Here is a 57671-nt window from a genome sequence, read left to right as displayed (position 1 = left end):
CTGGTGCCGATATCGACCAGCCGCAGTGTGCCGCTGACCGTGTCGATCAGCGAAACCTGCTGGGGCCGTTCTAGTTCGGCGTCCTTGTCCTGCTTGTAGTCGCCGAGCACGATCGGCGAGACGTCGCTGCCCGCCGCGTTTCCGATGCGGCCGTACGGGGTCGGGCTGGTGACCTTGGTGATGGTTCCATTGCGGTAGACGAGAGCGCCTGTCTGGCAGCCGATTACGACTGCCTCGTCCTTGGCGGCGGCCTCACCGTGGACACCGGGGCAGTCCTCGTTGCGGGCGATCTCCTTGCGCTGGGCGTCGAGCACCACGGCCCCGACCCGCTTTTCCTCGGTGCCGAGCGTGACCAGCAGGTTGCCGTTGGCCAGTTGCACCGCGACTCCGTGATGCGGGGCCGCCGTACGGTAGACCTCGGTGGCGGGCTTACCCGAGCCGAGCGAGGCGGAATCGAATGCGGTGACCTCACCGGTGCCGTCGGCGAAGAGCACCGTGCGGCCCGCATGGCGCACCACGTGACCTGGCTTGACGGCGGGGAATTCGGCGCCGGTGAATTTCGCGCCGGCCGCGTCGAAGACTCGGAAGCCGTCCTTGACCGTCACCATCAGGTGCCGGTCGTCGCCGGCCGGGTTGAGCCGATTGAAGCCCTCCAGCCGCACCTCACCGGTCTTGGCCAGCGTTGTCGGGTCGAGGACGTAGATGCCCCCGTTGTACGTGACCGCGATCGGTTCGACGCCGGGAGCCGGCGCCGCCGACTCGGTGGAATCGCTTGTGCCGCAGCCGCTCAGGGCGACCACCGAAACGACGATTCCGGATAGAGCCACTGCCGTGGTGACTCTGGACCGCATGTGCATTCACTACTCCGTGTTCTCTTGGGACATCAGGGATTTGGTGCGGTGAGACCGCGCACGATCGCCGTGGTGTTGGCGCGCGTCATGTCCAGGAAGGTGGCCGCGCCGCCGCCCGGCGCGGTCAGCGACTCGGTGTGCAGCGCGATGACCTGCACCCGCACCCCGGCTTGGTCGGCCAGCACGCGGGCGAGCTTGTCGGGCTGGGAGGAGTCGACGAAGATCGCGCCGACCCCGGCGGTCCGGATGGCGTCCGACAGCGAGCGCAGATCCGACGAACTCGGCGAGGCGAGGGTCGTGCCGCTGGGGATCACCGCCCCGACCACCTGGAAGCCGAAACGTTGTGCGAGATAACCGAAGACGTGGTGGTTGGTGACCAGCTTGCGGCGCTCGGCGGGAATGCCGGCGAACTGCTCGGCGACCCAGTGGTCGAGCTGGTCGAGCTCGGTCAGGTAGCGATCGGTGTTGGCGCGGATCGCCGTCTCATCGATACCGCCGACGTGCTCGATGATCGCGGCGGCGATCGTCCGCACCGCCGCCCGCACCCGCTGCGGATCGGTCCAGAAGTGCGGATCGGGGCGGCCCGCGGATTCGTCGGAGGTGTAGCTGATCGGGTCGACGTGCTCACCGACCGCGAGCGTCGGGACCCCCGCGCTCTGGGCCGCCGACACATGCCGCGCCACGCCTTCCTCGAGCCCGAGCCCGTTGTGCACGACGAGCGCGGCGCGGTCGAGCTTCGCGGCCTGCTGGGCCGAGACCGCGAACGAGTGCGGGTCGGCGTTCGGGCCCATCAGCACCGTCACCTCGGTGGTGTCGCCGGTGATGGCACGGGTCAGATCACCGAGAATGTTGGTGGTGACCACGATTCCGGTGCGCTCACCACCGTCGGCGGTGCATGCGACGAGCAGTGGCGCGAGGATGGCCAGGGCGGTGAACACGCGCAGCATGGTGGTCTTCATTCTCCGGTCTCCACCATGTGGGTCGGTGCGAGATCGGTGGTGAAGGTGCGGGCCAAGCGCAGATTGTCGTTGTAGGCGATCTCGTAGACCTTTCCGCGAGGCCGGTCGTTGACGTACGCGCGCTGGGAATCGACCAGGATCGACGGTGCCGCGACACCATCGGCCAGCGGTTCGAGCAACGCGACCTGGGCTGTCTCCCTTGCGGTTTCGGGATCGAAGCTGTGCAACACTCCGTCGCGGGTCAGGGCGAGCACCGTGGCGCCCTCGCCTGCGGTGTTCACCGCGACGACCGGTCCGACCGGTGCCAGCGCCCAGCTTTTCTTCCGCACGTCGAGCGTCCACACTCCCCGCTCCCCTGCGCGGGCGGTGAGCGTCGCGCTGCCGGGGCGGTGAGTGAACTCCACCGCACGGTCGGCGGCGACCTCGCGCGGGTAGGGAATCTTCTGTCCGATGAAACCGCCGTCCTGCCCAGTCACCACCAAAGCACCGTCGGCACAACCGAATACGACGCCTCGGCGGGTCACCGCACGGCCGCGCGGATCTGCGCACGGCTCGGCGATCGTGGTCACCACCGCGTTGTCGCGGGTGCGCACCTCGACCTTGTCGCCCGCGGTGACCAGCACGTGCCCGGCGTACGGCAGCGCGGCGCCCGCGGTGATCCGCCCGCGCTCGACGATCGAACCCTCATCGAGCGCGCGACGATCCAGCAGCACCGTGTCACCATCTTCGAGCAGCAGCGCCGTCAGCACAGGATCGCTGTGCGCCTGCACCACGCGCCCGGCGAGGGTCCCGACCGCACGGACCGGGGCACGGTAGTAGTGCACGTGATCACCGTGATCGACCATCCATCCCCCGCTGTCCACCACCTGCGTCGAATTCCCCAGGCGCACATAGCCGTAGCGACCATCGCCGACGATTCCGCGCACACCCTCGGCCTGGCCCGCGTCCACGAACTTCTCCGTGGTCAGATCCAGTACCTTGATCGCGCCCTCGTCGGCGAGGATCAGCCGCGATTGCGGCTCGCCGGTCTCCTCGGCGCCGGCCACATAGCCGTGCGGGGTCTCGACCGGCGCAGCCGTCTCGGCGCTCGTTCCACAACCGGCCAGCGGGATCACCGCGAGCGCGCTCGCCGCTACGGCCGCCGTACGAAACCCTTTGCTGCGTAGTCGGTCTCGCAGCATCGCGGCCAGCGCGGATACGAAGAAGAGGGCGACCGCGACGGCCGCGATGGTCGCGCCGCCCGCCGTGCCCGCGTGCCAGGAGATCACGAGCCCCGCGACCGTGGCCACACTGCCCAGCACGGCGGCGAGCACCATCACCATCGGAATTCGGTTGGCCCAGTAGGTCGCCGCCGCCGGAGGCGCGATGAGCAATCCGAAGACCAGCAGCGTGCCGACGATATGGAACGACGCGACGATCGCCAGCGTCACCAGGCCCACCAGTGCCGCGTGCGCGAGCCGCGGACGCAAGCCCAGCGTGTGCGCCTTGCGCGCATCGAAGCTCAGCGCCACGAACGCGCGATGCCCGAGCACCGTGATCAACGCCGCGATGGCCAGCGCCACAAGGAGATACACCAGATCGCGCTCCCGCACCGCCAGCACATCACCGAACAGGAACCCGGTCAGGTCGACGGCGAACGACTGCGAGCGCGACACGATGATCACCCCTGTCGCGAGCATGCCGACGAAAAGCAGCCCGATACCGGTGTCGGCGGATAGCCGCCTGTTGCGGCCGAGCGCGGAGACGCCCAAAGCCATTGCCGCACAACTGATCGCGGCGCCGAGCAGTAAATTTCCGCCGACCAGCGAGGCCACCGCGACGCCCGGCAGCATGCCATGCGCCATCGCGTCCCCCAGAAAAGCCATGCCACGCACCACAACCCACGTGCCCGCGAGCGCGCATACGCAGGAAACAAGCAGGCCGCCCCACAGCGCCCGTTGTACGAAAGCCACCTCGAACGGGGCGAACAACCATTCCACGCACACACCGTATAATGAAAACGATTGTCATTACAAGTGAGGTGAAATGATCCACACCCAGACCCCGAGCGCGCTGCGCCTGTCGGGACTGTCCGCCGGCTACGCCGGTCACCCCGTGCTGAACTCGGTGACCTGCGCGATCCCCTCCGACAAGGTCACCGCGATCATCGGCGCGAACGGATCCGGGAAATCCACGCTGCTCGCGGTACTCGCCGGCGTACTCACCCCCTCGGCGGGGACAGTCCAGCGGGCCACCGACCACCAGCCGGCCTTCGTGGTCCAACACACCGCCGTGCCCGCGACATTGCCGATCACCGTGCGTCAGACGGTCGCCATGGGCCGCTGGGCGCACCGCGGTCCGTGGCGGCGACTGAGCCGAACCGACCGCGACATCATCGACACCTGCCTGGACCGCCTCGGCATCACCGACCTGGCACCCCGCCGGCTCGACACCCTCTCCGGCGGCCAGCGCCAGCGCGCCCTGCTCGCCCAAGCATTGGCCCAGCAGGCCCAGCTACTACTGCTCGACGAACCCGCCGCCGGCCTGGACACCGTTACCCAGCAAGAGATTTCGCGCACCATCCGGGAAATCAGCGCCGACGGCGTCACCGTCGTACAGGCCACCCACGACGCCGAGGAAGCCGCGCGCGCCGACCACTGCCTCTACCTGAGCCGAGGCACCTTGCTCGCCGAGGGCGCACCCGACGACGTCCTCCCCCGATACCGCAGCCTGGCGCCCAGATCTGACCAGCAGATCGTTGTGCGCACCTGACCGGAGAGGCTCCGCGTATTCCTCTGACGAACCGAGGCTGGACCGAGCGCGGCCCGCGGCGCCATCTCGGGCGCACTCCCCGCCGATCACCTGGTGCACCCGCCGACAGCACTCACCTCGACGTCGCAGTGCGTCGCGGCCGAGAACGCCGACCGAGAGACACTCGAGCGTGCCCTCGCCGAGCTCCCGTATCCGGGTCGCGAAATGGGCGGTTGCGACGTACCGAGCGGTTGTACCGTTCGGACGCGATTCTTGATGCCGGACAACGGCTTCGGTGTGGCATAAGCGACTCGACGCGGTGCGCGGACGTGGCGAGACGGCGCAGCGGCAGCGCGACCCACGTCACGTCGCCATCGGGCTCGGTCGCATCTGTGCTGGAACGCACGGCGGGTGCAGTTCTCGGATGCTGTCGGGCGCCTCGTGTTCCACCGATCGACGCGCATTGCCCGCCGCCGAGGGTGTCGACGTGCTCAGCCCAGTCGCCGCGTGACTCTGTCGCCATTTCTTGATCGATGCCAACTGCGAGAGTGCTTGGGTCAGCGGCATCGACAGATCCGCGGCTAGTTCGCCCATGACAGCGAGCATGGTCGCGCTGTCGAGTTCGTGCGCGATCAGAATCTCGTCGAGCACCATCGCGCTGATCGCCTGGGCCAGGCTCAGCGCACGGTCCGGCAGCCAGCTCAATCTCCAGCGCTCCCCGCGGATTCCATCAGCGATACGGACAGCGAACTCTGGCGAGTTCGCGCTGGTGATGCGTAGGCCGGCGACGTTGAGCGCCTGCAAGTACCGATGAATCTGCGAGCCGTGCGAGCCTGCCAGCCAGCTCGTGAGTGCCGACGTCTGGTCAGTCGAGACGGAAGTGTATGCCGGCGACCCGAGCTCGTCCGAACCGCGGCCGGGACGACGTGCCTCGAGTCGGGCGATCGAGTTCTTGAGCCGGGCAAGACCCGCTTCGACGTCGTAGCGGAATTCCGGGTCGCGCTGGGCGAGATGACTGTCCAGCTCAACGAATACCTGGTAAATCGTGCCCACCGCCGCTCTTTCGGTCCTTTCCGTAACGAACTTCATGCCGTCGTCTCACCTCCGCGTGTCGCTTCCCGGTCGGGAAGCTTCATTTCCGGACTACTCGGAGAGAACTCGATTCGATCCTCGCCGCGGTTCATCACCATCGAGACCTTGCGCCGTGCACGGCACTTGTGCGAATAGACCGTCGACACTGTGGTCTGCACGATGCTCGCGATCTCGGCATCGGTCAGCTGAAGATCCCACGCCATCAACGCCACTCGATACTCCGACGCGGTCAAACAACAGGTCAGCACGTGCCAGAAACGCTCGAGGTCGTCATCGTTGAGCACGCGCTCGGCCGGATTCTCGCTCGCGGCGGCGGGCACGAACATCGGTACGACGGTGTCGTTGTCGTACTCCTCGAGCGGCAGGATCCGCTCCGTGCGCCGTAGTTCGTCGATCACCCGGCGTTTTGCGATGGTCATGATCATTTGCGCTTTTCTGACCTCGGGCTTGCCGAGGAAGTCGCGGTCGTACTGCTGCCAGACGGCAGTGAAGACCTGCTGGACGATGTCGTGTGCTCGGTCGGCGTCGCCGCGAAACTCTCTGCGCGCGAAACGAAATACCGCCGGCGAGAAGGTCCTGAACAGATCATCGAACCTCCGCTCCGCGTTGGCCAGGACATGGCGACGTGTCATCTACCTTGTATCTCTCGGGCTGGATCCATCGAAGTAGCGGCCGGCGACCGTCGCGCAGGTCCTCCGGCCACACCATGAGCTGATACCGCACCGCCGAGTCGGCGGGTGCCGCCGATGACCGCGGTGCGTCGCGGTGCTTTCGACACGATCATTCGGGTCGTGTGGCAAAGCGGGTACTCTCGCGCCCAGCCGGATAGCCAGTCCAACAGCACCATAAACGCCGGTAGAAGAAGTGAACCCCACAGCGCACGCCCCGCAACAGCCGGCCAGCCTTCGGTGATCCACGACGTTGTCATACTTGTTAGTCGCGCAAGCGGCCTGAATTCTTGAGAAGCATCGCGAAAAGACTCCCGCCGCAGGTCGCGAGCCCGCGACGAGCCGCGATCGCCGACTCCGACCAGAGGTCTCGCAACCGGCCGGACAACGGTGAACGCCGCTGCTGTCACCAATCCGATCGGGCAAACGAAAGCCGTTGTGAGACAGACGGATCGACCCCCCACGCGTCTCCACTCGCCGTCGGCGATTCGATCTCGTCATCCCGCACCACGCCGTCGAATACCTGCCGAACCCCGAGACGGTCCCCCCGAACAGTCGTTATGCAACACTGACGCTGTGCAGCCTAAGCGTAGGATTCACTTCGTGGGCAGCTTGCCCGCACAGTTGGATAGCCCGGACAGTGCGATGGCGTTCGCCATCGACACGGCCGGCGACTACCTGGACGGCGTCGTTCCGGGCGGTGAAGCCGATCCATATCGCGCCCAGTGGTACATCAGACCCATCGTCGACCGGCTCGACAGCATCCCGGCACTGGCGCCCGTGCGCCGCGGGGATTGGTCGACGTTGCGTTCCCGCAACACCTTTCGGCTTCGGCCAGGCCGATCGCTGACCGAGGCCGATGTCGACGCCGCGCTCGGCTATGCCGAGGAGACCAGGCGTGCCATGGCGGCGTTGCACGACGTGCGCCGAACCGACCCCGGACTTCGCTTACAGGTAGGCATACCAACGCCCTTCGTCATCGGCTTCATCGCTTTCGAGGCGCGGATGCTCATGCTGCGTCGAGGCTCGCTTCGTCCCGGTGACCGAGTGCTTCCCTACTACCGTCCGATTCTCGACGCCACGGTCAGGGAGATCCTCCGAATCCATGAGATGTTGCGAGACAACGTCGTATTCCAACTCGAACTGGCCGCGGAGACGCTGCTCTGCGCGAAGACACCTGCGGTCCTGCGACAAGGACCGGCCACCGCGGTAGGTCGAGCGATCGCGCACCTGGTCGCGCGCGCCCCCCATGATTCCCGCTTCGGAGTGCACCTGTGCTACGGGAGCCTCGGCGACAAACCGGTCGTGGCGCCGAGATCGGCGGCCTCGGTCGTCGCGCTGGCGAACGCGATCGCGCGATATTGGCCCGCCGGCCGGCATCTCGATTTCCTCCACATGCCCATCGGAAACGGCAAACAAGCGCCGACCCGGCCGGGATACTACGCGCCTCTGTCACGCCTCGAATTGCCTGCCGCTACGCGGGTTATCGCCGGACTCGCGCATCCTGAGCAGCCGCTCGAACAAGCACGACAGGCTCTGGCGGCGGCCGAGTCGGCCTATGGCGGCGCGTTGGACGTCGCGGCCCCCTGCGGTCTAGGTCGCTATACGACCGTCGACCGAGCGCGGTCCGCGGTAGCACACGCAGTCGCCTTGGCTCGAACAGACCCGTGAAACGGCGAAACCCGCGACGACGAATTCTTCGACAGTGCCGTGCGCACGGCCGAGCCCGACCAGCGACGAGCTGCCGAAAGCAAGTGCCGTGTGTTCAATCACGTTGTGTCCGAATATGGTTCGGCGACGGCACAAACCGAGGGGCCGGTTCGGGCGCGCGGAGCGGCGCCTCTCCCGGCAACGCACCACATCCAGGCAACAGATATCTGGATTAGGACCTGCCCGGGTAGCGATCAGCTACGGTTACACCGTGGTTCAAGGAACCGAAGGGCCAGCGCCGGAGCACGACCGAACGCCGCGACCATTCACCCCCGAACAGCTGAATTCCGCACGCGTGTACGACTATCTCTTGGGCGGAAAGGACAATCTCGAGATCGACCGAGATATGGGCGATCGCATGCTTTCTCGCGCACCCGAAATCAAGACCTTGGCCTGGTTCACCCGCAGTTTCATGCTCAAGGCGGTCGAGATGGCCGCTGAAGCCGGTATCCGTCAGTTCCTCGATCTCGGTTCGGGTATTCCGAACTCGCCCAACGTGCACGAGGTGGCTCGGGAGATCGAGCCGTCGGCGCGGGTGGTGTATGTCGACTACGACCCGGTCGTACGCGCTCATTGCGACGCGCTGCTGGCCAAACCACGTGGTGTCACAGCTCTGCTGGGCGACGTACGTCGACCCCTCGATATCCTCGATCAACTGAAGAGCCAGCGCCTGATGGATTTCGGCGAGCCCGTCGCCGTCACGCTCGTCAGCGTGCTGCATTACGTGATGGACGACGAACATCCCGCCGAGATCATCGCCGCCTTCCGCGATCAGTTGGCGCCCGGCAGCTACCTGGCGATCACGCACGGCTCCAGCGATTCCGCCCCGGAGATACTCCAGGTGCTCGCCGGCACCCACGACACGTCAGCTCAAGTCTCCTTTCGGTCCGCGGCACAGACAGAGGCCTTCTTCGCCGGCTTCGAGTTGCTCGAACCCGGTGTGGTGCCGGTGCAGCAGTGGTTGCGCCCCGGCTTACCGGAGACTCGAATGGTCATGCTCGGTGGGATCGGCCGCAAACCCTGAGGAACCGCGACGACAGGAGTAATCTCGAATACGCCAATTCATTGTTGGCCGCTGCACATTCGAGCGTGCATCAAGTGCTGTCCCAGTCGCTCAGAGGATCAATGATGAAGTCCCTCAGAACTGTCGCTGGTGTCGTGTCGACGATCGTATCGGTCGCCGTGGTCACAGCCGGCGCCTCGGTTGTCAATGCCCCCGACGCCACAGCCGCGCCCGGCGATTTCCTCATCACCAAGGAAGTTCCCACCCTGCAGGATCTCGACGATCAAGTCGCGTTCCTGATCGAAACGCCCGCCTCCGACGAGGCCAAGGCGGCCAATATGGAAGGCGGCATGCGGGCGGTCGTGGTCGCGCGCACCCTGTACAACATCGGCTGGTACCGAGCTCCGCGCGGGTCGAATGAGATCACCGGTCCCGAAACACACGCAGGCAACGTGCACACCGCTATGTTGCGCAGCAAGTCGGCGGGACAACCGGATCTGGTTGCGCGCGTGGTCTGGAAGCGTATCGACGGTGTCTGGAAGCTGTCCAACAGCTCCGTGTGCGAGGGTGTCAAGGCCGTGGGCCTGGCGATGGCCTGCGACTTCTGACCGGCTCCGCGCGCCGTGATCGATATTCGTGACCTCACCCTGAGCTACCCCGGCCGCACCGTCCTCGAAGTCCCGGAACTGACCGTGGCAGACGGGGCACTCACCTACCTGATCGGTCTCAACGGCACCGGCAAGACCACGCTGCTGCGGTGCATCTGTGGCGTCATCGCGCCTGCCGTCGGCACCGTCCTCGTCGACGGGACCCTCGTCCGAGCCCATCGAACCACACCGGCGACTCTCGGAATGCACCTCGATTACCGTGCCTTCGACCCGCGCCACACCGCACGCCGGCACCTACGCTGGATCGCCCGCGCCCGTGGACTATCCACCGTCCGGGTCGGCGACGTCCTCGAGATGGTCGACCTGGTCCGGGTCGCCGATCGCCGGCTGGGGCACTACTCCCTCGGCATGCTCCAACGGGTCGGCATCGCCGCCGCGTTGCTCTCCGAGCCGCAAACCCTGCTGCTCGACGAGCCGCTCAACGGCCTCGACATCGCGGGCATCCGCTGGATACGAGAACTGCTGCGCCGACTCGCCGATGCCGGGACCTGTGTCCTGGTCGCCACACACCTGCTCGACGAGGTCGAACGCAACGCCGACCACATCGTCATCCTCGGGGACCGGCGCGTTCTGACCGATCAGCCGTTGGCGCACATCATGAACGCCCTGGGTCCCGGCGAATCCAGCCTCGAAGACGCCTACCTGCGAATCGCCGGCCCGCCTACCGACGTCGCGTCCGGCGTGGCCCCGTGAGCGGCCCGGGTCCGGCCACCTTGATCCGTCGCGGCGTCGCCGCGGAATGGACCCGCACGGCCGGACGCAGCTTCCTGTGGACCGTCGCTGTCCCCGTCACCTTCGCGCTGCCGCTGATCGTCACGTTCGCCATCGCCGCCGTCGCGGAGCGACTCGCCACCCTCCCCGGACAGAGTTACGTAGCGACGGTCTCGACCACCAACTCCGTGTACTGGGTGATCACCTTGTCCGTGTCGGTCATGACGGTCACCGCCGCCTACGCTCACGCCACCCAATGGCGCGGGCAGACAAGCGATCTCAACATTTTCCTGTTCCCCCGGTCCTGGACGGTCGCCTTGGCCCGGTGGATCTACTACGGCGCCATCGCGGCCGTATCGACGACCGTTCTGCTCATCGTCGTCATGGTCACACTGCCCCACCAGTTCCCCCAGATCTATGGGGCGGTGGACATCACCGACTCCGCCGGCGTCCGCTTCCTCTGGACCGTCCCGAGCTACGCGTTCGCCGCATGCGGAGTGGGTGTCGCGGTCGGGTCGCTGATCCGCACTCCGTCCGCAGCGGTCGCCGTCCTGCTGTTCTGGGTCTACGTAGCCGAGATCTCCATCAATCTGCTACCTCATGGATCCGCGCTGCAGGCCTACGCCCCGTTCCTCAACGCCGTCGCCGCAACCGGCCAGGAAGTCGCCTTCCTCCCCCGCTTCGGCCGCAACGGATCCCTGCTCTACTTCATCCTCGTCGCCGCAGGTTTCTTCATCACCACAGCCGTCCTCGCGATCCTCTTTCGCCGGATATCCGAACGTCGCAGAACGACACTCGCCAAATCAGGCACGCTGTGAGCCGTCACAGCTCTCGGCCGCTCGACAACACAGAGACCGGACGAACCTCGAGCGGAAGCCTTCTCACCACGGGGATCGGACCCATGGCTCGCGGGAGCTTCTCTGTCGCGACCGGCTGGAAATCCCACTTCGACAGCAGGCTGTGGAGAATTGTTTGCAATGCCGCCCAGGCATAATTGTTCCCGATACACATCTGATTGCCCATGCTGAACGGAACGAAGCTCCTGCATTTCGACCCAGACGGTGACCACCGATCGGGGTCGAAAGTGTTCGGGTCGGCGAAAATGTTCGGGTTCCGGTGGACAGCAGCGATACTGTAGCCGATATCGGTCCCAGCGGGAAAGGTGAAACCGTCGAGTTCGACCGGTGTGACGCAGCGTCGCGTCTGCAGCAGTGGCGAATGCATGCGCATGACCTCGTTCAAGAACCGGTTCAGGTAGTCGAGTTGGTCCAGGCTGTGGGGGCTGAGTTCTTTCGCGGCGGAGACCTCCTGCCGCAGTTGCGAAGCCACCTCCGGACGCTGGGACAGCTCGTACAGAGCCCAGGTCAGCGCGGCGGTCGAGGCGTCGATTCCGCCGAAGAGAATAGTGACGGCCTGCTCTGCCAGGAACTTGTCGCTTCGTGGTTCCGCACCGAACGAATACAGCAGGATGTCGATCAGGTCGTTGCGGCGCTCACCACCGGCCCGGCGCGCGACCAACAGCTCCTGGCAGTACTCCAGTAGTCGCCTCCCGGCCGACAAGAACTTGCGGTTCACCGGCAACGGCAGGCTCGCCAGCCTCTTCGGCAGCACACTGCCGACTATGGCGCCCGCACCTATGTCCTCGATCAGACCCGAGATGAGTCGCAGTTCCTCGGTATCCGGTTCGTGCGAGAACAGTGCCCCCAGCAAATTGGTGATCACCAACCGCACCAACGCGGAACGAACCTCGACGACCTGGCCTGGCCGCCACGAACTCGCCAACGCATCCGCATGACGCTTTATGCTCGGGGCGTAGCTTTCCAACATTGACCGATGAAACGCTGGTTGCAACAGGCGGCGAAGATCCTTGTGTTGCCGACCATCGGCGACGATCAGCGAATCCCCGAATATGAGACGGATGCGTTCGAAGAGGAGCCCTCGCTCATAGGCGTCGGAGTTCTCCACCAACATCCGGTGCAGCAGTTCGAAATCGGTGATGACATAGACGACCCGACTGCCGATATCGACACGTGCGATTTTCCCGATGTCCGCCAGATCCACCATGAACTGGACCGGATCACGCAACATTCGCCGACCGTGGCCGAGAATCGGCAGACGCCCTGGCCCGCACGGGACATCATGAATATCCACCGCATATAGCCTTTCGCTCCGCAGGCCCGAGGACAGAGACCTCGGTTTGCTCTATCACGACGACCGCTTCCGCCACATCACAGCTGTTGCCGTGCGCCATGATTCGTCTGCGGCACAGTGCCGGGCGGTAGTGCAGCCGAATGCCCCCGCCATGAGAAGGTGCCCCTCCGAGTAGTAGGTCAGTCATGGCCAGCTCCGGATCAGCGTGTCGGCGACGATCTCCTCACAACACTCGACAAACCTCTCTCGGTTTCACACTTTCTCCGATCGTCCGCGCGGGGGCTGGCCCCGCGGACAGGTGACAACCGAGTTGAATCGTTGAGGCCTGTTGTCCATCAACCTATTACATTAGCCCGGAACGCCCACCGACTCCGACACTTTGCCGAATCACGAACGGGCCGGGCATCATTCACAGTCATCGCGGTCCGGGTAAGCTTGGCGAGCGGCCTCGAGCACCCCGTCCGGGTCCTCCCGCATGCGCCGTACCGGCCCTGGTGCCCATCCCTTCCGCACCCGCGCCGCCCCTGCACCGAGGCCGAACGCAGCTGACTCACCTCCCGCTTGGCCAGACGTGAAGACCTGGCGGCAGTCGCCGAACTCGTGCCCCAGTGCGGTACCGGAGGTGGGCCGGCCCGAAGTCGCACTCCTCTACTCGCGAAACCCTCAGCGCCGCAGTAACACTCACGGTCACGATGCACCAGTTCGAATCCGCTCAGCGCCGGAACACGGCGGGATACACCGCTACTCCCGCACTCGCCGACTGTCGTCAGCCCCAACTGCCGATACCTGGCATCGATCGCGCCCGCGCCGGATCACCTCGACGGGTTCGCCTGCCACGCCCGAGGAGAAACCGAACGCCGCTCAGCCCCCTGACCTACTTGTCTGCCAACTCGCGAAAGGGTCTGAGCGACGATAAGCCCGACGCCGCTGCCGTCCTCGCCTGAGGCGGCGTGTTCGGAGCGACCCTGCTGTTCCTCGACAAGGTCGTCGAATGCACCGCCGGGCGACCGAAGCACCTCGCGCGCCCGGATCGCCAGTTGCGGTCCGGGCCCTGGTCTGCGACGGGTTCGACCATTTCTTGGGTGCTACTAGTTACCGCCCGAGCCGCATCCGCCACCAAAGGTGCTGTCGCACAGAAGGTCTCGAGCTGTCGTCCGCTCGGTGAGCGGCAGGCGGGTCGGGCCGGTGCGGAACCGGCGCCGATTCCACATGCAAGGTGGCCGGCACCGCGCGAGGTTGCCGTCGTGGTGCCGGACGACCGGCGGTCAGCCGACGATGCTGCAGTACTTCACGCCCGTGGAAGCACGGAACCGTGCCGGCGGCCCGTCTTCCGGCTATACGGAGGAATGTCAGCCGCGGGTGATGAGGCAGAAGTCCACGACCACCGAGGCCACTCGACCGTCCTGGGCGCGACCGATCCACACCGGATAAGTACCGTCCCCGCGACCGCTGCGGAATGCCAGCGAGTTCGCGCTCGATTCCGGATCGATGAACTCCACGACGAACTCGGTTTCCAGACCCTCACAGAGCACATCGAGTTCGGCCACCGGGCTTACGAGGTTTGCCGATGCCGGCGTTTCCGGCACCATCGGCTCCAGCGGACCGCTTGGGCCACACCGACCTTCGAAGCACTGCGAGAGGTACCTGCATCCGGCCTCGCGGCGCTCCAGACGACGGAAAACTACCTGACCTGTGTCGAGAATCCACGACCGACATCGACATTTCACACACGGAATGCGCGTTATGCGATCACCGTGGCAGCACTCGATCCGCAGTATGCTGAAGTCGTGGTCGAAGCCGCTGAGGTCGGTCGCGCCTTCACCACGGCGCGCATATAGTGCTTCTCGGTACCGGTCGAGATCTTCACGATTGCGAATATACCTGCAGGACAATATGATTCGTGCTTCCTGTGTCGAACGAGGCAGGCATAGAGCGCCTTGTCTCGGTCCACGTGTTGTACCTTTGCGTTCCCACCCCGATACGGAGGCGCGCAGGTGAACCTGATCCGTTGCGCAGAGCACGCTTCCCAGTGGTGACGACCGAGCCTGTCTCGATGTCAGCACCCGACCCGAGGGTGCCCGGCTATCTGGGGCGAATCCTGGACGGAGACCGTGCGGTTGGTTCCTGCTTCCAAGTCGCGCCAGGAGTGCTGGTCACTGCCCTGCATGTCCTCGACGACATCGAAGCGGGCAGGGAGGGGGCGATAGTAAGAGTTGACGCGTTGGCCGATGGGGTCGCGGCGTTCTCCGCCACGGTCGCCCGCACAGACGGTCTACATGATCTGGCTGTTCTCGATACTTCGGGACAGTTGCCGGAGTCGGTGGCGGGTTGGGCCGCGACCGATCGGATCGAGCTTACTGTTCCCGCAGTGGTTACCGGCGCCTCGATGCTCCCTGACGAGCACACTTACCGATTCCTGGACGCACCGGGCCACTGGGGTGGTGGAACTACCCGGGATGACGAGATTCCGTGGGGGCGTTTCGTTTCTTCCGCGGTGGTGCGTGGGATGAGCGGTGCACCGGTGCGGCGGCTGTCCGACGATTTCGTGATCGGCGTTGTGTCGCAGCGTTACAACAGTGCGGATGGGTGGGGACGCGACAGCGTATGGGTGGCGCGGATCGAGGACCTGCGGCCGCTGCTCGGCGAGATGAGCGAGATCGTCGTGACCGGGTCGCCGCCGTCGCACGAGGCGGTCGAGGTAGTCCTCACGGTGACCGACGATCGGGTGCGGTTGCACGGCAACGGAATCGACGTGAGCGCACCCCACACCGGAGCGTGCTCTGCGTTGTTGCACGCGATCGAGGAGATACGCAGTGAACGAATGCGGCTGTCGAGCTCGGCTATGTCGCGGGCTCGGCTCGCCGACCTGACCACCGAGACGAGGGCACACTCGATATCATTGCGTCGCGCCGGCGAGCTGATCGCCGACTCCTTTCTTCCGCCGCCGCTGTCCACGGCGCTCGCGCGAGTCTTCACCGCTGCCGCGGCCACGCATACGCCGGTCAGAATCGGGATCGATGCGGGGCAGTATTCCGAGTTGCCATGGGAGGCGTTGCCGGACCCCATCGCTCGGCGGCCGCTTGCGCTGCATCCGTTGATCACGACTTACCGACATCTACTAGCCCCGCCGGCGCGAAGCATTCCTGGCCCGTTACGGATTCTGATAGCGATCGCGGTGCCGGACGGGGGCAGAGGTCAGGTGCTGGACTACGAGCGAGAAGTACGTAGCGTGCTGTCGGCGGTGCGGGATGTTCGACACCACGCAGCCGAGGTCCGTATCGTCGAGTTCGCCACCACAGCGGCCATCAGAGCCGAATTCGAGCAGGCTCCCGCGCACATTCTGCACCTGTCCGGCTACTACCGCCCCGGACATCTGCTGCTCGAAGACGAGCTCGGCGCGGCAAGGGAGCTGTCTGCGCAGGAGTTTGTCGCCGAAGCGATCCCACCTGGCTCGATGCCGCCGGTATTCAGCCTTGCGGCACGCTACGCCGGTGTCGCCGCCGAGCCGGCCGCCTCGTCGTTCGGCGCTGCGCTGATCAACCATGGAGCCAGTGTGGTGATCTGCACCGTGACCTCGGTGACCGACCGATACGCTACAGCCCTGTACGCCCGTGTTTATCAGGCACTCAACCGGAGTCGGACTCCTGATGTAGTCACTGCTGTCGCGGACGCCCGCCGCATTGTTCACCAGCAGTGGTTGAGTTCGCCTGATCCCGCCGAAGTAATGCTGACGGGTTTAGACGAATGGAGCCAGGTTACAGTCCTGGCCGGCGCAGGCGCCGTACGCGTCTACGATCCGACTGTTTCCGAAACGGTCGCACCGCACGGCAGAGTTCCGATACCAGGGTTGCTCACCCGTGCGGCGGGCGAGTTCGTCGGGCGTCGTCGCGAAATCCGGAGGCTCCCGGCGCATCTGGCGGGGAACCGGTATTCGGGCGTGCTGCTGCACGGCATCGGCGGAGTCGGTAAGACAACCTTGGCAGCTGAGATCGTGCGCTGCCAACAGTTCGCAAGTGTGATTCCGGTAGTCACCGGTGAGACGAATGTCGATGATCTACTCGCAGCGGTCGCCGGCACCATCCGCCAGCACTGCCTGATCGACGAGGACGCCGCGCGAGATCCCCGTGTGTTGCGGGCTGCTCAGATCGCGTCATGTACCACTGAGCCGTGGCAGGCGCGGCTGACCGCCTTGCGGACCTTTGTATTCGACCTCTTGCCGGTCCTGTTGGTCTTGGACAACTTCGAAGACAACCTCGATAACTCACGCTCCGTGGCCGATCCTCAACTGGCCGCACTTCTTTCGGCGTGGCTTGCCGAGCCGGGAAACAGCCGAGTATTCGTCACGTCCCGGTATCCGTTCACGTTTCCAGACAACGGCCACCACCGGCTGTTCGTGCACCAAGTAGGGCCGTTGTCACAAACAGAGACGCTCAAGATGGTGTGGTCCTTACCCACACTGGATCGACTGACAGTCACCGAACTGGACCGTATTTGGCGCCTTGTCGGGGGTCATCCTCGTAGCCTCGAATACCTCGACGCCTTGCTCAACAATCAGATCGGTCGATACCACGACATCACCCATCGACTCGAGAACGCCATCGCAAGAGACCCTGAAGCGCGACCCGCGCTCACCGCCCGAACACTCGATACCGCCCTTGCGGCCACCGTTACATTGATCGCCGACGACATCCTCCTCGACGAGCTACTCGGCCGACTCAGCCCTGCCGCACATCAGTTGCTGATCGGGGCCTCGGTTTACCGAGAGCCCGTCGAAAACACCGCCTTGCTCTATCAAGTCGGCACGGACAACCTTGCCGCCGCCCAACAACCGGATTATCGGGCGCTGAACAACACTATTGTCGCCACCGTCGAGCGCCATCGAACCGAGCCCACGGCACAAGCGTTCGATGTTGTTGCGCTTCCCCCGCACGTGCTCGATGAAATCGATCCTGTAGTCGCCGAGTACCACACCAAGCCCAAACCCCCGATCTCCGCCGAAGTCGATCTCGGAGAACTGATTTGCGAATTGACCTCGAGTAGCTTGCTGACCACCGATCTCGACACCGGGCGTGCGTTCGTGCACCGATCGACCGCGGCCGCGCTCGAAAGGTTGTGCGCACGGCGTCGATGTGACGATATCGCCGTGGCGCATCGCCGTGCGGCGATGTATTGGATCTGGCGCGTGGCAGCCTGGCCACAGGATCGTGACGCAGATCTGCACGACCGTCTGGAAGCGCGTTATCACTACCTGCACGCGCACAATACTGCCGCGGCGCACGATCTCACCTTGGCCATCTGCGATCGCCTGCATACCGCCGGCGCATGGGACCACGAGGCCACGCTCATCCACGACACCCTCTGTCGTCTGTCGGCTACTGCGCCCGAGCGCGCCGAGTGGCTTCGTCGAAGCGGGATGATCGCCCAATTGCGGGGCGACTACGTCGAAGCCGAACGGCAATACCGGGTGGCCCTGACTATCGGCGAGGACCTCGGCAACCGCGTCGGTATTGCCACCAGTTACCGTCAGCTCGGGATGATCGCGCAATTGCGAGGTGACTACGTCGAAGCAGAACGGCATTACCGGGTTGCTTTGACTATGGACGAGGATCTCGGTAACCGTGCAGGTGTGGCCACCAGTGATCACCAGCTCGGGATGATCGCGCAATTGCGGGGCGACTACGTCGAAGCCGAACGGTATTACCGGCGGTCGCTTGCGACCAAGGAGGAGTTGGGAAATCGCATCGGTACTGCCGCCGCCTACGGCCAACTGGGCTTACTGGCCCAGGATCAGGGAAATTATACGGAGGCAGAGCACTATTATCAGCGTGCTCTCGCCATCAAACAGGAACTCGGTAATCGCGCCGGCATGGCCACCTCCTACGGCCAGCTCGGCCTGCTCGCCCAGGATCGAGGAGACTACGCGGAGGCCGCACATCGCTATCGGCTGACCCTCGCTATCAACCGAGAACTCGGAGACCACGTCGGTATAGTCGCCGACTACTGCCTGCTGGGTGCGCTAGCCGAAGTACAAGGCGACTTCGCCGAAGCCGAACGCCAGTACCGGCGGGCACTCGCCCTTGCCGAAGAGGTCGGATACCACGCTGGGATCGCGGCCGGTCACCACCAGTTGGGCGTTCTCGCACAGCTTCGCGGTGACTACACCGCAGCCGATCACGAGTATCAGTGTGCGCTCGCTCTCGCCGCGGAACTCGGCTATCGGGCCGGAACGGCCACCACGATCGCCGCGCTCGGTTCTCTCGAGTTCGAGCGCGGCGAGCTGATCGAAGCCGTGCGTCTCTACCTAGAGGCCTGGCGGTTGCACACGGATATGAAGCTCGACATCGCTGCCACACAAGTTGAAGAGAAGCTCTGGTGCTTACGAGATCAGTTGGGAATGAATGTCTTTCGCGCTCAAACCCGCGAAGTTCTCTCCTCGAAGCACGCTGAACTACTGGAGAGTCTGCTCGACGCCGAGCCGTAGCGGCGACGTGCCCGCGTAGCGTAACGCCGGCGTGGGACATGAACATCCGCAAAATGCGCCCGGTGACGGCTAGGCTTGTTGTAGCGTGACGGGCCGTGGTTGCGAAAGTCGAAGCGCGACAAGCTGTTCGGTTGTCCATGAGTACCGGGGAGTCTGTTCTACCGTGGCCGCGCCCGTAGCGGAGGCAGACGGCCACCGCCCATGGTCAGCATTGCCGAGGAACAGGACCGTTATGACCAACAGGTACGAAGCGATGATCCGGACCGACATCCCGTCTTCCGCGCGAACCTGGAATTTTTGGATGGGAGGCAAGGATTTCTACGAGGTAGACCGCGTGGCGGGCGAGGCGAGCCTGAAGATAGATCCGGACATCGCGACCGTAGCGGTGCAGTCGCGCCAATTTCTCATCAGGGTGGTACGACATCTGGCCGCCGAGGTGGGTATCCGCCAGTTTCTCGACATCGGTACCGGTTTGCCGACGATGCAGAACACCCATGAGGTCGCCCAAACGATAGCGCCGCAATCCAAGATCGTTTACATAGACAACGATCCGCTGGCGCTGACCCAGGCACGTGCCATGTTGGCCAACTCCACCAGCGAGGGTATTACCGCATACTTCGACTGTGACTTCCATGAGCCCGAACGGATCGTCGCCGAAGCCGGCACCGTTTTGGACTTCACCCAGCCGGTGGCGGTCATGTTCATGGGCGTACTCGGTCACGCACGTTCATACGAGGACATGCTGCACATCGTGCGCACCGTCATGGATGCGACCCCTTCTGGTAGCTATCTGGCCTTGTGGGACGGAACCCCTGACAGCCAGGCTTACGTGACACTCTGTGAGGAGTACACCAAAACCGGGGGTACTCCGTACTTTCCGCGCACCCAGGATGCGATCCGTGCAGCGTTCGACGGGTTCGAGTTCATCGAGCCGGGTTTCGGTCCGATCACCGAGTGGCGAAATGATGCGGCCGGCGAGTACGACCCGCGTTCCATGTCATCCTATGGCGGTGTCGCGCGAAAACCATGACAGCCCATAGCCGGTCCGTAAGACGACCTCCACGATGAAAGTGTATCGAAATGAAGGTTGGATTCTTCATGCAGCCGGTACATCCGCCGGACACACCCGCGCTCGAGGGGATCGCTCAGGATCTCGACGAAGTCGAGTTCCTCGATTCGATAGGTGTCGACGAGGTGTGGTTCGGTGAGCATCTCACCGCTAAGACCGAACCATGGCCTGCCGCTGATCTGATCATCGCGCAAGCCATCCCCCGAACGAAGAACATCAAGCTGTGTTCCGGCGGATATATTCCTCACTTCTACCATCCTGCCGCACTTGCATTCCGGATCATGCAGCTCGACCACATGACGCAGGGACGGTATATGTGCGGCATTGCCGCTGGTACCGTACCGGGCGACTTCGCACTGACGAACGTCGACAACCTTTCGGGTCGGCACCGCGAGATGCAGGCCGAGGCGATCGAGATCATGAAGAAGATCTGGACCGAGCATCTCGACGGGGAGTGGGAGTTCGAAGGCAAGTTCTGGCATGTCCGAAACCCTGGTCAAGGTTTGCTTTTCGGTGACACCCCGTCCAAATGCTCGTTCGGCTTCGGACCATTTTGGAGGCCGTACCAGGACCCATATCCTCCGATAGCTGTCGCGGGTATGTCTCCCCACAGTTCGAGTATCGAGTTTGCGGGCGCGGGTGGCTACATTCCGCTCAGCGTGTTTTTCAACGCGCGATTTCTCGTGGGGCACTGGGAAACTTATTCCGCCGCAGCGGAGAAGAACGGCCACCCGGCCGAACGCAGCATCTGGCGCGTGAACCGCGAGATCTTTGTCGCCGATACCGACGCGGATGCACGAAAATTCGTCCGCAACGGCTTGCAGGCCGAGATCTGGCGGAAACACTATCTCGAGTTCATGAGCGAGATCGGCTGGCTGAATCATCTGAAACACGATGACTCTGTGCACGACTCGGATATCACGATCGAGTATTTGATGGACCATCTGTGGATAGTCGGCTCGCCGGATACCGTTCGCCAGCGCCTGGACGATCTGTACGGCGAACTCGGTGGATTCGGAACGGTGCTGCCCACAAAGTACAGCCATATGGGCAAGCGGGAGCAGATGTGGCGGAGCCACGAACTGCTGATGCGGGAGGTCGTGCCGAAGCTGGACCACTGATTTCTCCAGTGGCCGGCAGGTCCGGACTATTCGATAGTAATTGGCGAAGATCAGTTCACGATTGAAAGGTTTTGTAATGGCCGGTGGCCCGATAGTAGAAATGCGGTTCGGGGATGTGGACGTGCTCGTGGAAACGGTGAAGATAACCGGGTCCGAACCCACCGGCGTCGGCAGGAGCCCTGACTCCGGCAGGGCCGTCGACGCGCTGGAACGTGCCCGTGAGGTGATTATGGCTGCGGCAACCTCGACCGCGAACACGGTACGCGAACTCGGGGACAAGACCCGGCCGGATCGAGTGGAAGTCGAATTCGGACTGGGATTTTCCATGAAGGGCAACGTGATCATAGCAAGCGGCTCCGCTGACGCATGCTTGAAAATCAATCTCGTTTACGAAGCGCACACCGAGGACGTCACTCGGTAAGAGTCATACGTCCGGCACCCTATGGCGCATTCGATCGCATCGCGTAGACGAACCGCGGTAAATCTCACCTCCTCGAAGGCGTCGGCGTCCGGCAAGTGGCTCGAAATGATCGGACGCGACACCTTGGACGCGTACCTGTTCCGACGTCCGCATCGTGGTCGGATCACGGCGGGCGTTCTCCGTGAGCGACTCGTTGGGATGAGGTCGCGCGGGCAGTCTGCTACGTACACCGCGCGCCATACCGGGCTGATGCTCGATACGAGCGTGCCCTCGCACGCGTTGCAGATAGTCGATGCTGTGTATCGCGCTGCCGAGCACGACGCCGTTGAGCCGGGACAGGTCTGGGGGTACGACGTCATGCGCGGCAAAGACTTTCGCCGACGGTTCCCTCGGCGATCTGCCTCGCGATCCGGTCTCCAGGAGCAGGATCGAAGCATGGACCGCGCACAGGTCCGCGGCTGCGATGAACGAGGTTTCGATGCGCGTTCTGATTTCCGGCGCCAGCATCGCCGGGCCGGTGCTCGCCTATTGGCTCGACAGATACGGTTTCGAGGTCTGCGTCGTCGAACGCACTCCGGCACCGCGTAAGACCGGCGGCGGTCACGCGGTGGACCTGTTCGGTCCGGCCATGCGCATCGTGGATCGGATGGGCGTGGCCGAGCAGATCAGAATGCGAGCGACGGGCACCGACGCACTGGTGGTGCACCGCCCATCAGGCCGGCCGGTGACGCTGGATCTGCGCAAACTCTTTCGCGTCGTGTCCGACGATCACGTCGAGATCATGCGCGACGACCTGAGCGAGATCCTCTACACCGCAACCAGTTCCGCGGTCGAGTACCTCTTCGACGACTCCATCGCCGCCATCGCCGACTCCGGCGAGGTCAGCTTCGAACGCAATCCCGAGCGCCGCTTCGACGTCATCGTCGGAGCCGACGGACTGCACTCGAAGGTCCGCGCGTTGGTCTTCGGTCCGGAATCGGATTTCACCACATGGCTCGGCGCCTATCTGGCGGTGTTCTCCGTGCCCGACCATCTGGGTTCGGACGGGGTGATGCAGATGATCTACGACGTCGGACGCGCCGCGGGCGTCTACAGTGCGGCCAACCTGCCCGACGCGCGTGCCGGATTCTTTCTGCGGCCGGCACAGCCGCTGTACTACCAACACCGCGATGTCGAGCGGCAGAAACAGTTACTGCACCAACACTTTCGAGATATGGCGTGGGAGGTGCCCCGACTGCTCGGCGAGCTCGACCAGACAGCTTCGTTCTACTTCGACTCCATCACCCAGTTGCGATTGGACACCTGGTCTCGCGGGCGGGTCGCTGTGGTCGGTGACGCCGCGTACTGCCCCGGCCCGGCGGTGGGCGGCAGCACCAGCATGGCGGTGGTCGGCGCCTACACTCTCGCCGGCGAACTCGCCGCACACCCCGGCGACTACCCGGCCGCTTTCGCCGCCTACGAGCGCCGGCTCGCCGACTACGTTCGTCGCAGTCGCAGCTTCGCGAGGACCGCCGCGAAGTCGCTGATCCCGGCCCGTCGATGGCAGCTGTGGGCGATGGTCAACGCCATCCGTGTGCTGAACGTGCTGCCGGCGCCGGTGAGTCGCGCGGCCGCCGAACTCAACGCCACAGGGGTACGCCTGCACGAATCGATCGCCGTGCCGGACTACACCGAATTCGACCCGACGCGCTGACAGCGCAGTGTCAGTCGCCGAAACGATTCATGCTGCGAAGGATAGGCAGCGCGATGCCGACGAACAACTCGAGGAGAGTCACGGCGGCGACCTCGGCCATGGCGACTCCTTCCGGTCAAGCCGGCATTTCACGCACCCGCGCGACCGCCTCGACAGGGTGTCGCGCGCGGACGGCCTCGCCGACCGGCTCGAACCGCCACACTCCGTCGATGCGAATTACCATGCCCATCACCAAACCGGTATGCGATCCCCCGCCGCTGAGATCGTAGCGGGCGATCTCCACCCCGGACACGCCGTCGACCACGCGGCAGAACGCATTCTCGATCTGCTCGAAGCTCTGGCCGGTGTAGTGATCGGCCTGCCGGCCCGCGCTCGCGGACCGGTTCTGCCGACCAGGCTTCCCGGCGCACCATCCGTAAGGATGCCGTAAGAATCCGTAAGAATATTGTCGAAGCAAACTAGGCAGGTCCCTGCTTGCGGCTCCGCCGACGTTCACACGCGACGATCATCGGAATCTCGACATCCGGCATCGGCGTCAACGTGCAGCAGGGGTGTCGGCGGCGGAGCCGAGCATGCTCGCGAATCCGCCGCGGCCGTGGGTGCCGACTATGACCAGCTGAGCGTTGGCGGACTCATCGAGCAGCGAGCGTGTGGGCCTGTCGGCCAGCACAATTCGATGCCTCGCGATGTCGGAGCTGCGCTCTCGGCGTGAGCTTTGACGGTCGCCGCCGGAAACGCCGATTTGCGCCGTGGCACCCGAGACGCACACACTTCGCCGAGGTGACCCCGCGCAACTCGCCCCGATGACATCGCAACCGCACCAAACGAGCCCAAGACCCGTCAGCGAGCCGTCCACACCCCGTCGCCACACCCCTCTACCAGGCGATTCGTTCCCCACGCCACCCCTGAGGTAATCTTTCCGAGCGCCCAACACCGGGCGCGGAACGGGCTGTGGCGCAGCTTGGTAGCGCACCTGACTGGGGGTCAGGTGGTCGCAGGTTCAAATCCTGTCAGCCCGACAGCGAAAAACCCCTCCTGACCTCGGTCGGAGGGGTTTTGTCGTTATTCGACGATTCGGAGCTTGGGACCATTTTGGGACCAATCGGCCTGACCCATGCGGGCCAGCAGCTCGGGCAGCTGTGGTCCGCCGTTCGGCATGGTCAGGAACCGTGACAGCAGGTCCCCGTCGTTCTGCAGCGCGGCTATGTCGGGATGCAGGTACCTCTGGGTGATCCGCGGGTCGGTGTGGCCGGCGATCTGCTGCAGCCGATGCAGCGGGACTCCCGCGTCGGCGAACCAGGTGAGCCCAGTGTGCCGGAGGTCATGGCGCCGCAAGTGCTCGTACCCGAGCTTGGCGACCACGTCCGGCCAGTGCGTGGCACGGCGTAGGACTCCAGTCTGGATTCGCCCGCCCCGCGGCCCGACGAAGAGGCGAGCGTCGAGCTTGTTGTTGGCTGCGGCGATCCGATCGAGAACCATCGGCCGGATGTCCTCGATAATCGGAATCCTTTGCGAGCGTTTAGGGGCCGGTATTCAGGTAGTCGGTATTCCAGTCCGGACCCCCAGGTGCGGCGCTTGATCAATCGCGGGAGCAGCCGGGCGGTGCCCGCGTCCCAGTACACGGCCTTCAGAACGTGCTCGTGGTGGGTGGCGCCGCGCCAGCCAGCCGATGCACCCGGAAACTTGTCCGCTACGGTCTGCCCGCGACAGTTGAATACGAGACCACACCAGTCCGGAAGCCTACTTGATCCGCAGGCCAGGTACCGAATTCACGCTGCCGGTACCGGCAGGGGCGGGAAGCGCGAGGACATCTATCGGCCCGTATCTGACGCCGTCGCCATCTTCGGCAAGGAAATCGTAGTAACCCGGTTTGACGGGGGTCCACTGGATACTGGCCGAAGTGGTTCCCGGAGACGTTGTTACGGAGCCGACAAGGGTGACGCGATCAGGGTGAAGAACCGGATCGATGGGAGCGTCCGGATCGTATGTGGCGAGCAAAGTGACAGGCCTGTCGTACCGGTGATGTGCCGGATCCGGGAAGTCGACCATGAACGTATACACCCCGTTCACATAGTAGGCATCGCGGCTAGTTGTCGGCACTCCCCCGCACACCTTCAGGTTCTGGCCAGTGCTACCAGCGCTCCAATCGCAGGCACCGGCCTGTGGTGCCAGGAACACCGTCGCGACAGCAGCGGTCGCAACGAGCCCGGCGACACCGGCACTCAACCGACGGACGCGTGTATTCATCGAACAACTCCATTCACCTGAGCCAGAACTCCCCACCCGGCCCGAGGAGATGCCTCGGACAGCCGGAATCATCCCATCATCGGGTGTCGGGCCCATAGCTCAGCGACTGGGGAATTCGTCCCCAGTTCGGGGGTTGAGGAACATCTGGGAGGAAAGTCACGCTAAGCCGACAGGGTGAATCCTGTTGCTGTGTTGTTGATTTCATGTCGGCGTGACTGATCGGGTACGGCCCGAGTACGGCGTTTCGGTGCGTTGGCCCGTGTGGAGCTCGAACGGTTCTGCTACCTCGATGACGAGGACCGGAGGTTGATCGCGGCCCGGCGCCGCCCGGTGTCGATCGTCAACAGGATTCATCTTCGGTGTCGGCAACGGCTTGCCGTGTCGCATCAATCGAATCTGGACCAGGCCACAAAGTGACAATGATGCCGGTGGTACACGTCGAGCGGCCGACAGACACAGCGGCACCGCCGCGTGACACCCGGTTGCCGTTTCTGGATGTTCTTCTCCGGACTCGCTGTGCTTTGCTCACATCCTCACCATTCGCCGCGTCAATCGCAGAGAAATTCATACATATCGTTCCGGTCCATGGTTCAGAAGAATGCGGTTGTCGGCGACCGTCACGCAAACCCTCCCTGCGGCATCCGTTTGGGTGTCGTTGAGCGGCCGATTTGCGATGCTCCCATTTCAATGCAGACGAGAAGTGCAGCCCTCCGACAGCTTTCACCGACAGGCCGGTGGCAGGGAACCGGCTTCGGGGATCGCTTCGATCCGGTCGAGGAGGTCGTCGAGTTCGGCGAAGATCTCCCGGGCGCGCCAGCGCGCGGCGATGCCGCGCTCGTAGGAGTTGGGGTCGAGTTCGGCGGAGGGGACCGTGATCACCGACAGCAGGTGTTCGGTGGCGATCTGGCCGCTGGTCAGCGGGTCGAGTTCGCCGATGTAGCCCGTGGCCATGCCGCGGGCGTCGAACTCGGTGAGTAGCGGCAGCCGGGCGTGGCCGCGCCGCAGCGCGGCGTCGGGCTCGTCGTCGCCGGTGGTGAGGATGCGTTCCATGTCGAGCTGCCCGGTGCCGGTCGGGGCGTGTACGAGCAGGGCGCACCAGCGGCGGAACACCCGCCGTATCGAAAGCCGTTGCCGCAAAAGGGGAATCGGTCTCCGCCAGCTCGTTCAGCACGGCCTTTCGGCACCACTTCGGTCAAGCCGTGCGAGCTCCGCCGATCCTGAGGCGGCGGGATCAGGGCACCACGACGAGTTTGCGTGTGGCTCGGTCGTTTTCCGTGTACCACCACAACCGCTCCCACGGCCACGCGGACACACGGATCGTATCCCTCACGCAAACGACTCCTGATCCCCCGACCTCAGCCGTGTTGCGGCTCAGGGCATTTGCCGGTGCGCTCGCCGATGCTGTTGATCTCGGCATTCGATCGCGGATCACCCGCGTAGTTGATCTGATCGGTGCACTTCACGTAGTTGTCCCCGGGGTGAATCGGCGCGGGACACTGACCGTTCTTCTCACCGAGAATATTGATCTCGGCATTCGACCGCGGGTCCCCGGCGTAGTTGAACAGATCGGTGCACTTCTTGGCATTGTCCTGGGGCCGGATCGGTTCGGGGCACTGACCGTTCTTCTCGCCAAGGATGTTGATCTCGGCGTTCGACCGAGGATCTCCGGCGTAGTTGATCTGGTCGGTGCACTTCACGTAGTTGTCGCCCGCAGGCTGGGGCTGCCGGATCGGGGGCTGCGGCGACTCTGCCGCGGGTGGGGAATACGGAGCGCCCTGTGATTGCGACTCCTCCTGTGGCGCAGGCGGGATCGCACCCCCCGGCGCCGACGTGGCCGCAACCGTCGTCGTGGCCTTCGCCATCGTCGTCCCGGTCGCGGTCGACGACCCGCCCGAACCACTCGAACAACCGGTCACCAGGGCGAGTGCGAGCACGATGCCCCCCAGCACCACCACCCCCACCGTCGCGCGTAACCGCCGGCGCCCCCGCACCCACATCGTCCGGACCATTTTTCCTCCCGTAATTCTTTACCGAGCTTCACTAACATGTCGCCCGACTTCCCATGACCGTTTCCGTTCGGGCGGCCGCATCCGGACCCCAATTGATCTGCCCCCGATACCTTGGGCACACCCCCTTGCGGGACAGTGCGGTTCGGTCGAGGAATCACCCCGATTTCCCAGCAGAGCACACAGCTTCCACTGAGGAGCCGAACTGCGAACCGGGCACTCCACCGGCATACTGACGCCCTTGCGCGAGACCAGCTCCTCGACCTTGTCTCGAAAGATGTTGCGGCGCACGAACAAATCGGCATCCAATCGCCGACACGGGGCCAGCCCCACCCTGTATCGCTCGAAGTAGCCGTCCAGCGGTTTGCCCACCAGTATCAGCGGCTGTGGACCCGGTCATACCGTGATCACGGCCGAAGCCGACGAGTTCGCCGGTGATCATGCTCGAGTCCAGGTGCGACCGCCGGCCGGACAGGATGGGCTCAACACCATCGCCAATCGCGCCCCTAATACTCCATCCGCACTTCGTGATGTTGTTGGTTAGCATGCGGTTTCGTGCTGGTTGGTGAGGATCTGGCTGCGTGGACGGCTGGGTTGGACGAGTTGTTGCGCGGATGGCGGGCCGGTTCTTGCGGGCGGAGCTGCGGTTGCGAGCTTTGATCGTGCTCAACGTGACGATGAACGACCGAGCGGCGAGAGTGCTCGGGGTGCGGAACGGCTTCGGTGGCCTGGATCCAGAACAGGGCTTGGCGCCCGGTTTGCGGACGTGGGTGGACGGCGGGATCGAATGCCGCCGCGAGGTGGTGTGCTGGGCCCCGGCTCCCGCGCACGCCGATGACGCACCCGGGCGCGAGTTCGATCTCACCCGTTGAGAATGCTCGCAAACCAGCTTCCATCTCGAAGACTTTGTGCCCGTGGACAACACCCATATCGATGGGCGGCCGCTGATCGGCCTCGACGCGCAACGAACCCTGCTTCGACAAGGGACCGCCCTGGCGCGAGAGGTCGGGCGACTGGCCGGCGAACTGGCCACACCGATCCCGCTGCGATGCATCATCGCCACCGGTGACACCAACGGCACGTTCAGGTTTCACCGGATCCGGCCCAGGAAAGCCGGCTGGCCGATGACCTCGACAGCTACGAGCGAGGCGAGGAGATCCGCAGCCACCTCACGCAGCTACCCACCTGCCCGGAAAAACTGACCAGGCACTGGCACGACAGCGCGGCCCAAGGCCGGCGCACCAAGGCCGATCTCCAGTCCTACCTGCGATCGTTGGCCGACCACTGCCGCACGGCCAGGCACCGCATTGATCAGCGTCCTCAACGGCGAACACGGACTGGCGCTAGGCTTTCTGCCCTCGGACAAGCTCGAGCGGTTCACCGAACTCGCCGCGACCGCCAAGGCAGAAATCCGCATCTACAACACAGAGCCGAGCCAGCACAGAACCAGCCTCACCGATGACACCACCCCCCGTAGTAGTCGGCGAGCAGGTCCCGGTTTCCGGTGTTGGTGGTGTGTTTTCCGAGTTCCCAGGCCGAGAGCTGGCTGGGGGTGATCATCGGGGAGTCGGTGTCGCGGCGCGCGGCGAGCTCGGCGCAGACCTGTTCGAGGGTGATGGTCTTGCTGCGGCGAGCACGCCGCAGCGGCGACTCGGTATTCGATGCCGTGGCGGTGATGCGCCAGGCGAACGCGCTGCACGGCGGCAGAAGCGTAGGTCTATCGTTCGCTCGCCCCGGGGTTCGCGTGGAGGAGTTGTCGAGTTGCCCGGCGAGTCGCCAAACAGCCGGTCACATTCACCCTAGGCCAACCGCTGCCGAGCGGCGGCGTTTCCCCACGTAACCCCATGAAAGCCGGTCGTCAATACCCAATGGGGCTAAAGCGACGGGGCGTAGAAAACCGGTCCATGACGACTCGCGGCGCTTCCGTGACGTCGATGATCTGCCCGATGCGGCGCACCTTGGATGCGGTCGCGGCGGCGGGGCCGTCAGGCCGGACGCTCCCGTGCGGGCCGGGGCGGCTCGACCGGATGCGCTGGCGCGCGGCAAAACTACCTTCAGCGTCGCGCGTGCTCGGCCACGGCTTCCGAGCAGCCGGTGCTGCGGGGATCAGCGGGCGAGGACGATCTCGGCAATCGGATCGCCCTCGCCCGCCGCGAGATTCGATACGTGGCGGATGGTGCTATGCGGTGGGCTTCGAGGCGACGATGATCGCGAAACCGATGGCGGGGGTTGCGGAGAACAGGTCCATTCCGGCGTCCATGTCTTCCTTCAGGTCGACCGACGCGTTCGATTCGGCGGCCTCCGCGCGCCTACGGGCCGCGTGCAGTTCCCGAATGGCGGCGAACGTCGGGCCGATGCTGTGCTCGGAGATGTCGAGCACCTCGTCGGTGTACAGGCCACTTTCCGCGAGCACACCGGGGTAGCCGGACAGTGGTACCAGGGCGGCGATCTGACCCACTTTCCACAGACTCGCCAGCCGCGCGTTCTGCTCGTCGGTCAGCGGCGTGCGCAAGACGAGATTGGCGATCACCAGTTTGCCACCGGGCCGTAGTACCCGCGCGATCTGCCGGAGTGCCGCCGTCTGGTCGGGCATGTGGAAGAACGATTCGAGCATCCACGCGCCGTCGAACGACTCGGGCGGATAGGGCAACTCGGTCACATCGGCGACCTCAAACCGCACCTGGTCGTCCCTGGACGCGGCGCGCGCGAGATCCCCGGCGAGCCGGACGTGCCGCGGACTGATATCGATGCCGACGACCTCGGCGCCGGTGGCTTCGGCGAGCTGAACGGCGGGCTGGCCCCGCCCGCAGCCGACGTCGAGTACGCGCTGTCCCTTGGTCACCCCGACCTTCTCCACCATGAGCTCGGTCATGCGACGAGAGGCGTCGGGGATCGTGCTGCCCTCGGGGAGATCCCGCCAATATCCGAAATGCATCGGTCCGCCCAGATCGGCACTGATCAGGTCCGATGCCTCTGCGTAGTATTCGACCACCGCGGCGGTGGTCACCGAACTGTCGCCTCGAATCACGTGATTCCTCCTCATGGATGGGTCGCGGCGGGGACAACCGAACGCGGCGTCGGACGAAACCGCACCCGCATCGATCGGGTGCTGCGCACCAGGCCCGGCGGGTGCTCGATCGGGCTGCCCGGCTCGAGCCGCAGATCCGGTAATCTGCGGACGATCTCGGTGGTCGCCACCCGAAGCATCAGGCGCGCGAAGTTCGCGCCCATGCACTTGTGCGGACCGGCACCGAAGGCGAGGTGATTGCCCTGCGGTCGGTCGATATCGAATCGCTCGGGTTGTGGAAAGACCCGCGGATCCCAGTTCGCCGCGGCCCACAGCAGCAACACGCGCCCGCCCGCGGGAATGACCTGCCCACCGATCTCGACCTCCCTGGTCGCGACCCGGGACAAGCTGACCGAGATCGAACCGTGCCGCAGCAGTTCCTCCACGGCCAGATCCACGGGGGCATTCAGTTCGAAATGCCCCCGCAGTTCGGGCTGCTCGATGAGCAGCCCGGCGAGGTAGCCGATACTGCTCGACGTCGTCTCCATGCCGGCCAGCAGTAACAGGACCAACGCACTGACCATCGCGTCGATGGTGAGCGGCTCGCCCTGCACGCGCCCGGCGAGCAGCGCATCGGTGACATCGCCCTGCGGCGGTCTTTCCTTGCGCCACAACAGGAACTGTTTGGCCCACGCCTCCAGGTCCGCGAAGACCTCTTGCTGGCGCTCCGGATCTTCCGATGAGACGAAGTCCTGGACGAACTGGCGGGTGGCGGGCAGTTGATCGGTGGGAACGCCGAGCATCAACTCGAACAGCGAGCCCGGCACGAACCGCCACGCGAAATCCTGGGCCAGATCGCATTCGCCGCGCTCGACGAATTCGTCCATCAGCTCACCCGCGATGCGACGCATCGCGGGCTCGAACCCGGCGACCGCCGAGGGCGACATCAACGGATTGAGCATCCGGCGCCAGTCCCGATGCTCCGGCGGATCGACCTCGATCGGCGCCAGTTTCGGCATATCCGGGTTGTACGGAATCGTCGCACCCTCGGCGGAGGTGAACGATTCCCAGTCCTTGTTGGCTCGCATCACCTCGGCATGCCTGGTGATGATCCAGAAGCCGCCGTGTTCCTTGCTGTAGAGCACGGGGCTTTTCTCCCGCATGCGGTTGAGCACCGCCCAGAAGAATTCCGCGTCGTTCGCCAGCACGGGGCTCCACGGATCGAAATTCTCCACCATCTGTTCGACGTCGTGTCTCATGGTCTGCTCCGTCCTGACGTCAGCTGTGCTGTGGCGTGCACGATTCGAGCACGACGGCGCTGGATATTCCACCCATGCCATGGGCGAGCAGCAGGATGTGCCGCCAATGCACGCCCTCGGTATTGACCAGATGATCCAACCCCGCCAATGGGTCCGCCGGACCGATATGACCGACGCGACGCGAATATTCCCACGGGGTGATGGCGAGATCGAGCGACAACGGTTTGAGGAATTGTTGTAGCGTGAGTTCACGGCCGAGGAACGGGCAGACGACGAAGTCGATGTCCGCCAATTCGATACCGGCCTGTTCGGTCGCCTTCGCGACCACCGATTGCACCTCGCCGGCTACCGTCCGCCAAATCTGTTCGCCGTCGACGATCTCTTCGAACCGGGAGCGCACATAGACAGGTTCGGTCGATTTCTCCCGCTCGGCGGAGAATGGTTCCCGGCCACGACCGATGGGTTCCAATTCTGGATTACTCGAGGTCGCCGCGCCCGCGATACGGGCGAACCCGCGTTCCCGAGACACCACCGCCGCGGCCGCACCGTCGCCCAGCGGGTTGTTCGAGGTGCGCCAGCGATCGACCTCGTGTTCGCGCCAGCAGTCGGCCGCCGTGACGAGCGCGAGGTCACCGGCGTCGCGCGTCGCCAGATACGCCGTGGCGAGTTCGAGCGCGACCAGCGAACTGGCACAACCGCAGTCGAGATCGCTGGCGATACATTGACCGGCGGGTATGCCGAGCTTTCGGTGAATGTACGGCGCGCCGTGCCACAGCTTGCCACCGGGGGTCAGCATCATGGAGTGCAGCGCGAGAGCGACGCGCGCCGGGTCCAGCTCGGCGCGTTCCAGCGCCAGCCGCGCAGCGTCCACCGCCAGATCCGGCGAGTACTGGTCCGCCGGTGCGACCGTGACCGACAGCTGCTGGGTCTCCGCCGCGTCGCGCTTTGTCCACGCGCCCGCCGCGATGGCCTCCGCACCCGTCACGGCGGGCGGCAGCACACCGGCGATTCCGGCGAGAAATACGTCACCCATGGGGGAACACTCACTTTCTTATCAGCCGTATACCCGCAGCGCGGCTGTCGTTTCCGTCATCACTATTTCTAGACTCGTCGACACGCCCCGTAAATTGGACCATCGAACATGAACAAAGGTTCTTGTCCGAAGGTTCAATTGAATTCGGCATCGACCCTGCGCAAGATGGCCAGTATTCGGAAATCTCAGCGTGAGGATGCAGATGGATTTCGCGCTCACCGCCACCCAGACCAGGCGATACGGCGAGATCCTCGCCGAGGTGCAGAAGCGGCTGACCGACGATGCCGCGGCCATGCAGGAAAAATGGCGCGTCGCCGCGGAATTGGGCCTGACCGGACTCTGCGTGCCGACCGAGTACGGCGGCTGTGGGCTCGGCGCGTTCGATACCGCGCTGGGTCTGGAGGCCTTCGGGCGCGGCTGCCCGGATACCGGACTGGTGTTCTCGGTGAGCGCGCACCTGCTCGCCGGCGCGGTGCCCATCAGGGATTTCGGCTCGGCGGACCTGCGGCGCGAACTGCTACCCGGCTTCGCCACGGGCGATCTCATCGCGGCCAACGCCATCACCGAGGACGACGCGGGCTCCGACGTCAGCCGCTTGGCAGTCACCGCGCGACACGACGTCGACGCCTACGTGCTCGACGGGGAGAAGTCGTTCGTGAGCAACGGACCGGTCGCCGACCTCATGGTCACCTACGCCACCACGGCCCCGAACGGGGGGTTTCTCGGTATCTCGGCCTTTGCGGCGCCCGCCGAACTCGACGGCCTCACCCCCGGCGAACCGTTCGAGAAGATGGGCCTGGCCGGGTGTTCGGCCGCGCGAGTGCGTTTCGACGGCTGCCGGGTTCCGGCAGGGTATCTGCTCGGCGAGGAAGGCCAAGGCTCGGCGATCTTCGCGCACGCGATGACCTGGGAGCGCGCCTGCCTGTTCGCCGCCTACCTGGGCATGATGGATGAACAACTCGAGCGCTGTATCGCCCACGCGCGGGAACGACGGCAGTTCGGCCGTCCCATCGGAAAGTTCCAGGCGGTCGCGCACCTGATCGCCGGCATGAAGCAGCGCCTGGAGGGTGCCCGGCTGCTGCTCTATCGCGCCTGCTGGCTGATCGATGAGCAACGAAGCGGGCAGGTCGCCGCCGCGGCACTGGCCAAGGTCGCCGTCTCCGAGGCGGCGGTGGCCAACAGCCTCGACGCGATCCAGATCTTCGGCGCTGCAGGGTATTTGGTTCCTGGCGGCGTCGAGCGGTACCTGCGCGACGCCATTCCGGCCAAGCTGTTCTCCGGCACCACGGAGATTCAGCGCGAGATCATCGCACAGGATGTGGGCTTGTGACGCTGCACGAACTACTCGTCGATTCCGCGGCGTGGCATCCGGAACGGCTCGCGGTGGCCGGACCGCTCGGCACGATGAGCTATGCCGAACTCGACCGGGCGGCGAACCGGCTCGCCCGCACGTTGACCATGCTGGGCGCCGGGCCCGGTGACCGAGTGATCGTCTGGGAAGACAAGTCCCCCTTGGCGATCGCGGCGATGCAGGCGGCGCTGCGCATCGGCGGCGCCTACGTCCCCGCCGACGGCGCCACCCCCGCGGGCCGGATCGCGGTGATCGCCGCGGATTGCGCAGCGAAGGTGATCTGTTCCAGCCGAGCGCCGATCGCGGACCTGCCGCCGGGGACGGTGTGGCTCGACCTGTCGTCGCTGCCGCCGGAACGCGAGAGCGATTGCTACCCGATACCGTCCGTGTCGCCCACCGATCTCGCCTACATTCTCTACACGTCCGGCTCGACCGGGACCCCCAAGGGCGTCCGGATCAGCCACCGCGGCGCCCGGTCGTTCGTGGATTGGGCGGTGGCGACCTTGGACGCACGCCCGGAGGACAGGTTCGCCAATCACGCGCCGTTGACCTTCGACCTCTCGGTGCTCGACCTCTACGCTGCCTTTGCCGTCGGCGCCTCGGTGCATCTGGTCCCCACCGAACTCGCCTACGCGCCAGTGCAACTCACGCAGTTTCTCCGGGAGAGCGAGATCACCGTCTGGTACTCGGTGCCCTCGGCCCTGATCTTGATGATGCGCGACGGCGCACTGCTCGAACACCCCGCGCCACGATCCTTGCGGGCGGTGCTCTTCGCGGGCGAACCGTTCCCCATCCAGCACGTGCGCGAGCTACGGTCCTGGACCGATGCGCGGCTGCTCAACCTCTACGGACCGACGGAAACGAATGTCTGTGCGGCACATGAGGTCGACGCCGCGGACCTGCGCCGCGACCGGCCGGTGCCCATCGGCAAGGCGACCTGTGGCGACACCATCTGGGCCGAACGACCCGACGGCACGGTCGCCGGTCCCGGCGAGGACGGCGAACTGATGGTCTCGGGTCCGACGGTGATGCTCGGCTATTGGGGCAGGGATGCGCAGCAGGGGCCCTATCGCACCGGGGACATCGTGCGGTTGCTCGACGACGGCTCCTTCGATTATCTGGGGCGCACGGACCACCTGGTCAAGATCCGTGGCCACCGAATAGAACTCGGCGAGGTGGAGACCTGGTTGGCCACCCATCCCGCCGTGGCTGAGGCCGTGGCGCTGGTGCGCAGCACGGGAATGACGGCCAAGCTCGCGGTGTTCGTCGTGGCCCGGCCCGGCCACACGCTGAGCGTGCTGGAGATCAAACGGCACAGCGCCGGGCGACTCCCACGCTACATGGTCCCCGACGACGTGCACATCGTCGCGTCGCTGCCCCGAACCAGGACCGGGAAGACCGATCGTGCCGCACTGGACACACCCGGCTCGCGGCATCCATCCCTTCCTTCCGAGCACACGAGGAGTACTGCATGACACAGACGCAAGTGACCGAACGGATAGTGGCGTTCATCCGGGAACGCTTTCTCAGTGACGATCCAGCAAGCAACCTGGACGGTGAGACGCCACTGCTCGACTGGGGAATTCTCAACTCGATGAACACCGCCGAGCTGGTCGGCTTCATCCAGCGTGAATACGGGTACACCGTGCCGCAGAGCAGCGTCAACGTCCGAAACTTCCGCAACGCCAACCAGATCGCCGCCTTGGTCGTCGAGGGCGCTGCCGCGGCGGGCCGGTCGCTCTGATCCATCGGGAGCTCGCTCGGCCTCGTACAAACCCAGACCATGGAGATGCATCGTGGACAAGACCGCAGTAGTCACCGGCGGCGGATACGGCATCGGTCGTGCCATCGCCGAACACCTGCTCGCGCAGCACATGAATGTCGTCATCACCGGCCGCCGCACCGAGATCCTGGAGCGCACCGCCGCCGAACTGGGCCCTCGGGTCCGGCCGCTCGGCTTCGATGCCTCCGACCCCGATGCGGTCACGCGGGCCGCGACGCGGCTCCCGGAGCGGATCGACGTGCTGGTCAACAACGCGGGCGGCGCGACGGAATATGACTACTCGATGCCGCCGCGCGATCAGTTGAAGCTATTGCGGGAGGCGTGGCTGCGAAACATCGAGGCGAATTTGATGACCACGGTCCTGATGACCGCGGCACTGGAGCCGCGCATCCCGGCGGGCGGGCGGATCGTCGTGATCGGCTCCATCGCCGCCCGCGGCTTCAAGGCCAGCCTGCACGGGTACGGGCCGGCGAAGGCGGCGCTGGAGCCGTGGGCCATCGACCTCGCCCGCGAACTCGGCCCACGGGAGGTCACCGTCAATGTTGTCTGTCCCGGCTTCACGATCAGCAACGATCGGGCCCGCGAATTCCTCGACAGCGGGGCCGCCGCGCCGATGATCGACGCGAGCGCAACCCGGCGGGTCACCAGCGTCGAGGATGTCGCGGCCACCGTCGCCTTTCTCGCCTCCCCTGCCGCGAGCCAGGTCACCGGCCAGGTGATCCACGTCAACGGCGGAATCTATCCATAGCTCCGATGTTTCGCCCGCGCGTCCGCGCGGTGCGCGACCAACATCCGGATCGTTCGAAAACGAAATCCGGTCGAAGAATAGGGTGTGCCGTGACGACCACGAAACTGGGTAGCGACCTATACCTGGACCTGCTGAAGAAGATCCTGACGAACACGATCTATGAGGACGGCACGCTGCGCCACGAGATTCTGGGTCTGCCCTCGGCCGAGCACAGCAGCGCCGTGCGGGCCGGCGGTGGGGACTGGCCGGTGGTCGCGCACACGATGATCGGCCGCACCCGGCTCGACAACGTGCACGAATGCCTCGATCGCGTAGTGGCGGACGGCGTTCCGGGCGACTTCATCGAGACGGGCGTATGGCGCGGCGGCACCTGCATCTTCGTCCGCGGCTACTTCGAGGCCAACGACATCCGGGACCGGAGGGTCTGGCTCGCCGACTCGTTCGAGGGGCTGCCCGAGGTCACCGGCGAGAGCCACCAGTTCGATCAGGACATCAAACTGCACACGCACAATGATGTGCTCGCGGTGTCACTGGCCGAGGTGCGCCGCAACTTCGAGCGCTACGGGCTGCTCGACGAGCAAGTCGAGTTCCTCCCGGGGTTCTTCGAGGACACGCTGCCGCAGGCGCCGATCGAGCAGCTCGCGGTGCTGCGGCTGGACGGCGACCTCTATCAGTCCACATTGGACGCGTTGACCAATCTCTATCCGAAGCTGGCGCCCGGCGGTTTCGTCATCGTCGACGACTACGTGCTGCCCGGATGCAAGGAGGCCATCCACGATTACCGGGCCCGCCACGGTATCGAGGACAAGCTCGAGCCGATCGATCTGTATTCGGTGTACTGGCGGCGTGCGGAATAGCTCGCGCGCTCCTGTTCCTCATCGACCCGTCGGCGCTGCGCCGACGGGTCGATGCGTGCCGTGGGGTCGTACTCAGCTGACCGCCGAGCCGACTCGATCGGCGGAATACGTACAGCTACAACGGCGCCCGATCGCCTGCCGCATGCACGACTCCTGCGATGCGATTTGGTAGGCGTAGGAGACAAGACCCGCTTGAAGTCTTGATTCGACCCCGAGCTTGGCCATGATCCGCGCTACATGCGCCTTGACCGTCCGCTCGGTGATCTGCAGCTGGGCGGCGATCGCTCGATTCGATCTACCGCTGCCGAGCAACCAGAACACCTCGTTTTCTCGAGACGACAACAAGGCGGCCCGTGCTGCCTCGTCGTGCCAGGCCGGCGGCCCGGCCTCGGTGGAGGATTCATGCCGCTCCGGGGAATCGCACTGGGCTAGGTCTCCCGGCCCACTCTCATCTGACATATATACTCCTGCCCACTGGGATGCCACAGGTTTGCTGAACCCGCCTGTCGTCCGCGTTGTCTCAATAGATCCGTGACATACCCTCCTGCGGCGACAGCCCCACTTCCCTTACGGGCGCCTCGCTGAACTTTTCGTTCCGACAAGAAAGCCCGAGGAGTGAATTACGATAAAGCGCTTGCGAATTGTGGATACGTAGCTATCCCCCTTTATCGGCTTCGGATTCGAAGTCATCCTACCTATCCGCGATGATACCGTACCGATTATTCTCTTCCAACCGGAACTGCATAACCGCAGGCAGATCCACCGTGAATGCCCGCGTCGCCGACAGCACAGGCCGAAGGGGCGCGGGCGGCGGCGATCGCGAGGTGAGGTACTTCATAAGACGTTGTGGCCCAATGTCATTCGAGCGTCGCGCAGGATGTGATAATGGCAAGCGCACCGACGCGGCCCGCCGCCGGGCGACTCCGTGGCCACCGCTGCCCCGCCGCCGCGGACCACCCGCATACGCGGCATTCAACAAAAAGCCGTGAAGGACAGCAAACATCCACATATACCAGATCCCCGGAATGCGCGAGCGCCGTGGGGCGGCCACCGGGTCGAGGGATTCGGGCCGAAGGCGGCGGCCACCACTTCTTGTACTGTAGTTCCAGCCAGAATCATTTGACGCGATATAGCAGGGCACCGTCAAACAACCAGCGCTACCGGTAGACAACCGATCGTTGTGAGAGGAGTCAGGGTGGAATTGGACCTGGGTGCGGTCCGCGCTTTTATCGCCATCGCCGACCATCAGCACTTCAGCGAGGCCGCCGACCAGCTCGGACTGACCCAGCAGGCAATTTCCAAGCGAATCGCCAAACTGGAGGACGGGCTCGGCACCACCTTGTTCCAGCGTTCGCGCAGCGGCAGCGACCTCACCGAGGACGGCGCAACGTTCCTGCCGCATGCCAGAGCCCTCATCGCGCTGGCGGACCAGGCCAGCGAATCGGTCCGCGGGTGCGTGCGCCCCCTGCGCGTCGATGTGCTCGAAACCCGGCTCGCGGCCACGGAGTTGATCAGATCGTTCCACCACGCGAACGCGGGGTTCGAGGTCGACATCATCACCTCCAGTGGCCTGCGCAGCGGGCGGTCCGCGCTGGTCAATGGCGCGATCGATGTCGCGTTCGCCAGGGTCGTCGGCGCACTCGACCCCTCGATCGAATACATGCCCGCCTACCTCGAGCCGCTGCACGTCCTGATCGGCCGCAAACACCCGCTCGCGGGCAACCGCCGGATTCGCTTGTGCGAGCTGGCCGATTCGGTCGCCCGGATGCCGGGTAACGAGCCGGGCAGCGAATGGGCGCTGTTCTACGAGGATCTGGCTGCGGACTTCCGGCTCACCATCGATACCTCGGGCCCGGACTTCGGCTTGGACCATCTGCTCGACGATATCGGCGCCGCCGCGGACAGCTTCGTCTTCACGGGCGAACGTCTGCGCGCGCCATGGCATCCCGAAGTCGTGCAAATTCCGGTCGTCGAGCCGATCCCCTGTTACCCGCATGCCATGCTGTGGCAGCGCCGGAATCGGCACCCGGCGCTGCCCCGGCTCACCGACTACGTCAGGGCCGCGTACCAGCCCTACGATCCCGAAACCCAGTGGCTGCCCGCCACCGAACTGCACAGCGGGCGGTGGAGCGCAGCACACGGCTCAACCGATCGGTAGACCGACCAGCTCGGCGCTTCGCTGCCACAGTTGCTCGCAGCGCTCGGCGTCGGTCGTGTGCGGCGCGGTCCGGACCTCCGCCCGGTCGACGTAGAAACGACCGGTCACACCATCGACCTCCGGCGCGGTGGCCAGCCAGACCGGTGTGTCCGCGCCGACGTCCGGCCCGGGCAACCGGTCGGGTGCCAACTCGCCCGTGATCCCCGGCTGCGGCCCCGGCCGCGGCACGATCCCGGCTTCCTGCGCGTGCCGGAGCAGGTCCCCGAGTTCGGGCACGTCCCGGCCGAGTCCGGTGCCCGCGATCATGCCCGGATGACAGCCGTTGACAACGACATCGGTGCCGGCCAACCGGCGCGCCAGCGCGTAGACGAACATTGCCTTCATGTTCTTCAGTCGCGCGTAGGCGTAGTACGGCCACAATCCGTTCGGCTCGCCCCAGCGCGCTGGGTCGGCAAAGGTGATGTCGTCCAGATCCACCGGCTCGTGCGCCAGCAGGACCGGGTCCGAGCCGATGACGATCAGCCTGGCCCGATCCAGTTCGGTCGCCAGGGTGCGCAACAGCAGATACGGCGCGAGATAGTTGACGGTCAGCATCCGGGCCAGCCCGGCCGCGGCCGGGCCCTCGACCGTGGCCGCGTTGCTGACCACGATGTCCGGGCGTACCGCCGTCGCCAGGTGGACGCCCAGCGCGCGTACCTGATCGAGGTCGGCGAGGTCCGCCCGCACCGGCGTCAGCTCGGCGCCCGGCACCGCGGCGGCGATCCGGTCCCGCGCCGCGCCGAGGCGCTCGGCGTCGCGTCCGATCAGGGTGACCGCCACACCCGCCTTGGCGAGTCGACGTGCCGTCGCCTCGCCGATCCCACTGGTGGCTCCCGTTACCGCCGCCCGCATCGCCGCTCCTCGTCTACCCGAACTCCGCGACTCGGGGATAGTCGTCGTCGGAGAGCCGGGCGCCCGCGGTCAGACCGGGCAGCTCGAGGCCGGGTTGCGGGTCGTAGGTCGTCTCGGCGTCGGTGTAGGTCGTGATGAAGGCGATGCGGGCCTCTGCCGAACGATTGGGTCCCGCCGTGTGCCCGACCCGCCACTGATGGAAGGTGGCATCACCCGCCCGCACCGGCACGGTGAGCCGCGGGCTCCAGCTGAGCTGCGGCCAGCCGGTGAACAGGAATGAATTCGGGTTCTCCCTCGCGGCGGACAACGGCACTCGATACGGATCGGGGCGGCGGTGGGAACCGGGTACGAACGTCATACAGCCGCGTTCCACCGGCACGTCGACAAGGGCGATCCAAGCGTTCAGCAGAATCCGTCCGCGCAACGGCGCGAATGTCAGGTCGTCGTGCCAGATGGTATCGGTTTCGTCGCCGGGCGGTTTGATCTGCGCGTCGCCGTTGAATACGCGCAGCGATATGCCGGACAGTTGCTCGGCTATCGCGCCGACGCGGGGATGCCGGGCGAGCTCGCGCAGAATGCCGGGCTTCCGATAGGCCTGCGCGGTGGTCACGATCCCGGTGCGGCCCACTCCCATTCCCATTCCCGCCGCCACACCTTCCCGCTCGATAGTGTCGAGCGCGGCATTTCGGAATCGTGCTACTTCCGCCGCCGTGAGTACATTGGGAATATGCGTGAATCCATTGTCGCGAAAGTTTGTCACGTACTTATCGGCGACCGCACCAGACGGCGCCTCCGGCATTGTATCGGTCACGCCGACCTCTCCTATCACTCCAGGCAGTAGTGCACGATTTATTTATAGTTTCGGCCTGCGGAAATGTATATTGGACCTTCGTTCATTGCACTATCGTGTGATGAACGAAGGTCCAATTCAGGCGTGCACCGGACATGGGTGACACTACGAACATGTCTATATCGGGTGCACCATCGTCGGAAAAATCGGGCCAGCACTTTCCGATGCGACGCCAATGCCCGTTCGCGCCGCCCGCGGAATACGCGGGCCTGCGCGCGGCCGGTCCCCTCGCCCGGGTGCGGTTGCCGAGCGGGCAGCAAGCGTGGCTGGTGACCCGTTTCGATGAGGTCCAGCAGGTACTCGCCGATCCGCGGATCAGCGCCGATGTCACCCGGCCCGGCTATCCGCAGCTGGCACCCGAGCCTGACCCCGAGGGCGAGACCGTCTTGCCCGGTGAGTTCTTCAAGATGGACCAGCCCGAGCACGGGATGTATCGGCGCATGCTGATCCCCGAATTCAGCGTCAAACGCATCAAGGCGCTACGGCCCGGTATCCAAGCAATGATCGACCAACTCCTCGATGACATGCTGACCGAGGGTGCGCCCGCCGACCTGGCTGCCGCGTTCGCTCTGCCGGTCCCCTCGCTGGGTATATGTCAGCCTCTCGGCATTCCCTACGCGGACCACGAATACTTCCAACCCCGGATTCGCAGCCGGAAGCTGGTGACCTACGAGGAGGTTCAGGTCGCGATCGCCGAGGTCCTCGCCTACACCGACAAGGCGGTGACCAGGGCCGAGGAACGGCCCGGCGACAACCTCATGGGCCGCATGGTCACCGGTCGACGCGCCACCGGCGAACTGTCGCACGACGAACTCGTCGGCATGGTCTATCAGTTGCTGATCGCCGCACACGAGACCACCGCCAACATGATCCAGCTCGGCACCCTCACGCTGTTGCGGCACCCGGATCAGCTCGCCGAACTGCGCGCCGATCCCGCCGGTTGGCCGAACGCCGTGGACGAACTGCTCCGATATCACGCCATCGCGGACGGCCCGACGTTCGCCAGATCGGCCACCGCCGACATCGAGATCGGCGATCAGACGATCCGCGCCGGCGACGCCGTCTTCGCGCTGTGTGCCTCGGGGAACCACGACGAGCGTGCCTTCGATCGCCCGGGTGATTTCGATATCCATCGCAACGCGCGCAAGCATCTCGGCTTCGGCTACGGCGCCCACCAGTGCCTCGGCCAGAATCTCGCCCGCGCGTGGCTGGAGATCGCGTTGGAGACCCTGTTCCGGCGCGTCCCGACGTTACGTCCGACGATCGAGATCGATAATTTGCCTTTCAAATACGACGCCGCGATCTTCGGTCTGGATGAGTTCCCCGTCACCTGGTAGGAGCACTTATGCGTATTGTCGCGGACCGAGACCGCTGTATCGGCGTCGGACACTGTGTCCGCACCGCGCCCGACCTCTTCGACTCCGGCGCGGACGGGCGGGTCTGGGTGCAGAACCCGGAACCCGACGACTCGCGGGCCGATGAGGTGCGCACGGCCGTCCGGCTCTGCCCGAACGCGGCCCTGTCACTGCTCGACGCGCCCGAACCCGACGCGTGACAGCCTGAAACGGCAGACAAGGAAGGGGTCGCGACGATGTCGCGACCCCTTCGATCGTGTTGGCGTGCCGGTTTACGGTGTGCCCACCGCCTCGGCTTCCCGTTCCAGGACGGCGGCCCGCTCGAAGGCCGCGGCGATGTTCCGGTGCCGCTGCTCGATGAGCGGTGAGTACGACTCCGGGTGGGTGATGGCGTACAGGTCGCCGCGGGTGATCGCGCGCACCACGATCGCGCCCGCCTCGTCGGGGGTGAGCCAGCGGTAGGACTCGTACTCCTCCTTGGACATCTCGAAGTCGCTCAGCGCGCCGTTGCGATAGCACTCCGGGCGATTGCGGGTGCTGTTGGCGACATTCGTCTGCACCGTGGACGGGCACAACACGGTCACGCCGACCTTCGAATCTTCCTCTGCCAGTTCGACCGCGAGCGCTTCGGTGAGCGCGACGACGCCGTACTTGCTGACCGAGTACGCGGCCAGCGGCGGGTTGGCGAACAGCCCGAAGATCGAGGCGGTGTTCACGATGTGACCACCGTCGGCATTGGCCTTCAAGATCGGCAGAAAGGTCTGCACACCGTGGATGACGCCGTACAGGTTGACTCCGAGCATCCAGTGCCAGTCCTCGATCCGCAGATCGGAAACCTTGGCGATGGGGCCGACCCCGGCGTTGTTGCAGACCACGTGCACGGTACCGAATCGGTCGACGACCGAACGGGACAGTGCGCGAACGCTTTCCAGGTCACTGACGTCGGTGTGGATACCGACCGCGCCGAGCTCGGCTGCGGTGCGCTCCAGCGCGTCGCGCTCCACATCGGCGATCACCACGTGCATCCCCTCGGCGATCAGCTGCCGGGCGGTGCCTTTGCCGATGCCGGAGGCGCCGCCGGTGACCACGGCGACCTTTCCGCGCAGGTTGGAGAATGAGCTCATCGTTGTCCAGTCCTAACTGTTGGTGATGGGTGTTCGTCGCCGCCGGAGGGCGCGGGAATGGATGGCGGTGCGGGTCATGCCGCCGGGCGTCGGCCGACCGGGCGGCGAAGTCCCAAGCGCGCCCGCAAGCTCGGGGCTTGCCCGGGCGCGGCGATGCGCCGCAGGGCGCGCGCGGTGGCCAGCACGCCGGCGAACGCGTCGTCGACAGATCGGTCCGCCGGGTCGAGCAGCGCGAAGCCGTCGACCGATTCGTCCTCGGCCAGCTCGATCAGTTGCCCGATCGGCGTGTCCGCCGCCTGCTCGCGCAGGATCACCACGTCGGCGCGTCCGCGACCGGCCGCGCGCGCGGAATCGACCACCGCGCCGCCGATCTCGTGCGCCATGGCGGCGGGCACGATCACCACATCGGCGACGCGACCGGCGAGCGTGACGGCGCGGGCGCTGTCCGCACGGTGTACCAGCACCGGGTGCCCCTGCGGTGCGCGGGCGATGTTCAGCGGCCCCGCTACGTCGAAATGCTCGCCTCGATGGTCGAGGGTGTGCAGCCGCTCCGGCCGGAAGTAGACACCCGAGACGCGGTCGCGCAGGAACGCCTCGTCCTCGAAGCTGTCCCACAACCCGCGCAGCACCTCGGCGAATTCCGCAGCGCGAGACCACTGTTGGTCGGCGGACAGCGCGCTGTCCGCGTGGTAGTTGGCGTCCTCGCCGTCTTCGCTCGACGCGCGCAGTACCCAGCCTGCGCGACCGGCGCTGAGATGGTCGAGCGTCGCGAGCAGCCTGGCGACGTGATACGGGGCGAGGTGCTGCGCCGAGATCGTCGGCACCAGCCCGATGTCTTCGGTGACGACGGCCAGTGCCGCGGCGAGCGTGCCCGCCTCCAGTTCGTCCGGCGCGCCAGGACGCACACTCTGCCGGTCGTCCAAGAGCAGCGCGTCGATACCGGCCAGTTGCGCGGCACGGGCCCGCTCCTGTGCCCGGGCGAAGGCGGCCCTGCCGGTCTCGGCACCGGCCGATGCGAGCGACAGCCGGGTGAAGAGGACGAGGCTCATCGGGCACCTGCCAGCGCGGTGTCGGTGAGGCCGAGGTTATCCCGCAGCGTGCCGTCCAGATAGGATGTGCGCACCAGACCGCGCTTGCGCAGCTCCGGCACGACGGCCTCGAGGAAATCGTCCAATGCGCCTGGCAGGTAGGGGAAATCGACGATGAATCCGTCGGCCGCCGCCTGGGTGAACATGGTCGACATGTGGTCGGCGAGCTGCTCGGGAGTGCCCGCGACGATATCGCCCGCCGTACGCAGCGACAGCTGCCGCAGCGTCAGGTTCTCGCGGCGCGCCAGATCGATCCAGCGCTGAGCGGTGCTGCGGGAGTTGTTGTTCATGGGCAGTTCCGGCACCGGCCCGTCCAGCGGATAGCCGGTCAGGTCCACGGCGCCGAGCTGGTCCTGCAGCGCGCGCAGCGCGACGATATCGGGCATCAGTTCCTGTAGCTCGCGCAGTCGTAGCTTCGCTTCGGCCTCGGTGCTCGCGACGATCGGCTGCAGACCGGGCCAGATCTGGATCATGTCAGGATTGCGGCCGTGACCGACGGCGCGCGCCTTCATGTCGGCGTAGAACTCCTGAGCGTCGGAGAGCTGCGTGTGCCTGGTGAAGATCACCTCCCCGTGTCGCGCCGCGAAATCGCGTCCGACCGGCGAGGCACCGGCCTGGAAGATCACCGGCCGCCCCTGCGGCGTCGGCGCCACATTGAGCGGACCGCGCACGCTGAAGAAGCGACCGTGGTGGTCGATCGGCGTACGCCCCTTGGACCAAAGCCCGTTCACCACCGAGAGAAACTCATCCGCTCTGGTGTAGCGCAGGTCGTGTTCCATGTGCTCGGGGAACCCGAAGTTGCGCGACTCCCACGGCGCGGCCGAGGTGACCACGTTCCAGCCGGACCGGCCACCGCTGAGATGGTCGAGGGAGGCGAACTTGCGCGCGAGATCGTACGGGTCGTTGTAGGTCGTCGTCGCGGTCGCGACGACACCGAGATGCTCGGTGCTCGCCGCGTAGGCCGAGAGCAGCGCGAGCGGCTCGAAGTGCTCGTTGCGGGCGGTCCTGCTCAAGTGCTCGAGGTCTGTTCCCCACAGCGCGACGACGTCCGCGACGAACACGCAATCGAATATCCCGCGCTCCAATGCCTGGGCGTTGCGCCGGTGAAACGCGAAATCGAGCTGAGCGTCCGGCGGGGCAAGCGGGTGCCGCCACGCGGCGATATGTCCGCCCGGCCCGTCGATGATGGCGCCGAGGCGCAGTGATCTTGTGGATTGGGGCATCGCGCTATCTCTCCATCGATGATGACAAGGCGGCGGCGGTGGCCGCTGCGGGCCCGATCCGGGGGCCGGGAGTGAAACGGGCAGGCATTTTCACGTAGCCGTTGATCTGCCCCACCGTCGGATATTTCTCGGCGGCACCGGCAACGATCTGGTAATCGGGCATCCGGCGCAGTACCTCGCCGACCATCACCTCGAAATCCATGCGCGCGATATGGCGGCCGATGCACCGGTGGATACCCAGGCCGAACGCCGCCTGTTTGTGCGCGTCGCGGTCGAGATCTATGACCTCCGGGTCGGCGAACATCTTCGCGTCCAGGTTCGCCGCGGCCCAGGACAGCAGGACCCGCTCGCCCTTGCCCACCGGGCAGCCGTCGATGGTGGTGTCGGCCATCACGGTGCGCCCGGCGCCCATGACCGGGGTGTAGTACCGCAGGAATTCATCGCAGACGCGCGGGATCAGTTCAGGCGACTCGATCAACCTGCGGCGCGCTTCCCGGTTGCGGTCGAGATAGTCGAAGGTGTTGGCGAGCAAGGCCGTTGTGGTGTCGACGCCGCCGGGAATCACCGCGTTGCACACCGCGACGATGTCCTCGTCGGAAATCGGCTCGCCCTCGATCTCGAGCTGGGTCAGGAAGCTGAGCAGGTCGTCGCCGGGTTGCGCGCGCCGCTTGGGGATCAGCTCCCGCACCTCGGCGACGAGCTGGGCGAATCCGGCCTCCACCCGGGCGAATTCCGGGGTTCCCGGCAGGGTGTACACCAGTGCGTGCACGGCCTCGGCGTAGATCTCCCAGTCGTCCAACGGAAGGCCGACCATGTCGAGCGTGATCAACGCGGGCACCGGATTCGACAGATCGAGGACGAGATCGATCTCGCCGTCCGCGATGCACCGGTCCACGCACCAGGTGGCGTAGCGCTGGATTCGCGGCCGCAGCTTGCGCGCCGCGGGCGGGGAGAAGAAGCCGTTCAGCGCCCGACGCCACGCCAGGAACTCGGGCGGGTCGATTTCCAGTGGGAGGCCGCGAAACGACGAGGCGGGCACCACGGTGCCCTGCGGGCGCCCCTCGACGTTCGGTACCTCGTGCGCGGAGGAGAAGAGTTCGGGCTGGTGCGCCACCTGAGCAGCCTGGTCATATCCCGTGACGAGCCAGAAGCCGCCATGGTGGCTGCTGTGCGCCACCGGCGTGCTCGAGTTCAACGCGATATTGACCGCCCACGGATCGCGAGCGTACTCCGTCGAGTGGTGATCGAAGTCGACTTCCGGTGCTTTATCGGACATTCTCATCCTCGGTCCGGCGGGCGAAGCAGAATATTGCACGTCTTCTCTTTGATACCCCACCGAAATCCGGGTTGTACATTGAACCTTCGTACGAGAGTGAACTTTCGTACACGTTCTTTTTTGCTCGTACGAAAGTTCACTTTACACTCCGCGCCGCAGCCCCGTAAGAATGAACCATGCAACATCCTCCGCAGACAATACTATTGTGCGGCGGTTATGTTTACGTGCCGCACCTTCGAATCAGCAAGAACACAACTGATTACCTCGATTCGGGTCGCACGAGCCTTGCTCCGAAAAAGGGAGCAGCGAAACCAGAGACCATTTCCGTGCTGCGCCGAATCCGGTCATTCATCGTTCGGTATCGCACGCTCGACGGCAGGTGGTAGAAGTGTCCGAGCACCGCCAATTCGATCTTTTCGCGCCACCGCCCTCGGAAAACCCGTTCACCGTCTACGACGATATGCGGGCGCGGTGCCCGGTGGCGCACAGTGATAAACTCGGCGGCTATTGGATAGCGACCAGCTATCAGGCGGTCAACGATGTCGCCAAGGCTCCGGACCTGTTCTCCTCGGTCTCGATCAGCGTGCCCAAGGATGCCTTCGGGGCCGAACTCGCCGACCGGCCGCCGATCACCCTGGATCCACCCCGGCACAGCACGTTTCGGCGCACCCTGCTGCCCGCCTTCAGTCCCCAGACCATCAAGGCCATGGAATCGTCGGTGCGCGAGCACGCCTGTGCGCTGGCCACGGCACTCGCGGAGCAGGACCGCTGCGACGCCGCGGCCGCGTACGCCAAGCAGATTCCGTCCCGGTTCATGGCCAGGATGATCGGCTGTGCCGGCGAGCGCGAGCAGGAATTCGCCGATCGCATGCGCGCGCTGCTCGAATCGAACGAACTGTCCGAGACCAAGGCGGCGATGGTCGAAACCACCCGCTATCTCAACGAACTCATCGCCGAACGGCGCAATGACCCGCGCGATGACCTGGTGAGCTGCGTGCTCTCGGCGGAGATCGACGGCGAGAAGCTCGCGGGCCAGGAATTGATCGGCGCACTCGTGCTGATCATCACGGCGGGCATCGACACGACCTGGAGCGCTATCGGCAGCAGCCTGTGGCACCTCGCCCGCCATCCCGAGGACCGTGCCCGACTGGTGGCGGAGCCGGAGCTGATCCCCACCGCGGTGGAGGAGTTCCTGCGGGTCTACTCCCCCGTTCAGGTCGCGCGGGTGGTCACCGGCGATACCCACTTCCACGGCGTGGATCTGGTCGCGGGCGACTCGATCCTGATGGGCGTGCCGTCGGCCAACAGGGATGCCGCCGAGTTCCCGGCCGCGGACCGCGTATTGCTCGACCGAGCGGTGAATCGCCACTTGGCCTTCGGCGTCGGCATCCACCGCTGCCTCGGCTCCTCGATCGCCCGCATGGAAATGCGGATCGCGCTCGAGGAATGGTTGCGCGTCATTCCCGAGTTCACCCTCGCACCCGGTGCGGCGGTGAGCTGGTCGACCGGTCATGTGTGGGGGCCGCGCAAGCTCGACCTGCTACTCGGAGGCGCCCCGTGCGCATCTTCCTGAATACCGAGAAGTGCCAGGGGCATCTGCGCTGTATGGATCTGGCCCCAGACCTTTTCGACTGCGACGACCTCGGCTACGGCGTCGTCCGCACGACCGGTCCGGTGCCGACGACACTGGAGCAGGCCGCACGGCATTGTGCGGCCAACTGCCCGGAGCGCGCGATCAGCCTTCGGTGAACCGAACCCGAGAAAGGGAATCTGGTGTCGCTTCCTCTCGATGGTGGCATCGCGGTTGTCGGAATCGCCTGCCGGTTTCCCGGCGCGGACAACCCTGCCGCACTGTGGTCACTGCTGCGGGCGGGCACTGCGGTGGACGCGCCGATCTCGGACGCGCGATGGGAACCCTCAACGCTGGCAGGGCTTTCCGAGGCCGAGCGCGCGGTGCTACGCCGCGGCGCGTTCCTCGACGACATTGCGGGCTTCGACGCGGGATTCTTTCGGGTCTCCCCGCGCGAGGCCGCGGCGATGGATCCACAGCAGCGACTGATGCTCGAGCTCGGCTGGGAAGCCTTGGAGGACGCCGGAATCCCGGCGGACGCGGTGGGGGGCACCCGCACCGGTGTCTTCGTCGGCGTCGCCGGCGACGACTACAGCAGCCTCGTGCGCGCACAGGGCGCCGAGGCGATCACCCCGCACACGTTCACCGGCGCGTCGCGCGCCCTGGTCGCCAATCGGGTCTCGTACTTCCTCGAGGCGAAGGGACCGAGTCTGGTGGTCGATGCGGGGCAGGCGTCCTCGCTGGTCGCCGTCCATCTCGCCGCGGCGAGCCTGCGGCGAGGCGAATCCGAGATCGCGATCGCCGGTGGCGTGACACTGCGCCTCTCCCCGCACCACGCGATCGCCGCGCACCGGTTCGGTGCGTTGTCGCCGGACGGCCGCTGTCACGTCTTCGACACGCGGGCAAACGGTTTCGGTCAGGGCGAGGGCGGCGGCGCCGTCGTGCTCAAACCCTTGGCGGCCGCGCTCGCCGACGGCGACCGTGTCTACTGCGTGATTCGAGGCAGCGGCGTCAGCAACGACGGTGGCGGCGAACAGCTTTCCACCCCGACCGCGAACGGGCAGGCCGAGGCGATCCGCGCCGCGTACCAGCAGGCCGGCCTCGACCCGGCTGCGGTGGTGCATGTCGAACTGCACGGAACCGGTACGCCGGTAGGCGATCCGGTCGAGGCCGCCGCACTCGGTGCGGTGCTCGGTGCGGCGCGCGCGCCGGGCGACCCGCTCGCGGTCGGGTCGATCAAATCGAACATCGGTCATCTGGAGGCGGCGGCGGGCATCGCCGGTTTCCTCAAGACAGCGCTCTGCGTCCACGCCGGAATGCTGGTGCCCACCGCGGATTTCCACGCGCCACACCCCGCGCTCGCGCTGGACGAGCGCAATCTGCGCGTGCAGACCCGCGTCGAGCCGGTGCGCACGGAATCCGCGCTGTTCGGCGTGAGTTCCTTCGGTGTCGGCGGAACCAATTGCCACGTCGCGGTTTCCGCGCCGCCAGCAGCCGACGCGCCGGTCGGCCCGTCACCCGGCGGTGCCGTGCGGTCATCCAGCGCTGCCGTGCCTGTCCCGCTCGTCCTGTCCGCGGCAAGCGCCGCAGCCCTACGAGCCCAAGCGATTCGGCTCACCGGCACGCTCGACAGCGGCGCGGCTGTCGCCGATGTCGGATGGTCGCTGATCACGTCCCGCTCACAGTTCGCGCATCGTGCCGTCGTGCTCGGCGCGGACCACGACGCCGCCCGCGCCGGTCTCACCGCGCTGGCGGCGGGTGAGCCTTCGACGGCGGTCTCGTCCGGTCTCGCGGCCGGTCTCGCGGAACCGGTCTTCATCTTCCCCGGTCAGGGCGCGCAGTGGATCGGAATGGCGGCCGAGTTGCTCGACTGCTCACCGGTATTCGCGGAGGCGATAGACACCTGCACCGCGGCGCTCGCACCCTTCGTCGACTGGCCGCTGCACGAGGTGTTGCGTGGCGACGGCACCGCGCTGGATCGTGTGGACGTGGTGCAGCCCGCGCTGTGGGCGGTGATGATCGCGCTGACGCGGGTATGGCAAAGCCTCGGCGTGCGGCCGGCCGCCGTCGTCGGGCATTCGCAGGGCGAGATCGCGGCCGCGTGCGTGGCGGGCATCCTCTCGCTGGCCGACGGCGCCCGGATCGTCGCGCTGCGCAGCCAGGTCATCGCCGCGCAGCTCGCGGGCCTCGGCGGGATGGCCTCGATCGCGCTGTCCGCCGAGGCGCTGCGCGAGCTCCTGGCCGAGCACCCCGAGGTCGGCCTCGCGGCATTGAACGGACCGAACTCCACCGTCGTCAGCGGACCGACGGAACCGCTCGAACACCTACTCGAACTGCTGGAACGTCGTGACGTACGGGTGCGCCGGGTGCCGGTCGACTACGCCTCACATTCCGTAGCGGTCGACGCCGTCACCGCCGAGTTGCTCGAGGTCCTCGCGCCGATCACGCCGCGGGCGGGCGAGATTCCGTTCTACTCCACCGTCACCGGCGCTCGCCTGCACGGCGCCGAGTTGTCCGCCGCGTACTGGTGCCGGAATCTGCGCGAGACGGTGCTGTTCGAACCGGTCGTCACGGCCCTGCTGGACGCCTACGACATGTTCATCGAACCGAGCCCGCATCCGATGCTCACCGTCCCGATTCAGGAAACGGCCGCGGCCGCCGGGGTAGCCGTGACCGCGATCGGCACCGTGCGCCGCGGGGAGGGCTCGCTGGCCCGGCTGCTGACCTCGGCGGCCGAGGCATGGACCGCAGGTGTCCCCGTCGACTGGGCCGCGCGGTTCGAAGGTGCCGATGCCCGAAGGGTTCCGCTGCCCACCTACCCTTTCCAGCGCACCCGCCACTGGTTCGACAGCGTGACCACCGCGACCGAAGACGACCTCTCCGCGACCGCGCTGCGCCTGCGCGAGACGCGGACCGAAGACCTACCCGATGCGGTGCTCGACCTGGTGCGCAGACACACCGCGGTGGCGCTGGGCTTCGACGACCCCGCCGCCGTCGCGGACACCAGACCGCTGCGTGCCCAGGGTATGACCTCGATCGTCGGCGCGACCCTGTGCGCTGAGCTTTCCAAGGCGAGTGGGGTCTATCTGTCACCCGCCGCCGTGTTCGACTATCCGACGCCACACGCGCTGTCCGCATATCTGACCGATCTCCTCGCGGGCACCACGCGGACGACGCCGCCCCCGGCGACGCCGCTCCGACAAGGGGCGGACGACGATCCGGTGGCGATCGTCGGAATGGCCTGCCGCTACCCTGGTGGCGTCGCCACACCCGCGGATTTTTGGCGGCTGATCGCCGAGGGTCGCGACGTGATCGGCGCCGCTCCCGCCGATCGCGGCTGGCAGCTCGACGGCGACTCAGCCGCGGTGCGGGGCGGGTTCCTCTACGACGCAGCGGAATTCGACGCCGCGTTCTTCGGCATCTCGCCACGAGAAGCGCTGGCCATGGACCCGCAGCAACGACTGCTGCTCGAAACCACCTGGGAGGCCATCGAGTCCGCCGGAATCGACCCGACCACACTGCGCGGCAGCGATACCGGCGTTTTCATCGGCGCGATGGCGCAGGACTACGGCCCTCGGCTCCACGAACCGGCCGACGGCAGCGACGGCTACCGGCTGACCGGCACTACGGCGAGTGTGGCGTCCGGCCGGTTGGCCTACACACTCGGGCTGGCCGGGCCGGCGGTCACCGTCGACACCGCGTGCTCGTCCTCGCTGGTGGCACTGCATCTCGCCGCCGCGGCGGTGCGACGCGGCGAGTGCACCATGGCGCTGGCGGGCGGGGTCACCGTGCTGTCCTCCCCCGGCATCTTCGTGGAGTTCGCCCGGCAGAACGGGTTGTCGGCGGATGGGCGCTGCAAGGCCTTCGCGGGTGCCGCGGACGGTACGGGTTGGGGCGAAGGGGTCGGACTGCTTCTGCTGGAACGCCTTTCGGTGGCACAGGCGAACAACCACGAGGTACTGGCGCTCGTTCGCGGATCAGCGATCAATCAGGACGGCGCGTCCAACGGGCTGACCGCACCCAGCGGCCCGGCGCAGCAGCGCGTCATCCGGCAGGCGCTGGCTGACGCCGGACTCCGGGCCGCCGAGGTGGACGCGGTCGAAGCTCACGGCACCGGAACGCGACTCGGCGATCCCATCGAAGCCCGGGCACTGCTGGCCACCTACGGACAAGACCGCGAACGACCGCTCTGGCTTGGCTCGGTCAAATCCAATATCGGCCACACCCAAGCGGCGGCGGGCATCGCCGGCGTACTCAAGATGATCATGGCGATGCGGCATGGCACGCTCCCGCGCACCCTGCATATCGACGAACCTACACCGCATGTCGACTGGGCCGCGGGGGCCGTCCGGCTGCTCACCGAGCCGCAGGACTGGCCGGAGCAGCCGTGGCCGCGGCGCGCCGGTATCTCCTCGTTCGGCATCAGCGGCACCAACGCCCATGTCGTGCTCGAACAGGCGCCCGACCGAACGAACGACGATGCCGCGCAGCCGGTGCAGCACGATCTCGACGCGCCGTGGCTGCTGTCGGCCACCGCTGAGCAGGCGGTGCGCGCCCAGGCGCGACGGTTGCGCGAGCACCTGTCGACGCATCCGCAGACAGCGCCGGCCGACGTCGGTCACACGCTCGCGACCGGCAGGCCCGCCTTCGAGCTGCGTGCCGCGGTGTTCGGTGCGACCGTCGAGCAGCGCGGCGAGGTGCTCGCGGCGCTGCACGACGGGCAGCCACACCCGCTGCTCGTCCGGGGGACGGCGCGACCTCGGGGCAAGACCGTGTTCGTCTTTCCAGGCCAGGGCTCGCAATGGGTCGGCATGGGTGCCGAACTTCTCGACAGCACACAGGTTTTCGCGGACCGGATCGCTTGCTGCGAACGAGCCCTCGCGCCGTTCGTCGACTGGTCGCTCACCGACGTGCTGCGCGACGGCGCACTGGATCGCGTCGACGTCGTCCAGCCCGCGCTGTGGGCGATGATGGTCGCCCTCGCCGAGACCTGGCGTTCGTTCGGTGTCGAACCGGACGCGGTCATCGGGCACTCGCAGGGCGAAATCGCCGCCGCCTGCGTCGCGGGCATACTCACCCTCGACGACGGCGCGCGGATCAGCGCGCTCCGCAGCCGCATCATCGCCGGACAGCTCGCGGGCAAAGGCGCCATGGCCTCCATCGCCCTGCCCACCGAGGCCATCGACGAAGTACTCGCCGCGCACCACGACGTCGCGATCGCGGCGCACAACGGGCCGTCGGCGACGGTCGTTGCCGGGCAACGACACTCACTCGAACAGCTCCTCGTGACGCTGGAACAGCAGGGCGTCCGCGTCCGCCGCATCCCGGTCGACTATGCCTCGCACACCTCCGATGTCGAAGTCATTCGCGACGAGCTTGCCGCGGCACTAGCCCCGATCACGCCGCAGCCCGGGACCATCGCCTTCTACTCCACCGTCACGGGTGACCGCCTCGACGGCACCGAACTCACCGCGGACTACTGGTACCGCAACCTCCGCAGGCCCGTGCTGTTCCATCCGGTCGTCCAGACGCTGTTACCCACCCACTCCACCTTCGTCGAGCCGAGCCCGCACCCGGTACTCACCACGCCGGTCGAGGACGCCGCCGACGCCACGGGGGCGACCGTCGTGAGCGTCGGCACCCTGCGCCGCGACGACGGGAGCCGCTCTCGCCTGCTCGCCGCCGCGGCGACGGCCTGGGTCGGCGGAGTCGCCGTCGACCGGTCCGGGTTCCAGCCCGGCGCACGCCGAATCTCTTTGCCCACCTATCCCTTCCAGCGCAGCCGGTATTGGCTCGACGCCCCGGCTCCGGCACCCGCCGTCGATGATTCCAGCGAATTCTGGGCGGCGGTGGCCGCCGACGACACCGACACCGTCGCGGCGGTACTCGGACTGCGCGCGAACCGACCCGACTGGCTCGGCGAGGCCACCTCCGTACTGGCCCGCTGGCGGGAGCTGCGCCGCGAGCGCGCCGATCTCGACGCACTGCGCTACTCGGTCGAGTGGACAGTGTCGACTGCCCTCGGCACCGGAACACCCTCCGGCCGTTGGCTTGTCGTCGTGCCGGAGGGTCTGGCGCAACCACCCTGGCTGCCGGCACTGCGAAACGCGCTGCGGGCCTGCGGTGCCGAGGTGATCGAGCTGCGGGTGGGCACACAGTCGCGCACCGAACTACGCGACCAGTTGCCCGATGCGCTGTCGGGCGTGCTGTCGCTGCTGGCGCTGGCGGGCACGACGCTGCCCGAGCACCCTGCGGTGCCCACCGGCACGGGCGCGACCCTCACCCTGGTGCACGCGCTCGCGGATGCGGCTGCTGCGGTTCCGCTGTGGACGCTGACCTGCGCAGCGGTCGCGGTGGACCGGGCGGAGACGGTGCGCGAGCCGGTCCAGCAGCAGGCCTGGGGCCTCGGTCGGGTGGTGGCACTGGAGCAGCCGGAACGCTGGGGCGGGCTCATCGATCTGCCCGCCGCACCCGACGAGCGGGTCATCGAAAGGCTGCTGGCCGCCTTGGCCCAGCGCGTGGAAGATCAACTGGCCCTGCGTGAATCCGGCGCGTTCGTCCGCAGGCTTGTCCCCGCCCGCCCCGCCGAGCCGGTAGCACGCGGACCGCGCGAGGTCGTGCTCATCACCGGTGGTACCGGTGCGCTCGGCACGCAGCTCGCCCGACGGCTCGCCCACGACGGTGCCCGCCACCTCGTCCTCGCGAGCCGTCGTGGACCGGCGGCGCCCGGCGCCGCCGAGCTCACGGCGGAGTTACGCGCGCTCGGCGCCGAAATCAGTGTGGTAGCTTGCGATGTCGGCGATCGTGCCGCGGTGGCGCAACTGCTCGCGAGCTTCCCGGTGACCTCGATCTTCCACGCGGCGGGCACCCTCGACGACGCGGTGGTCGACGCGCTGACGGTCGATCAGCTCGACCGGGTGCTGCGGGTGAAAGCCGAAGGTGCACGACACCTCCATGAACTCACCGTGGGGATGGAGCTGACGGATTTCGTCCTCTTCTCCTCTGTCTCGGGCGTTCTCGGAATTCCCGGTCAAGGCGGTTACTCGCCGGGCAACGCCTATCTCGACGCGCTCGCCGAGCATCGGCGCGGCCTCGGTCTGCCCGCCACCTCGTACGCGTGGGGTCCGTGGGCCGGGGACGGCATGGCCGCGACCGGCAGCGTGGAGGACCGGCTCCGGCGGCACGGCGTGGCGACCCTGGATCCCGCTCGCGCGTTGGAGATCCTGCTCCGCGACGAGGCCGAGGAGCGCGCCTGCGTCATGGTGGCCGACATCCGGTGGGACCGATTCTTCCTCGCCTACACCGAGGCCCGCAGGCGGCCGCTCATCGAGGAGCTGCCCAGCGTGCGCGCTCTGCTCGACACCGGTGCCGGTGGCCGCGCCGACACCGCAGGGAACGGCCTGACCGCGCGGCTGGGCGGGTTGCCTGTCCGGCAGCGTCCCGCCGCGGTGCTCGCGGAGGTACGCAGTCAGGTCGCCGCGGTCCTCGGGCACGCGGACGCGATGGCCGTCGACGTCGAACGACCGTTCCGCGACCTCGGATTCGACTCGCTCACCGGCGTGGAACTGCGCAACCGGCTCGGGGCCGAAGCGGGCGAGCGACTGCCGTCGAGTCTGGTGTTCGATCATCCGACGCCCGCCGCGGTGGCCCGCTACCTCGAGTCGCGACTGTTCGGCGCGGACGACGCCGAGGCGGCCGCCACCACACCAGCGGCGCGGCCCGACGACGACCCGGTCGTCATCGTCGCGATGGCGTGCCGTTACCCGGGGGCGGTCGATTCGCCGGAAGACCTGTGGCGCTTGGTCGCCGAGGGCCGGGACGCCACCGGCGAGTTCCCGGACGACCGCGGCTGGGACCTGGCGCGCCTGCGCGAGACACCGGACGGGCCCGGCGGCTCGGTGACGACACGGGGCGGATTCCGCTACGACGCCGCGGAATTCGATGCCACGTTCTTCGGGATCTCGCCCCGGGAAGCGCTCGCCATGGATCCCCAGCAACGCCTCCTCCTCGAAACCACTTGGGAAACCATTGAATCCGCGGGCATCGACCCGACCACCCTGCGTGGCAGCGACACCGGCGTTTTCGTCGGACTGTCCTATCAGGACTACCAGACTCGTCTCACCGAACCGCCGGAGGAGTTGGCGGGCTACCTGCTCACCGGCACGACGGCCAGCGTCGCCTCCGGCCGGGTCGCCTACACCTTCGGCCTCGAAGGGCCCGCCGTCACCATCGACACCGCCTGCTCATCCTCCCTCGTCGCACTGCACCTCGCCGCGCAGGCGCTGCGCAACGACGAATGCACCATGGCGGTGGCGGGCGGCGTCGCGCTGATGGCGACGCCGCACATGTTCACCGAATTCAGTCGTCAGCACGGCCTGTCCCCGGACGGCCGATGCAAGGCGTTCGCGTCGACCGCGGACGGATTCGGCTCCGCGGAGGGAGTCGGACTTGCACTGCTGGAACGACTTTCGGACGCGCGGAGGAACGGGCACCCGGTCTTGGCGGTCGTCCGCGGAT

General features: G+C 66.1%; 46 protein-coding genes and 1 tRNA gene (1 of these 47 running past the window's edge). 24 read left to right on the top strand and 23 right to left on the bottom strand.

Features of this window, described 5'->3' with window-relative positions; genetic code table 11:
- The 3 genes in view from aztD to aztB are tightly spaced (at most 32 nt apart) and all read right to left on the bottom strand, a layout consistent with a single transcriptional unit that may run on beyond the window.
- Positions 1-851 carry the 5' portion of a zinc metallochaperone AztD gene (gene aztD, locus ON39_RS42985; protein WP_040742842.1) on the bottom strand. It extends 310 nt beyond the left edge of the window, so the window shows 851 of its 1161 coding nt (coding positions 1-851); the start codon lies at positions 849-851; its stop codon lies beyond the left edge, outside the window.
- A 32-nt stretch (positions 852-883) separates the two neighbouring features.
- Positions 884-1810 (bottom strand): zinc ABC transporter substrate-binding protein AztC, encoded by a 927-nt coding sequence (gene aztC / locus ON39_RS42980; RefSeq protein ID WP_040742824.1) that lies wholly within the window; start codon positions 1808-1810, stop codon positions 884-886.
- On the bottom strand, positions 1807-3789 hold the full coding sequence (gene aztB, locus ON39_RS42975) for a zinc ABC transporter permease AztB (RefSeq protein WP_040742823.1): 1983 nt from the start codon (positions 3787-3789) through the stop codon (positions 1807-1809). Before aztB ends, aztC begins: the two co-directional genes overlap by 4 nt.
- Before the next feature lie 46 nt (positions 3790-3835).
- Here aztB and aztA point away from each other — a divergent pair, with 46 nt between their 5' ends.
- Positions 3836-4561: a zinc ABC transporter ATP-binding protein AztA gene (gene aztA, locus ON39_RS42970; protein WP_051187848.1), complete on the top strand. Its 726-nt coding sequence runs from the start codon at positions 3836-3838 to the stop codon at positions 4559-4561.
- Positions 4562-4903: 342 nt separating this feature from the next.
- Here aztA and ON39_RS42965 read toward each other — a convergent pair whose 3' ends face one another.
- Both ON39_RS42965 and ON39_RS42960 read right to left on the bottom strand, forming a co-directional pair.
- Complete coding sequence (locus tag ON39_RS42965) at positions 4904-5629, bottom strand: hypothetical protein (RefSeq protein ID WP_146251321.1); 726 nt, start codon at positions 5627-5629, stop codon at positions 4904-4906.
- Positions 5626-6264, bottom strand: coding sequence for an RNA polymerase sigma factor (locus ON39_RS42960; protein WP_040742821.1), 639 nt, complete (start codon positions 6262-6264; stop codon positions 5626-5628). Before ON39_RS42960 ends, ON39_RS42965 begins: the two co-directional genes overlap by 4 nt.
- A gap of 639 nt (positions 6265-6903) precedes the next feature.
- Here ON39_RS42960 and ON39_RS42955 point away from each other — a divergent pair.
- From ON39_RS42955 to ON39_RS42935, 5 genes are all read left to right on the top strand, one after another.
- Positions 6904-7971: a hypothetical protein gene (locus ON39_RS42955; RefSeq protein WP_146251320.1), complete on the top strand. Its 1068-nt coding sequence runs from the start codon at positions 6904-6906 to the stop codon at positions 7969-7971.
- Positions 7972-8221: 250 nt separating this feature from the next.
- On the top strand, positions 8222-9034 hold the full coding sequence (locus ON39_RS42950; RefSeq protein WP_051187846.1) for an SAM-dependent methyltransferase: 813 nt from the start codon (positions 8222-8224) through the stop codon (positions 9032-9034).
- A gap of 101 nt (positions 9035-9135) precedes the next feature.
- The gene (locus ON39_RS42945) at positions 9136-9621 is read left to right on the top strand and encodes an MTB12 C-terminal domain-containing protein (protein WP_051187845.1); all 486 of its coding nucleotides are present in this window, start codon (positions 9136-9138) and stop codon (positions 9619-9621) included.
- 15 nt (positions 9622-9636) lie between these two features.
- A complete protein-coding gene (locus tag ON39_RS42940; RefSeq protein WP_040742820.1) occupies positions 9637-10374 on the top strand; it encodes an ABC transporter ATP-binding protein in 738 nt (245 codons plus the stop codon).
- Positions 10371-11210 (top strand): hypothetical protein, encoded by an 840-nt coding sequence (locus tag ON39_RS42935; protein WP_051187844.1) that lies wholly within the window; start codon positions 10371-10373, stop codon positions 11208-11210. The genes ON39_RS42940 and ON39_RS42935 overlap by 4 nt, the downstream gene beginning before the upstream one ends.
- A 4-nt stretch (positions 11211-11214) precedes the next feature.
- On the opposite strand, the gene ON39_RS42930 is transcribed toward ON39_RS42935, so the two are convergent.
- Together ON39_RS42930 and ON39_RS42925 are read right to left on the bottom strand one after the other, a co-directional pair.
- The gene (locus ON39_RS42930; RefSeq protein ID WP_146251319.1) at positions 11215-12543 is read right to left on the bottom strand and encodes a cytochrome P450; all 1329 of its coding nucleotides are present in this window, start codon (positions 12541-12543) and stop codon (positions 11215-11217) included.
- A 1349-nt stretch (positions 12544-13892) separates the two neighbouring features.
- The gene (locus ON39_RS42925; protein WP_211336446.1) at positions 13893-14090 is read right to left on the bottom strand and encodes a DUF4241 domain-containing protein; all 198 of its coding nucleotides are present in this window, start codon (positions 14088-14090) and stop codon (positions 13893-13895) included.
- A 506-nt stretch (positions 14091-14596) separates the two neighbouring features.
- On the opposite strand from ON39_RS42925, the gene ON39_RS42920 reads away from it, so the two are divergent.
- The 5 genes from ON39_RS42920 to ON39_RS42900 all read left to right on the top strand — a co-directional run bounded on the left by ON39_RS42920 (position 14597) and on the right by ON39_RS42900 (position 23328).
- Positions 14597-19024, top strand: coding sequence for a tetratricopeptide repeat protein (locus ON39_RS42920; protein WP_110293874.1), 4428 nt, complete (start codon positions 14597-14599; stop codon positions 19022-19024).
- 232 nt (positions 19025-19256) lie between these two features.
- Complete coding sequence (locus tag ON39_RS42915; RefSeq protein ID WP_040742815.1) at positions 19257-20054, top strand: SAM-dependent methyltransferase; 798 nt, start codon at positions 19257-19259, stop codon at positions 20052-20054.
- Between the two features lie 50 nt (positions 20055-20104).
- Positions 20105-21214 carry an LLM class flavin-dependent oxidoreductase gene (locus tag ON39_RS42910; protein ID WP_040742814.1) on the top strand — a complete coding sequence of 370 codons (1110 nt, stop codon included), beginning with the start codon at positions 20105-20107 and terminating at the stop codon, positions 21212-21214.
- Positions 21215-21254: 40 nt separating this feature from the next.
- Positions 21255-21635 carry a CU044_2847 family protein gene (locus ON39_RS42905; RefSeq protein ID WP_146251318.1) on the top strand — a complete coding sequence of 127 codons (381 nt, stop codon included), beginning with the start codon at positions 21255-21257 and terminating at the stop codon, positions 21633-21635.
- 478 nt (positions 21636-22113) lie between these two features.
- Positions 22114-23328: an FAD-dependent monooxygenase gene (locus tag ON39_RS42900; protein ID WP_040742836.1), complete on the top strand. Its 1215-nt coding sequence runs from the start codon at positions 22114-22116 to the stop codon at positions 23326-23328.
- A 115-nt stretch (positions 23329-23443) separates the two neighbouring features.
- On the opposite strand, the gene ON39_RS47985 is transcribed toward ON39_RS42900, so the two are convergent.
- Both ON39_RS47985 and ON39_RS49435 read right to left on the bottom strand, forming a co-directional pair.
- Positions 23444-23824 (bottom strand): TerD family protein, encoded by a 381-nt coding sequence (locus tag ON39_RS47985; protein WP_083895057.1) that lies wholly within the window; start codon positions 23822-23824, stop codon positions 23444-23446.
- 39 nt (positions 23825-23863) lie between these two features.
- Complete coding sequence (locus tag ON39_RS49435; RefSeq protein WP_306307568.1) at positions 23864-23998, bottom strand: adenine nucleotide alpha hydrolase family protein; 135 nt, start codon at positions 23996-23998, stop codon at positions 23864-23866.
- A 275-nt stretch (positions 23999-24273) separates the two neighbouring features.
- Between ON39_RS49435 and ON39_RS42890 the strand changes: the two genes are divergently transcribed.
- A tRNA-Pro gene (locus ON39_RS42890) sits at positions 24274-24347 on the top strand.
- A 43-nt stretch (positions 24348-24390) separates the two neighbouring features.
- Here ON39_RS42890 and ON39_RS42885 read toward each other — a convergent pair.
- The 4 genes from ON39_RS42885 to ON39_RS47980 form a co-directional block, all read right to left on the bottom strand.
- Positions 24391-24834, bottom strand: a complete 444-nt coding sequence (locus tag ON39_RS42885) for a tyrosine-type recombinase/integrase (RefSeq protein WP_373283794.1) — start codon at positions 24832-24834, stop codon at positions 24391-24393.
- 234 nt (positions 24835-25068) lie between these two features.
- The gene (locus ON39_RS49430; RefSeq protein WP_146251317.1) at positions 25069-25575 is read right to left on the bottom strand and encodes a hypothetical protein; all 507 of its coding nucleotides are present in this window, start codon (positions 25573-25575) and stop codon (positions 25069-25071) included.
- Between the two features lie 720 nt (positions 25576-26295).
- Positions 26296-26685, bottom strand: a complete 390-nt coding sequence (locus ON39_RS42880; protein WP_040742811.1) for a hypothetical protein — start codon at positions 26683-26685, stop codon at positions 26296-26298.
- Between the two features lie 245 nt (positions 26686-26930).
- A complete protein-coding gene (locus ON39_RS47980; RefSeq protein WP_211336445.1) occupies positions 26931-27584 on the bottom strand; it encodes a hypothetical protein in 654 nt (217 codons plus the stop codon).
- 578 nt (positions 27585-28162) lie between these two features.
- On the opposite strand from ON39_RS47980, the gene ON39_RS42870 reads away from it, so the two are divergent.
- Positions 28163-28453: a hypothetical protein gene (locus ON39_RS42870; RefSeq protein ID WP_146251316.1), complete on the top strand. Its 291-nt coding sequence runs from the start codon at positions 28163-28165 to the stop codon at positions 28451-28453.
- 1307 nt (positions 28454-29760) lie between these two features.
- Here the strand turns inward: ON39_RS42870 and ON39_RS42860 are convergent.
- From ON39_RS42860 to ON39_RS42850, 3 genes are read right to left on the bottom strand one after another with little or no spacing between them, the layout of a single operon-like run.
- A complete protein-coding gene (locus tag ON39_RS42860; protein WP_157195638.1) occupies positions 29761-30609 on the bottom strand; it encodes an SAM-dependent methyltransferase in 849 nt (282 codons plus the stop codon).
- An 11-nt stretch (positions 30610-30620) separates the two neighbouring features.
- A complete protein-coding gene (locus ON39_RS42855; RefSeq protein ID WP_040742808.1) occupies positions 30621-31847 on the bottom strand; it encodes a cytochrome P450 in 1227 nt (408 codons plus the stop codon).
- A gap of 19 nt (positions 31848-31866) precedes the next feature.
- On the bottom strand, positions 31867-32880 hold the full coding sequence (locus ON39_RS42850) for a ketoacyl-ACP synthase III family protein (RefSeq protein WP_040742807.1): 1014 nt from the start codon (positions 32878-32880) through the stop codon (positions 31867-31869).
- Between the two features lie 202 nt (positions 32881-33082).
- On the opposite strand from ON39_RS42850, the gene ON39_RS42845 reads away from it, so the two are divergent.
- The 5 genes from ON39_RS42845 (at position 33083) to ON39_RS42825 (ending at position 37619) form a co-directional block, all read left to right on the top strand.
- The gene (locus ON39_RS42845; RefSeq protein ID WP_040742831.1) at positions 33083-34210 is read left to right on the top strand and encodes an acyl-CoA dehydrogenase family protein; all 1128 of its coding nucleotides are present in this window, start codon (positions 33083-33085) and stop codon (positions 34208-34210) included.
- Positions 34207-35706, top strand: a complete 1500-nt coding sequence (locus tag ON39_RS42840) for an amino acid adenylation domain-containing protein (protein ID WP_051187839.1) — start codon at positions 34207-34209, stop codon at positions 35704-35706. The genes ON39_RS42845 and ON39_RS42840 overlap by 4 nt, the downstream gene beginning before the upstream one ends.
- Positions 35703-35975 (top strand): acyl carrier protein, encoded by a 273-nt coding sequence (locus ON39_RS42835; protein WP_040742806.1) that lies wholly within the window; start codon positions 35703-35705, stop codon positions 35973-35975. The genes ON39_RS42840 and ON39_RS42835 overlap by 4 nt, the downstream gene beginning before the upstream one ends.
- A gap of 52 nt (positions 35976-36027) precedes the next feature.
- A complete protein-coding gene (locus ON39_RS42830; RefSeq protein WP_040742805.1) occupies positions 36028-36762 on the top strand; it encodes an SDR family NAD(P)-dependent oxidoreductase in 735 nt (244 codons plus the stop codon).
- Positions 36763-36851: 89 nt separating this feature from the next.
- Positions 36852-37619, top strand: coding sequence for a TylF/MycF family methyltransferase (locus ON39_RS42825; protein WP_051187837.1), 768 nt, complete (start codon positions 36852-36854; stop codon positions 37617-37619).
- Positions 37620-37691: 72 nt separating this feature from the next.
- Here the strand turns inward: ON39_RS42825 and ON39_RS47975 are convergent, their stop codons facing one another.
- Positions 37692-38078, bottom strand: a complete 387-nt coding sequence (locus tag ON39_RS47975; RefSeq protein WP_146251315.1) for a response regulator transcription factor — start codon at positions 38076-38078, stop codon at positions 37692-37694.
- A 736-nt stretch (positions 38079-38814) separates the two neighbouring features.
- Between ON39_RS47975 and ON39_RS42815 the strand changes: the two genes are divergently transcribed.
- Positions 38815-39777 carry a LysR family transcriptional regulator gene (locus ON39_RS42815; protein WP_040742804.1) on the top strand — a complete coding sequence of 321 codons (963 nt, stop codon included), beginning with the start codon at positions 38815-38817 and terminating at the stop codon, positions 39775-39777.
- Here the strand turns inward: ON39_RS42815 and ON39_RS42810 are convergent.
- Together ON39_RS42810 and ON39_RS42805 are read right to left on the bottom strand one after the other, a co-directional pair.
- A complete protein-coding gene (locus tag ON39_RS42810) occupies positions 39763-40668 on the bottom strand; it encodes an SDR family NAD(P)-dependent oxidoreductase (RefSeq protein WP_040742803.1) in 906 nt (301 codons plus the stop codon). The two genes, ON39_RS42815 and ON39_RS42810, sit on opposite strands and share 15 nt — an antisense overlap.
- A 13-nt stretch (positions 40669-40681) precedes the next feature.
- On the bottom strand, positions 40682-41467 hold the full coding sequence (locus ON39_RS42805) for a phytanoyl-CoA dioxygenase family protein (protein ID WP_040742802.1): 786 nt from the start codon (positions 41465-41467) through the stop codon (positions 40682-40684).
- 215 nt (positions 41468-41682) lie between these two features.
- Here ON39_RS42805 and ON39_RS42800 point away from each other — a divergent pair, with 215 nt between their 5' ends.
- Positions 41683-42855, top strand: coding sequence for a cytochrome P450 (locus ON39_RS42800; protein ID WP_051187834.1), 1173 nt, complete (start codon positions 41683-41685; stop codon positions 42853-42855).
- An 8-nt stretch (positions 42856-42863) separates the two neighbouring features.
- Positions 42864-43073: a ferredoxin gene (locus ON39_RS42795; protein WP_040742801.1), complete on the top strand. Its 210-nt coding sequence runs from the start codon at positions 42864-42866 to the stop codon at positions 43071-43073.
- 72 nt (positions 43074-43145) lie between these two features.
- Here the strand turns inward: ON39_RS42795 and ON39_RS42790 are convergent, their stop codons facing one another.
- The 4 genes from ON39_RS42790 to ON39_RS42775 all read right to left on the bottom strand — a co-directional run bounded on the left by ON39_RS42790 (position 43146) and on the right by ON39_RS42775 (position 47584).
- Positions 43146-43997: an SDR family NAD(P)-dependent oxidoreductase gene (locus ON39_RS42790; protein WP_040742800.1), complete on the bottom strand. Its 852-nt coding sequence runs from the start codon at positions 43995-43997 to the stop codon at positions 43146-43148.
- Positions 43998-44071: 74 nt separating this feature from the next.
- The gene (locus tag ON39_RS46585) at positions 44072-45046 is read right to left on the bottom strand and encodes an LLM class flavin-dependent oxidoreductase (protein WP_051187833.1); all 975 of its coding nucleotides are present in this window, start codon (positions 45044-45046) and stop codon (positions 44072-44074) included.
- A complete protein-coding gene (locus tag ON39_RS42780) occupies positions 45043-46308 on the bottom strand; it encodes an LLM class flavin-dependent oxidoreductase (protein ID WP_040742799.1) in 1266 nt (421 codons plus the stop codon). The genes ON39_RS46585 and ON39_RS42780 overlap by 4 nt, the downstream gene beginning before the upstream one ends.
- A 4-nt stretch (positions 46309-46312) precedes the next feature.
- Positions 46313-47584, bottom strand: a complete 1272-nt coding sequence (locus ON39_RS42775; RefSeq protein ID WP_246003130.1) for a cytochrome P450 — start codon at positions 47582-47584, stop codon at positions 46313-46315.
- 388 nt (positions 47585-47972) lie between these two features.
- Here ON39_RS42775 and ON39_RS42770 point away from each other — a divergent pair, with 388 nt between their 5' ends.
- The 3 genes from ON39_RS42770 to ON39_RS42760 form a co-directional block, all read left to right on the top strand.
- Positions 47973-49157, top strand: coding sequence for a cytochrome P450 (locus tag ON39_RS42770; RefSeq protein WP_051187832.1), 1185 nt, complete (start codon positions 47973-47975; stop codon positions 49155-49157).
- Positions 49142-49333: a ferredoxin gene (locus tag ON39_RS42765; RefSeq protein ID WP_040742796.1), complete on the top strand. Its 192-nt coding sequence runs from the start codon at positions 49142-49144 to the stop codon at positions 49331-49333. Before ON39_RS42770 ends, ON39_RS42765 begins: the two co-directional genes overlap by 16 nt.
- A 24-nt stretch (positions 49334-49357) precedes the next feature.
- On the top strand, positions 49358-57671 hold an 8314-nt coding region (locus ON39_RS42760), incomplete at its 3' end, for a type I polyketide synthase (protein ID WP_157195637.1).

It is taken from the genome of Nocardia tenerifensis NBRC 101015 (assembly GCF_000308715.1).
Lineage (GTDB): Bacteria > Actinomycetota > Actinomycetes > Mycobacteriales > Mycobacteriaceae > Nocardia > Nocardia tenerifensis.
Note: the sequence above shows the minus strand (reverse complement) of the source record. Positions and strands in the feature narration are given on the sequence as shown.

Excerpts from the sequence above, each read along its gene's own strand:
- aztC (WP_040742824.1), bottom strand. The coding sequence starts at position 1,810 with ATGAAGACCACCATGCTGCGCGTGTTCACCGCCCTGGCCATCCTCGCG.
- aztA (WP_051187848.1), top strand. The coding sequence starts at position 3,836 with ATGATCCACACCCAGACCCCGAGCGCGCTGCGCCTGTCGGGACTGTCC.
- ON39_RS42965 (WP_146251321.1), bottom strand. The coding sequence starts at position 5,629 with ATGAAGTTCGTTACGGAAAGGACCGAAAGAGCGGCGGTGGGCACGATT.
- ON39_RS42960 (WP_040742821.1), bottom strand. The coding sequence starts at position 6,264 with ATGACACGTCGCCATGTCCTGGCCAACGCGGAGCGGAGGTTCGATGAT.
- ON39_RS42945 (WP_051187845.1), top strand. The coding sequence starts at position 9,136 with ATGATGAAGTCCCTCAGAACTGTCGCTGGTGTCGTGTCGACGATCGTA.
- ON39_RS42920 (WP_110293874.1), top strand. The coding sequence starts at position 14,597 with ATGTCAGCACCCGACCCGAGGGTGCCCGGCTATCTGGGGCGAATCCTG.
- ON39_RS42915 (WP_040742815.1), top strand. The coding sequence starts at position 19,257 with ATGACCAACAGGTACGAAGCGATGATCCGGACCGACATCCCGTCTTCC.
- ON39_RS42910 (WP_040742814.1), top strand. The coding sequence starts at position 20,105 with ATGAAGGTTGGATTCTTCATGCAGCCGGTACATCCGCCGGACACACCC.
- ON39_RS42900 (WP_040742836.1), top strand. The coding sequence starts at position 22,114 with ATGCGCGTTCTGATTTCCGGCGCCAGCATCGCCGGGCCGGTGCTCGCC.
- ON39_RS49430 (WP_146251317.1), bottom strand. The coding sequence starts at position 25,575 with ATGAATACACGCGTCCGTCGGTTGAGTGCCGGTGTCGCCGGGCTCGTT.
- ON39_RS47980 (WP_211336445.1), bottom strand. The coding sequence starts at position 27,584 with ATGGTCCGGACGATGTGGGTGCGGGGGCGCCGGCGGTTACGCGCGACG.
- ON39_RS42855 (WP_040742808.1), bottom strand. The coding sequence starts at position 31,847 with ATGAGACACGACGTCGAACAGATGGTGGAGAATTTCGATCCGTGGAGC.
- ON39_RS42850 (WP_040742807.1), bottom strand. The coding sequence starts at position 32,880 with ATGGGTGACGTATTTCTCGCCGGAATCGCCGGTGTGCTGCCGCCCGCC.
- ON39_RS42845 (WP_040742831.1), top strand. The coding sequence starts at position 33,083 with ATGGATTTCGCGCTCACCGCCACCCAGACCAGGCGATACGGCGAGATC.
- ON39_RS42835 (WP_040742806.1), top strand. The coding sequence starts at position 35,703 with ATGACACAGACGCAAGTGACCGAACGGATAGTGGCGTTCATCCGGGAA.
- ON39_RS47975 (WP_146251315.1), bottom strand. The coding sequence starts at position 38,078 with ATGTCAGATGAGAGTGGGCCGGGAGACCTAGCCCAGTGCGATTCCCCG.
- ON39_RS42810 (WP_040742803.1), bottom strand. The coding sequence starts at position 40,668 with ATGCGGGCGGCGGTAACGGGAGCCACCAGTGGGATCGGCGAGGCGACG.
- ON39_RS42805 (WP_040742802.1), bottom strand. The coding sequence starts at position 41,467 with ATGCCGGAGGCGCCGTCTGGTGCGGTCGCCGATAAGTACGTGACAAAC.
- ON39_RS42800 (WP_051187834.1), top strand. The coding sequence starts at position 41,683 with ATGCGACGCCAATGCCCGTTCGCGCCGCCCGCGGAATACGCGGGCCTG.
- ON39_RS42795 (WP_040742801.1), top strand. The coding sequence starts at position 42,864 with ATGCGTATTGTCGCGGACCGAGACCGCTGTATCGGCGTCGGACACTGT.
- ON39_RS42790 (WP_040742800.1), bottom strand. The coding sequence starts at position 43,997 with ATGAGCTCATTCTCCAACCTGCGCGGAAAGGTCGCCGTGGTCACCGGC.
- ON39_RS46585 (WP_051187833.1), bottom strand. The coding sequence starts at position 45,046 with ATGAGCCTCGTCCTCTTCACCCGGCTGTCGCTCGCATCGGCCGGTGCC.
- ON39_RS42780 (WP_040742799.1), bottom strand. The coding sequence starts at position 46,308 with ATGCCCCAATCCACAAGATCACTGCGCCTCGGCGCCATCATCGACGGG.
- ON39_RS42775 (WP_246003130.1), bottom strand. The coding sequence starts at position 47,584 with ATGTCCGATAAAGCACCGGAAGTCGACTTCGATCACCACTCGACGGAG.